The organism is Mesobacillus sp. QJM3NY_10 (genome assembly GCF_056173465.1).
Map to the genome: position 1 here is coordinate 310,001 of NZ_CM149675.1, position 57,671 is coordinate 367,671.

The following is a 57,671-nucleotide window of genomic DNA, read 5'->3' on the forward strand; positions in this document are numbered from 1 at the left end:
AGCTGGTGACCATGCGAAAAAAGGCGGAGGATATGTTCAAGAAACGGCGAGTCAGATGAATATGATTCATTCTTCCGTTAACGAGACAGGTGCATTGATTAGTTCGTTAAATGAAAGGTCCAGACAGATAGGAAACATTTCAAAAGTGATTATCGAGATTGCGGATCAAACCAATTTGCTAGCTTTAAATGCTGCGATAGAAGCAGCGAGAGCTGGAGAACATGGGAAGGGATTTGCAGTTGTTGCTGCAGAGGTCAGAAAGCTGGCTGAACAATCTCAAAATTCTTCTTCTCAGATATCAGAGTTAATCAGGCATATTCAAACGGATATGGAACACTCAAATGATTCGATGGATCGGGTGAAAAAAGAAGTGATTAGCGGCTTGGGAATCGTAGAGGATACTCAAAGAAGCTTCCAGGAGATTCTTGTATCTATGGAAAATATGAGTGAACGAATCGAAGATATGGCAGCCACGGCGGAACAGATGTCTGCGAGCACTGAGGAAGTATCCGCAACAGTAAATGAAGTCTCGACTATATCAAAGGAATCTTCCTTGCATAGCCAAAATGTAGCGGCTTCTGCGGAGGAACAATTAGCTTCAATGGAGGAAATAACAGCTTTGGCCAATAATCTATCAACAATGGCTGAAACTTTAAAAGATACGGTCAGCCGATTTAAAATATGAATGAAAACCATCAAGCCTTTCGTTCACGGATTTAGGCTTGATGGTTTTTTAGACTGTTTAATATTTGATTGCGGTGTCTATTGTCGAATATAACTTCTCGTTCCTGGCTTCCACAAAGTATTGTTTTTGAACATACTCCTTCCCGCCATTCTCTTCGTACCAATTTTTAATGCGTTGCAGATGTTCTTTATCGCTTCTAACATGATTTTCTATTTCTATATAATCCTCATAGCTGTCATATTCCCAGATCGCAAATATCTCTGTCGTTGTCTCGTCATGTGGCAGCATCCATCTTCCTGTCAGTCTGGCTCCGTGCTTCAGTTGATTTGGCATGTTTATCTCAGTAAAAAGCTTATTGAAGGGTTCTACAAAATCATTTTTTACTATGTAGAATTTACGCCGATAAAACAATATTAACAACTCCCTGTAATCTCTTATTTTAAAATGGTATCCTTTTCCATGCCCCTTCGTCAATCACCATCATTTTTATGTAAAGAAGTTTCAAATCATAAGGTTAAGGAAACCTTAAAATAAGAATCTTTTCGTTAGGGATTTTGCAAGTTGCTTTACAAGTGATTTGTTTAATGCGAACATTAGGGATTATTAGAAGAGATGTCTGGAGGGTTTTGAATGCTGGAGAATAGTTTTGTCATGGTGGCCATCATCTTAATCATCAATATTGTGTATGTGTCTTTTTTTACAATCAGGATGATCTTGACGTTGAAGGGGCAGCGTTACTTAGCTGCTGGGCTCAGCACGATAGAGGTTGTCGTTTATGTTGTTGGGCTTGGCCTTGTACTTGATAATTTAAATCAGATACAGAATTTGGTTGCGTATGCTGTCGGCTATGGCATCGGTGTCATTGTCGGGATGAAAATTGAAGAGAAGCTGGCACTTGGCTATATTACGATCAATGTGATTACGAAAGAGTATGATGTGGATCTGCCAAAGGCTTTGCGAGCACTCGGTTACGGTGTGACGGATTGGGCTGCACATGGACTTGAGGGCGACCGGATGGCGATGCAGATTCTAACGCCGCGAAAATATGAATTAAAGCTGTACGAGAAGATTAAGGAATTGGATCCGAAGGCATTTATCATCGCGTATGAGCCAAAATCGATCCATGGCGGGTTCTGGGTAAAATCGGTACGGAAAGGAAAGCTGTTTTCATGAGTAAGGGTAAAAAGAAGCAAATGTATGAAGTCGCTGAACATGAATCAATCGATGATTGTCTCAATAGAATGAAGAATGATGGCTTTGCTCCTATACGACGGATGGAGAAGCCGATTTTTAAGGAAGTTGAAAAGAACGGAGCAGTCGAGTATGAGCCTGCGGGCAGGCAGATCATTTTTGAAGCGAAGTTAATTGAGAGCTGACTTGCGTTAGCTGTTTAAAGTCCTAAACACGAACAATATAAAATAGAAATTATTTAATGTTCGATTATAGATTGACAATAAGTCGAATTAGTTGTTAATATGTAAATGTCGAAAGTGAAATTTAGTTTTCCCTCGTATAATAATGGGGATATGGCCCATGAGTCTCTACCCGGTAACCGTAAATCGCCGGACTATGAGGGAAAGTAGTTTTTAAGTGAAGGGAAAAGAAATCGCGTTCACTTATGGATTTCTTTGCGTATGCACCCGGACAGACTACTTTCTCTTCTATTTAGAGGAAGCAGTCTATCCGGGTTTTTTGTTTTTTAACTCCAAAGGGGGTAAGTATATGACGGTTGCAGTCATTATGGGGAGCAAATCGGATTGGGAAACGATGAAGCATGCGTGTGACATACTGGATCAGCTGGAAGTTTCTTATATAAAAAAGGTGGTTTCAGCCCACCGTACGCCTGATCTTATGTTTGAATTTGCCGAGAAGGCCAGGGACGAAGGGATCAAAGTCATTATCGCCGGGGCTGGCGGTGCGGCACATTTGCCTGGAATGGTAGCGGCGAAAACGACATTGCCTGTGATCGGGGTGCCAGTTCAGTCAAAAGCACTTAATGGATTGGATTCACTGTTGTCGATTGTCCAGATGCCGGGTGGTGTGCCGGTTGCAACGGTAGCCATCGGAAAAGCTGGAGCGACAAATGCGGGTCTCCTTGCGGCGCAGATTCTTGGGGCATTTGACAGAGAAGTCGCCGAGAGATTGGAGCGGCTGAGGGAAGAAACAAAAACGTCAGTGATGGAAAGCAGTGATGAGCTTGTTTAAAGTGGTTTTACCGGGAGAGACGATTGGAATTATTGGCGGCGGCCAGCTTGGCAAGATGATGGCGCTCTCGGCAAAAGCGATGGGATTCAGAGTAGTCGTGCTGGATCCGACCGAAGATTGCCCATGCGGCCAGGTAGCTGATGAGCAGATTGTCGGCGGTTACGATGACCTTAAAAAAATAAAGCAGTTATCAGAACAGAGTGATGTGATCACTTATGAGTTTGAGAATATAGATGCAGTTGCCCTTGAATGGTTGAATAAAAATGCGTATGTGCCGCAGGGCACGGAATTGCTGCGAATTACTCAGGACAGGATAGAAGAGAAGCGCAACATCGAGGCAGCGGGTGTTCAGGTGGCTCCATACGCGGTTGTGACAAAGGTTGAGGATGTCAGAGCGGGAATCGAAGAGCTGGGATTACCTGCTGTCCTGAAAACTGCCAGAGGCGGTTATGATGGCAAGGGTCAGCTGGTTCTTAGGTCTATTGATGATATCGATTTAGCAGAAACATTAGTCAGCCAGGGTGCATGTGTGCTGGAAAAATGGATTCCGTTTGAAAAGGAAATTTCGGTGATCATCACACGCGGGGCAAATGGTGAAACGAGCGTATTCCCAGTGGCTGAGAATGTTCATAAGGAAAATATTCTGCATCAGACAATTGTTCCTGCAAGAATCAGCATGAAGGCTGAAGCAAAGGCTATAGAGGCAGCGAAACAAATTGCGTCAGCATTAGGATTGACTGGAACGTTGGCAGTCGAGATGTTTTTAGCTGAAAATGATGAGCTTTACATAAATGAACTGGCGCCAAGGCCGCATAACTCGGGGCATTACAGTATCGAAGCCTGTGAGACGTCGCAGTTCGAACAGCATATCAGGGCAGTTTGCGGCTGGCCAATGGGAAGTACGAACTTGCTGAAGCCGGCTGTGATGGTGAATATTCTGGGCCAACACCAGCAGCCATTGCTGGATAAAATCGCAGACTTGCAGGATTGGAAAATTCACTTATACGGCAAAAAGGAAGCTGAACATAAGCGTAAAATGGGCCACGTGACCCTTACGCGAGAAACAGTAGAAATCGCGCTTGATGAAGCTGAGAGAAGCGGAATCTGGGAAGGCGCAGCAGATATGATCGGAGGACAAAAGAGATGATAGATCGTTATACAAGACCGGAAATGGGAGCAATTTGGACAGAGGAAAACCGCTTTAAGGCATGGCTCGAGGTTGAGATTCTTGCATGCGAGGCATGGGCAGAGCTAGGAGATATTCCTAAGGAAGACGTAAAGAAACTCCGCGAGAATGCCTCTTTTGATATTAACCGGATTAAGGAAATCGAGGAAGAGACGCGCCATGATGTCGTTGCTTTTACAAGAGCGGTATCAGAGACACTTGGAGAAGAGCGCAAATGGGTGCATTATGGTCTGACTTCAACTGATGTTGTGGATACGGCTCTATCCTATGTACTTAAGCAGGCTAATGCGATTTTGCTGAAAGATCTTGAGAACTTTGTTGAGATTCTGACTAATAAAGCAAGAGAACATAAGAACACAGTCATGATGGGGCGCACGCACGGTGTTCATGCTGAGCCTACCACTTTTGGCTTGAAGCTGGCGCTATGGCTGGAGGAAATGAAGCGTAATCTTGAGCGGTTTAAAATGGCGTCTCGCGACGTCGAGTTCGGCAAGATTTCTGGTGCAGTGGGAACGTACGCGAATATCGATCCATTCGTGGAATCATATGTTTGTGAAAAGCTTGGGCTGCAGCCGGCACCGATTTCGACACAGACCTTGCAGCGTGACCGTCATGCTTTCTATATGTCCACGCTTGCTTTGATTGCGACTTCGATTGAGAAGTTTGCGGTTGAGATTCGCGGTTTGCAAAAAAGTGAAACCCGTGAAGTAGAGGAGTTTTTTGCAAAGGGACAAAAAGGCTCGTCGGCCATGCCGCATAAGCGCAACCCAATTGGCTCTGAAAACATGACCGGAATGGCAAGGGTTATCCGCGGTTATATGACGACGGCTTATGAGAATGTGCCTTTATGGCATGAGCGCGATATCTCGCATTCTTCTGCAGAGAGAATTATTTTACCAGACGCGACAATCGCATTGAACTATATGCTTAACCGCTTCGGCAATATCGTGAAGAATTTGACGGTGTATCCGGAGAACATGAAACGGAATATGGACCGGACACTTGGCTTGATCTACTCACAGCGTGTGCTGCTTGCTTTGATCGACAAGGGGATGTCCCGTGAGGAAGCTTACGATACAGTTCAGCCAAGAGCGATGGAAGCGTGGGAAAAGCAGGTGCAATTCCGCAGTCTGATCGAAAGCGATGAAAAAATCGCGGGGCTATTAAGCGAAGCGGAAATCGATGACTGCTTTGATTACAACTACCATATCAAGCATGTTGATATGATTTTTGAACGACTAGGTCTTTAATTTTTCAAAAAGGAACATAAATAGAGGGCGAGGATATCCTTGCCCTTCCTTTAACTGCAAGTGACTGAAGATTGCCAATTATCTCAATCGGAGGGCGTTAAAATGGAAGAGCTGTTATACGAAGGGAAAGCGAAGCGGATTTACGCAACGGATGACGAGCGGGTAGTAAGGGTGCAATACAAGGATTCAGCGACGGCCTATAATGGCGAGAAAAAGGCGGAGATTGTCGGCAAGGGCAGGCTGAATAACGAGATTACGAGTTTGCTATTCTTGAAGCTTAGAGAAGCGGGAATCCAATCGCATTTTATCGAAAAAACTTCAGAGATTGAGCAGCTTGTAACACGAGTTGCGATCATTCCGCTTGAGGTGGTTGTGAGGAACTTTGCTGCTGGAAGCTTTTCAAAGCGGCTTGGTGTCGAGGAAGGCAAAAAGCTGTCGAGGCCAATCGTTGAGTTTTACCTGAAGGATGATTCACTTGGCGATCCGCTGATCACCGATGATCATGTCGATGTGCTGGATCTTGCAACAGCTGATGAGGTCGCAGAACTGAAGAAAGCGGCTTTGAAAATCAATGAGGTTCTTGGCGGATTTTTCGCGGAGATTGGTGTTACTTTAATAGATTTCAAGCTTGAGTTTGGAAAGGATGCAGACGGCAGCATCTTGCTGGCGGATGAGATTTCGCCGGACACATGCCGCTTTTGGGACATGGAAACACAGCAGAAGCTTGATAAGGATGTATTCCGCCGTGATTTAGGGAATCTGACAGATGCTTACGAAACCATTTTGACGAGATTGGGAGGACAATTGCATGTATAAAGTAAAGGTGTATGTCACGTTAAGGGAAAGTGTTTTGGATCCGCAGGGGACGGCTGTGAAAAGTGCGCTTGCGACACATGGTTATGAAGGCATCCAGGAGGTTCGCATCGGTAAATACATGGAGCTGACTTTGGATGAGTCGGTGAAGGATGTCGACGCTGCTGTGAAGGAGATGTGCGAGCGCTTGCTGGCGAATCCGGTGATTGAGGACTACAGGTATGAAGTCGAGGAGGTTGTTGCACAGTGAAGTTTGCGGTGATCGTATTTCCGGGTTCGAACTGTGACATTGACATGTATCACGCGGTAAAAGATGAGCTTGGCGAAGAGGCGGAATATGTGTGGCATGATGCTGAAAGTCTAGAAGACTATGACGCTGTGTTGTTGCCAGGTGGATTTTCTTATGGAGATTACTTGCGTTCAGGCGCGATTGCCCAGTTCAGCAATGTCATGAAGGAAGTTGTCAAAGCGGCTGAAGCCGGCAAACCTGTTCTTGGCGTCTGCAACGGATTTCAAATTTTGCTGGAGGCTGGGCTTCTTCCCGGGGCCATGCGCCGGAATGACAGCCTGAAGTTCATCTGCAAGCAGGTAGAGCTGAAGGTGGAAAATAACGAGACAATGTTCTCGGCCGGATACGACCAGGGCGAGGTCATCACGATTCCGGTTGCGCACGGGGAAGGCAACTATTATTGCGATGAGGAGACACTTGCTACTTTGAAGACAAACAATCAAATCGTGTTCACATACAATGGTGAAAATCCAAATGGAAGCCTTGAAAATATCGCAGGAATCATCAATGAACGCGGCAATGTCCTTGGCATGATGCCACATCCGGAGCGCGCGGTCGATGAGCTGCTTGGCGGAGCGGACGGACTGAAGCTTTTTAAATCGATCGTCAAACAATGGAGGGAAGCAAATGCGGTTAATGCTTGAACCAAGTCCAGAGGAAATTAAACAGGATAAGATTTATCGTGAAATGGGACTGTCAGACAGCGAGTTTGCTTCTGCCGAAAAGATTCTTGGACGGGTGCCCAACTATACGGAAACAGGATTGTTCTCTGTTATGTGGTCGGAGCACTGCAGCTACAAGAACTCCAAGCCGGTGCTGAAAAAGTTTCCTGTCACGGGGGAGCGGGTTTTACAGGGGCCGGGCGAAGGTGCTGGAATCGTTGATATTGGTGATGGCCAGGCGGTTGTTTTTAAAATCGAGAGCCATAACCATCCATCAGCAATCGAGCCATATCAAGGTGCGGCTACGGGTGTCGGCGGAATTATCCGCGACGTTTTTTCGATGGGAGCAAGGCCAATTGCATTATTGAATTCCCTCCGCTTTGGCGAGCTTGAGTCACCAAGGGTGAAATATTTGTTTGAACAGGTTGTTGCAGGGATTGCTGGTTACGGAAACTGCATCGGTATTCCGACAGTTGGCGGAGAGGTTCAGTTTGATGCTGCTTATGAGGGCAACCCGCTTGTGAACGCGATGTGTGTCGGACTAATCAACCATGAGGATATCAAAAAGGGCCAGGCACATGGTGTTGGCAATACGGTCATGTATGTTGGCGCGAAGACGGGCCGTGACGGAATCCACGGTGCGACTTTTGCTTCTGAAGAATTGAATGAGTCATCTGAAGATAAGCGTCCTGCTGTACAGGTTGGCGATCCGTTTATGGAAAAGTTGCTTTTGGAAGCATGTCTGGAGCTTGTGAAAAGTGACGCGCTTGTCGGGATCCAAGACATGGGCGCGGCTGGTTTGACCAGTTCATCTGCCGAGATGGCGAGCAAGGCTGGTTCAGGAATCGAGATGAATCTTGACCTCGTACCGCAGCGTGAAACCGGCATGACGGCTTATGAGATGATGCTTTCCGAGTCACAGGAGCGGATGCTGATTGTAGTCGAAAAAGGCCGTGAGCAGGAAATCATCGATCTTTTTTCAAAGTATGAGCTTGAAGCGGTTGCAATCGGAAAAGTTACGGATGACAAAATGCTTCGTCTTTTACATAAAGGGGAAGTAGTCGCTGAGGTCCCTGCGGATGCCCTGGCTGAAGAGGCTCCTGTCTATTACAAGCCATCAAGCGAACCAGCGTATTTCCGTGAGTTCCAGGCGATGGAAAATGATATCCCTAAAGTTGAAAACTATGAAAATACTCTTTTGCAGCTGCTGCAGCAGCCAACGATTGCAAGCAAAGAGTGGGTCTATGATCAATATGACCATATGGTGCGTACGAGCACGGTTGTGTCTCCAGGGTCCGATGCAGCGGTAGTAAGAGTTCGCGGCACAGAAAAAGGATTGGCGATGACGACTGATTGCAACTCGCGTTATATCTATCTTGATCCGGAAACAGGCGGGAAGATTGCTGTTGCTGAAGCGGCGCGCAATATCGTCTGCTCTGGCGGTGAACCGCTGGCGATCACGGATTGCCTGAACTTCGGGAATCCTGAGAAGCCGGAGATTTTCTGGCAGTTTGAAAAAGCGGTCGACGGCATGAGTGAAGCATGCCGGACATTGAGCACACCTGTCATTGGCGGAAATGTGAGTTTGTATAACGAAACAAACGGAACTGCTGTCTACCCGACACCAGTTGTCGGCATGGTCGGACTTGTTGAAAACTTGCAGCATGTAACGACGCAGCATTTTAAAAATGCCGGCGATCTGATTTATATGCTGGGTGACACGAAGGATGAGTTCGGTGGCAGTGAGCTGCAGAAAATGGTTTATGGCAAGATTTTTGGCAAGGCGCCTGAGCTTGATTTAGAAGTGGAAGCAAGCTATCAAGCGCAGATTTTAACAGCGATTAAAAATGGGCTGGTTGCCTCTGCGCATGATGTCGCCGAGGGCGGTATGGCCGTTGCGCTTGCTGAATCCGTGATCGGCAGCAAAGGTTTGGGAGCTGAGGTAGTACTAGAAGGAAATGCTGTATCTGCCTTGTTCAGCGAATCGCAATCCCGCTTTATTTTATCCGTAAAACCAGAAAATCAGATCGAGTTTGAGAGTTTAACAGACGCGGTGTTGGTCGGAAAAGTCGTTGAAACTCCAGTCTTAGAGGTTGATGTCAACGGTGAGAACGTGATCAATCAAGATGTAGAGGGGCTGAAAATGGCCTGGAAAGGAGCCATCCCATGCTTGCTGAACTAAAAGGCTTGAATGAGGAATGCGGCGTTTTTGGAATCTGGGGACATCCCGAGGCAGCACAAATCTCGTATTACGGGCTTCATAGCCTGCAGCACCGCGGCCAGGAAGGTACAGGCATTGTGGTGACCGATGGCAAGGAACTCAAGGGAAGAAAAGGCGAAGGCCTTGTGACCGAAGTTTTTACGGCTGATGCAATGGAAGACATACAGGGTGTAGGTGCTATCGGCCATGTCCGTTATGCAACAGCGGGCGGCGGCGGCTATGAAAATGTCCAGCCGCTGCTGTTCCAATCGCAGAGCGGCGGCCTGGCCCTTGCGCATAACGGCAATCTCGTAAATGCTGATGCGCTAAGGAATCAGCTTGAAGCCCAGGGAAGCATTTTTCAAACGAGTTCAGATACAGAGGTGCTTGCCCATTTAATAAAGCGCGGCGGCTTCAGCCAGCTGAAGGACCGTGTGAAAAATGCACTTCCGATGCTGAAGGGGGCTTACGCCTTTTTAATCATGACCGAAACAGAAATGATGGTCGCGCTCGATCCGCATGGATTGCGCCCGCTTTCGCTTGGCCGCCTTGGCGATGCTTATGTCGTAGCTTCAGAGACTTGCGCCTTCGATATTGTCGGTGCGGAGTTTGTAAGAGACATCCTCCCTGGGGAATTGTTGGTGATTGATGCAGACGGCCTTCATTCTGAGATGTACTCAATGAGCTCGGGCACGGCAATCTGTACGATGGAATACATTTATTTTTCAAGACCAGACAGCAATATACACGGCATTAATGTGCATGCTGCCCGTAAAAATCTCGGCAAGCAGCTGGCAAAAGAGGTGCCGATTCAGGCAGACGTTGTAACAGGTGTTCCAGATTCGAGCATCTCCGCGGCAATCGGCTTTGCAGAGGAATCAGGCATTCCATACGAAATGGGCTTGATTAAGAACCGTTATGTTGGCCGGACATTCATCCAGCCTTCCCAGTCACTGAGAGAGCAGGGTGTGAAAATGAAGCTTTCACCGGTGCGCGGGATTGTTGAAGGCAAGCGTGTGATTATGGTGGACGATTCGATTGTGCGCGGCACGACCAGCCGCCGGATTGTGAAGATGCTGAAGGAAGCTGGCGCGACCGAGGTGCACGTCGTCATCAGCTCGCCGCCAATTCAGAATCCATGCTTTTATGGAATCGATACATCTACCCGCGAGGAATTGATAGCCTCCGATCATTCGGTCGAAGAGATTCGTGAATTGATTGGTGCCGACTCGCTGACGTTTTTGAGTGTCGAGGGCATGCTTGAGGCAATCGGGCACAATGAACCTGGCGAAACAAGAGGTCAGTGCCTTGCTTGCTTTACCGGGAAGTACCCAACGGAGATCTATCCGCAGGCCGTGCCTGCCGGGCAGAAGTGTTAAAGGAATTAATGTGCCCGTAAGGAAGCGGGAACGCAATTAAAGGTCACATAAAGTCGGTTAATGTGACCGTAACGAAGTGGGATGGCAATTAAAGGTCACATAAAATCAGTTAATGTGACCGTAACGAAGCGGGATGGCAGTTAAAGGTCACATAAAAGTGATTAATGTGCCCGTAAGGAAGCGGGAACGCAGTTAAAGATCACATAAAGGTGTTTAATGTGCCCTTAAGGAATGGGAATGGCAATTAAAGGTCACATAAAAGTGGTTAATGTGCCCGTAACGAAGCGGGTTGGCAATTAAAGGTCACATAAAGTCGGTTAATGTGCCCGTAAGGAAGCAGAATTGCAATTAAAGGTCACATAAAAGTGATTAATGTGCCCGTAAGGAATGGGAATCGTAGTTAAAGGTCACATAAAGGTGTTTAATGTGCCCGTAAGGAAGCGGGAACGCAATTAAAGGTCACATAAAAGTGTTTAATGTGCCCGTAAAGATGCGGGATGGCAATGAAAGGTCACATAATCCTTAAAGGAAGCGTCTACGGCAAGAGACTTAGAGAATACAGCCAAATCGGAGGTAATGAACATGGCAAATGCGTATAAGCAGGCTGGTGTGGATATTGAGGCCGGGTACGAGTCGGTGGAAAGGATTAAAAAGCATGTGAATCGGACGGTCAGGCCTGGTGTGATGGGTGCATTAGGCGGTTTCGGCGGAATGTTCGACCTTTCCAGCCTTGGACTGAAGGAGCCGGTGCTCGTTTCAGGCACGGATGGTGTCGGCACGAAGCTGATGCTGGCATTCATGATGGACCGACATGATACAATCGGGATAGATGCGGTCGCGATGTGCGTGAACGACATCGTTGTCCAGGGAGCGGAACCATTATATTTCCTTGACTATATCGCCTGCGGAAAAGCACAGCCGGAAAAAATAGAAGCGATTGTCAGAGGGATTGCCGACGGCTGCGAGCTGGCTGGTTGTGCGCTGGTCGGCGGGGAAACCGCGGAAATGCCAGGGATGTACTCTCCGGAAGAATACGATTTGGCTGGTTTTTCGGTCGGAGCCTGTGAAAAAGCTGATATCATCACAGGGCAGAAAATCAAAGAGGGCGATGTGCTGATCGGACTTGCATCAAGTGGCATCCACAGCAATGGCTACTCGCTTGTGCGCAAGGTGTTTTTCGAGCAGGCGGGCTGGGAGCTTGACTGTTACGTAGAAGAGTTTGGCTGTACGCTGGGCGAAGAACTACTCAAGCCAACACGTATTTATGTAAAATCGGTGCTTGCCGCAAAGAAGCAGTTTGAACTCAAAGGGCTGGCCCATATTACGGGCGGCGGCTTCATCGAAAACATACCGCGGATGATGCCGGAAGGACTGGGCGCAAAAATCGAAGAGGGCAGCTGGGAAATTCCGCAGGTGTTCAAGACGATTGAATCCCTTGGTGAAATTGAACGCAAGGATATGTATAATATCTTCAATATGGGGATTGGCATGGTAGCGGCGGTGGATGCAGGAATTGCTCATGAAGTTGTGGCGTTTTTTAACAAAAACGGAGAGCAGGCTGCCGTAATCGGCACAGTTACTGGCATTGAAGGAATCGAGATGAAAGTGGCTGGTGAAGAGCTATGAAAAAAATAGCGGTATTCGCGTCGGGAAGCGGGAGCAATTTTCAAGCGATTGCCGTGGCGGCACAAGCAAGTATCCTGAATGCTGAAATCTCGCTGCTTGTATGTGATAAGCCAGGCGCATTTGCTGTCGACCGGGCAGAAATGTTAGGAATTCCTGCTCTGGTGATCAGTCCAAAAAGCTTTCCTACCAAGGCAGAGTATGAGGCAGAGATTTTACAAAAACTAATAAGTCTTGATGTCGACATGATTGTCCTTGCAGGATATATGCGTCTCATCGGGCCGACATTGCTTGAAGCATATGAAGGGAAAATCGTGAACATCCACCCGTCACTTTTGCCGGCCTTTCCTGGGAAGGATGCGATCGGCCAGGCGCTGGCAGCCGGAGTGGAGACTACAGGAGTGACGATCCATTTCGTGGACGAGGGAATGGATACAGGACCGATCATTGCGAGCGCTGCGGTAAAGATCGATGCTAGCGAAACAAGGGAGTCGCTCCAGAAGAAAATACAGCGGATTGAACACAGCATGTATCCAGACGTTTTGGAGGAGCTGTTGAACGGAGAAGAGGAGGCAGTACAATGGGAAAAAAGCGTGCACTGATCAGTGTTTCGAATAAAGAAGGAATTGTAGAATTTGCGAAGGAGCTAGTCGAACTTGGATTTGAAATCGTCTCGACTGGCGGTACCAAAAAAGCGCTCAAGGAAGGTGGCGTTCCTGTCATCGGAATCAGCGATGTAACTGGTTTTCCGGAAATCCTTGAAGGCCGTGTGAAGACGCTGCACCCTAAAATTCACGGAGGCTTGCTTGCGAAGTACGACGATCCTTCCCATCAGGCTCAGCTGGCTGAAAATGAAATCGAGCAAATCGAGCTTGTCTGCGTCAACTTGTATCCTTTTAAAGAAACAATTTCAAAGCCTGGAGTGACAGCGGAAGATGCGATTGAAAATATCGACATCGGCGGTCCAGCGATGCTGCGTGCATCAGCTAAAAATCATCAATACATAACAGTGCTTGTAGACCCTGCAGATTATCACCAGGTGATTGAAGAGTACAAGAATCAGAACGAAACAACAATGGAAACCCGTCGCCTTCTTGCTGCGAAGGTATTCCGCCATACGGCTGCGTATGATGCACTGATCGCTGAATACATGACAGAGCTTGCTGGCGAGGAACGGCCGGAAAAAATGACGGTGACTTACGAGCTGAAGCAAAGCTTGCGCTACGGTGAAAATCCGCATCAGAAGGCTGCTTTTTACCAGAAGCCGCTTGGTTCAGCCTTTTCAGTGGCGGCAGCGGAACAGCTTCACGGAAAAGAGCTATCTTATAACAATATCAATGATGCAAACGCGGCTTTGCAGATTGTAAAAGAATTCTCTGAGCCGGCAGCGGTTGCGGTTAAGCATATGAACCCTTGTGGAGTGGGTGTCGGTAAGGACATTTTTGATGCTTTCGGAAAGGCGTTTGAAGCGGATCCGGTTTCTATCTTCGGCGGGATCATCGCCTTGAATCGCGAGGTTGATGGGGAGTCTGCCCGCAAGCTTTATGAAATCTTCCTTGAAATTATCATCGCTCCTTCTTTTAGCGACGAAGCTCTGGAAATTTTAACGGCGAAAAAGAATCTCCGGTTGTTGAAGGTCTCATTTGATGGTGAGGCTGCGAAGGAGAATACTCTGTCCTCTATTGAAGGCGGATTGCTTGTTCAACAGCAGGATGCGTATGGATTTGACGATGCGGAAATCTCTGTACCGACAAAGCGTGAACCAACCGAGGCAGAATGGGAAGCCTTGAAGCTTGGATGGAAGGTTGTTAAGCATGTTAAATCCAACGCGATTGTCGTGGCGGATAAGGATATGACCTTAGGAATCGGCGCCGGTCAAATGAACCGAGTTGGAGCGGCTATGATTGCGCTGGAGCAGGCTGGGGCAAAAGCGGATGGAGCTGCGCTCGCATCTGACGCATTCTTCCCGATGGACGACACCGTCGAAGCGGCAGCAAAAGCTGGTATCACGGCCATCATCCAGCCCGGCGGATCCGTCCGTGATGCAGATTCAATCAAAAAAGCGGATGAATATGGCATTGCGATGGTATTTACCGGCGTAAGGCATTTTAGGCATTAATGGCTGGCAAGTGGTTTGGAAACAAGCGTTAAGTTAAAAGCAGTCCTGAATACAACGGAGGTGGGGTTTATGAAGGTTCTAGTGGTTGGCAGAGGGGGCCGGGAGCATGCGATTTGCCGGAAGCTCAGCGAAAGTCCGCTTGTAACAGAGGTTTTTGTGGCTCCTGGCAATCCTGGTATCGAGGATTGTGCTAATGTGATTGCCATAAATGAAAGTGAAACTGAACAGCTAGTTTCATTCGCGAAGGAAGAACAGATCGGCCTGACGATCATCGGGCCAGAGGTTCCTTTGCTTGAAGGATTGGCTGACCGTTTTATGGAGGAAGGACTCAAGGTGTTCGGTCCGCGTAAAGCAGCGGCGATCATTGAGGGAAGCAAGTCGTTCGCGAAGGACCTGATGAAAAAATACGGTATCCCGACTGCTGCGTATGAAACATTCACTGATTATGCTGATGCAAGAGACTATCTAGCAAAGGTCGGCGCCCCGATTGTCATCAAGGCAGATGGGCTTGCGGCAGGCAAAGGTGTCGTCGTCGCAATGACCATGCAGGAAGCGGAAAATGCATTGCAGGAAATGATGCTTGATGGAAAGTTTGGTGAGGCATCGGCCAGCGTGGTCATAGAGCAATTTTTAACAGGGGCAGAGTTTTCGCTGATGGCATTCGTGAACGGTGAAACCGTCATTCCATTGGAAATTGCCCAGGACCATAAGCGGGTGTTTGATGGCGATAAAGGTCCGAACACCGGCGGGATGGGTGCCTATTCACCGGTACCGCAAATCCGGGAGGAATCAGTCGCGGTTGCAGTAGAGCAAATCCTTCAACCGGCAGCGATTGCGATGGAAATGGAGGGGCGGAGCTTTACAGGGATTCTGTATGCCGGCCTGATTGAAACGTCAGATGGACCAAAAGTGATTGAATTTAACGCGCGATTCGGAGACCCGGAAACCCAGGTGATTTTACCGAGGATGAAATCAGATTTGGTTGAGGTCATTCTCGAACTGCTTGAAGGCAAAAAGCCTGAGATTGAATGGCATGAGGAAGCAATGGTCGGCGTAGTCGTCGCGGCCAAAGGCTATCCTGAGGAATATGAAAAAGGTGCTGTGTTGAGAGGCATCGAAAACATATCGCAGGTGTTTCATGCCGGCACGGCGAAAAATAGCGATGGTGAGTTCGTGACAAACGGCGGCAGGGTGCTGCTCGTCGGTGCGAAAGCGGCATCGTTAAAAGAAGCACAGCAAAAAGTGTACGCTGAGCTTGAGAAGCTGGACTGCCCTGAAACCTTCTACCGCAAGGATATTGGCAGCAAGGCTATCGGGCACGTCTCTTGCTAGAGCCTTTCATATAAACGAGCAGCAGCGCGATGATGCTGCCAATCAACGCGATCCAGACAAAGCTGACGTCCATTATATATTCCCAGAACATAAAATCATCTCCTTTAGTTTAGTTGAAGCCCCCGTTAACCGGGGGCTTTTATCTGATTAAAATTAACTTGGGTTATAAGGAATCCATCCTTCTGAATCCCCATTTTCGGCATTCTGCTGTTCCATCATATCCTGGCCTTTTTCATAGGCAGCGGTCAACGGGCAATAGCGGACAATCCCTTCTCCGACTTTCATTGCGCCCAACATCGCTATGAAGATATAGGAATCCTTCCACGGCCGTTTCACCATTTTCGATGTCGACCAAGCCAGGATTGTCAGTCCTGCTGTAATCCTGATGAGTGCGTTGATGATCCCGATATTCGGTCGTACATTCATATCTCATCGCTCCTTTACTCCATTTTTACAGTTAATTTGAAATTCTTTAATGCGTTAAACAGTGAAATATGTTACGATAGTACAATAATGTAAGGGCTTTCTTTTTGAAATGAAATTAATTTTTTTAACATAGAGAAAAGGGGAACATGGTATGGAACAACGTTATCGATGGAAAAACAAACAATTGCGCGACCATGCTGCTGTTTTGGACGGCACCCTTTCACCGACGGTCTTATTGAAGAATGCGACATATTTGAACCAGACATTCCGCAAGTGGATGACTGCGAACATTTGGATTTACAATGACAGGATTGTGTATGTTGGTGAAAACCTGCCTGAAAATACAAAGCAATGTGAAATAGTGGATTGCACCGGGAAGAAGCTGGTGCCGGGCTATATTGAACCTCATGCCCACCCATTTCAACTTTATAATCCCCATTCTTTCGCTGCCTATGCATCGCAGACGGGGACGACGACGCTGATTAATGACAATATGGTGCTGGCTTTACAATTAGGAAAAAAGAAAGCGTTTTCTTTTATCAATGAGCTGAATGACAATCCGGTCACGATGTACTGGTGGTGCCGTTTTGATGCGCAGACCGAAATCCAGCATGAGGAAGAGGTCTTCTCCAACAGCAATGTCAGAGCCTGGCTAGAGCACGAGAATGTCGTCCAGGGCGGTGAGCTGACATGCTGGCCGAAGCTATTGAACGGCGACGACATGATTCTTCACTGGATGCAGGAAACGAAGCGCCATCACAAGAAAATTGAGGGACACTTTCCTGGTGCATCAGAAAAGACGCTCGCGAAAATGATGCTGTTCGGAGCGGATTGCGACCATGAGGCGATGACTGGCGAGGAAGTCCGCAGAAGGCTGATGCAAGGATATATGGTTTCATTGAGACATTCATCGATCCGTCCGGATTTGCCGAAGCTGCTGGATGAGATTCATGAACTGGATATTGCGGTGTACGACCGTTTCATGATGACGACAGATGGGTCATCGACCGCTTTTTATGAAAATGGAGTGATGGATGAGCTGATTCGGATTGCAATTGAAAAAGGCGTTCCGGTCATCGATGCTTATAATATGGCGACGGTCAATGTGGCACGTTATTATAATTTTGAACATCTGCACGGCAATATCGCGACAGGCAGGATTGCGAATATTAATATTTTGAGTGATGAAATGAACCCGACACCTGTTTCGGTGCTGGCAAAAGGCCAGTGGGTGAAGCGTGATGGTGAAGCAATCGATGCAGCGAAAGAGCTGGACTGGACCCAAATGGGCTTTGAGCCGCTTAAAATGGACTGGGACCTGACGGTGGATGATATGCAATTCTCGATGCCGTTTGGAATCAAGATGGAGAATTCGGTCATAACGAAGCCGTATTCGATTTCAATCGATGTGTCCGCTGAGGAACTGTCTACAAAGCATGATGAGTGCTTTTTCATGCTGATCGACCGAAATGGGCAATGGCGAATCAATACGATGCTGAAAGGTTTTGCGACCGAACTGCAGGGTCTTGCGAGTTCGTTTTCCAATACTGGCGACATCATTCTGATTGGCAAAAACAAGCAGGATATGATGGCTGCTTTTAACAGGATGAAGGAGCTCGGCGGTGGGATTGTCGCCTGTGAAAATGGTGTGCCTGTCAAGGAGATTCCATTGAGGCTGCAGGGTATCATGTCCAGCCATCCGGTGACAGAGCTGATGGCTGAGGAGAAGAAGCTGCTTGAATATTTAAAGGAAAAAGGCTATAAATTCGCCGATCCGATTTATTCATTATTATTCTTCAGTTCAACGCATTTGCCATATATCCGTATCACACAAGAGGGCATCTATGATGTGATGAAAAAAACGGTACTCTTTCCAACGATAATGCGTTAAAATATAACAGTGCATCTAGAGATAGACAGCCATGATCGAACTTGGAGATCAAGGGGTGGCGAAAATGAGAAAAAAATGGATCGCTGTGCTGGCGGCCGCGATAGTGCTTACCGCCGGATGCAGCAGTAAAGAGACAGAGAAAAAAGAAGCAACAGAACATAAAGAAAAAGAGATTGAAGTAGACGAGGTTGTCGCTCCGGAGGAACTGCCGTATCAATTCCCGCTGACCGGGGTCGGGACTGCTGAGGAGAGTTCTGACCGGGCGGTGGCCGTGGTGGTCAATAACCATCCAAAGGCGCGTCCGCAATCAGGTCTTCACAAAGCTGACGTCGTTCACGAGGTCCTTGCAGAAGGAGACGTTACAAGGTTCGTGGCGATTTTTCAAAGCGAACAGCCTGAAAAAATAGGACCGGTCCGAAGTGCGCGTGAATACTTTATAGGCCTCGCATCCGGGTTTGACAGCTTTTTCATCGCCCATGGCTACAGTCCTGAGGCGAAGGAAATGCTTGAACGTGGAATGATTGATAACATCAATGGCATGCAATATGATGGTACCTTGTTCAAGCGGGCCGATTTCCGGAAGGCGCCTCATAATTCTTATATCACCTATAAGAATATTGTGAAGGGAGCGGAAACGAGAGGCTACGCACTTGATGAAGCACCGGCTCCTGCAGTATTCTTGAGCAGTGAGGAATCTGAAGGCCTGGAAGGTACTCCGGCAGAAGAATTCATGGTGAAGTACGGTTCGCCGTCGTTCGATGCAATCTACGAGTATGACACAGATGAGCAAAAATACCACCGTTTTAATGGCAGTGAAGAAACCGTTGATCTTGAAACGAAGGATCCTGTTCTGCTCGACAATATCCTTGTCGTGCAAATGGACCATCAGGTGATTGATAGTGCAGGCCGCAGGGTCATCGATATGGCCTCCGGTGGCAAGGGATATCTGTTCCAAAAAGGAAAAGTGAATGAGATACAATGGAAAAATGAAGCTGGCAGGATCGTCCCTTATAAAGATGGGGTTAAAGCTGGTTTCGTTCCCGGGAAAACATGGATCAACATTGTCCCATCAATCAGCGATGTCTCATTCGACTCTCAACAATAAAATTCTGAGTGAATTAAGGGGTAGACTATATGCAAATTGATAAATTAAGAGGAAAAGAACTCGATCAATTATTCAAGGCGATTTTATCGCTGAAAGATCTCGACGAAGCATATCGCTTCTTCGACGACCTGGCGACAGTGAACGAAATCCAGTCGCTGGCACAACGCCTTGAAGTTGCCCGCATGCTTCGCGAAGGCAAGACCTATCATAAAATCGAGACCGAAACAGGCGCGAGCACGGCAACAATTTCCCGTGTCAAACGATGCCTGAACTATGGAAACGACGCTTATGAAATGGCGCTGGAACGTTTGAAAGAACAGGAAAACGCGGAAGCGAAATAGTTATTGACGAGGGCGGAACCGGGTGTGGTTCCGTTCTTTTTTATGCGCAGAGAAACTGGAAAAAAGCACTGATAATTTCCAATTCGCTATAAAAATGAAAAAGTCGCTATAAAAATAAAAAAGTCGATATAAAAAAATTTCTCGCTAATAAAAGAAATTGTCGCTATAAAAATCGATTTTCTGCTATAAAAATGAATTCGCGGATTCCGTCAACCCGGATTCAGCTTAACTTTCTCGTATAAGATTACCAAATCAGTAAAAAACTAATGAAAAATACGGGTAAGGGGTTCGTTATGAAACCGATTAAGCCGATTCAGTTTGATACAAGCAAAGTCAGTCCCACTGAAAAGTTCACCAGCGTCGAAATGGCGAAGCTGTGGGCGACTTATATGGGGAATAGTCTTTCCAATCATATACTTAGGCATTTTCTTCAACATGTTGAGAATGAAGACATCAAAACACTGCTTGAGAATGCTTTTGGTCTTACAGAAGAATTCATGAGCAAAATAAAAGGATTCATGGAGAAGGAAAACTTCCCTGTACCCCAGGGCTATACTGAAGACGATTTCAACTCGGCTGCTCCGCGTTTATTTGAGGATGAGTTTTATGTCCATTATTTAAAATATGCGGCAAAAGCTGGTTTGAGCATCTATGCGATTGCCCTTCCGCTGGTAATGCGTCTTGATATCAGGGAGTTTTTTATTCAATGCGGGATGGCCACGACAGAGCTTTTGTCACAGATTAATGGCCTTTTGATGGGCAAAGGCTTAATTATCAAACCGCCTGTCCTGCCAACACCGGAAAGAATAGATTTCGTTGATCGAAAAAGTTACCTCGACGGCTTTGGCCGCAATCTTCGGTCTCTCCATGCTCTTGAGGTGACCCATTTATATGACAACATCGAGAACAATGTCACCAGCAAAGCGTTGCTGATAGGATTCAGCCAGGTGGCGAGGAGCAAGCAACTGCGAGATTTTTTCATCAGAGGGATCGAAGTAACCGATAAAATGGTGGAGCAGATGAAAGCAAAGCTTCATAAGGAAAATCTGCCCTCACCGGCATTATTGGATCACTTGGTGACCAATTCAACGATTTCTCCCTATTCAGATAAACTGATGCTTAGCCATAAAGCGGATATGTTCTCGATGAAAATAAGGTCGATGGGGAATTCGATGGCCGTCAACGGACGCAAGGATATCGGGCTTTTATACGGGAAGGGCCTTATGAATGTAGCCCTATACGCAGAGGATGCTGCAGAAATCCTGATTGAGCACGGCTGGATGGAGCAGCCGCCACATGCTGCTGACCGGAATAAACTGGCGACAGAGTAACAACACGAGCTTGCTGCGGCAGGCTTTTTTGCGTTTTATGGACTTAACTTTCTGTTCCGCATCGTCGGTGCTGGATTGAGTAGAAAAATTGGAAAAAAACCAGGTTATTTTCCAGTTCGCCAATAAAATTTTATTATCGCCAATAAAATCGAGAAATCGCCAATAAAAATAAAAAATCGCCAATAAATTTTGGAAATCGCCAATAAAAACTAAAAATCGCCAATAAACTTGGTTACTAGCTAACTTTTACGGGTAGGGGGTAGGTAAAATATAAGATTTGGAGTGAGTTGATGGGGGCAAGTTTGACGGTCATTGCGATAGTTATTATTTATTTAGGCATTATGGTGATGATTGGGTACATATCTTCGAAAAAAATCAAAAATAATGAGGATTTCCTGGTCGCGGGCCGGAAGATGGGTCCGTGGCTGCTGGCCGGAAGTCTTGCCGCGACCGAGGTCGGAGGCGGTTCTTCTCTTGGTGTAGTCGAAAAGGCGTATGGCGAGTGGGGGCTTTCAGCCGTGTGGTATGTCATTACAATGGCGATCGCATTTATAGTTCTGGCGTTCCTCGCGCCGATGCTGCGCGAAGCGGCGGTCAAAACGATCCCCGAATACTTCCGCAGACGATATGGTGAAGCAAACTCTCTGGTTACATCAATCATTATGCTATTGCCGATGGTCGGACTGACGGCAGTGCAGTTCATCGCCTCGGCGACAATTTTATCGGTGATGACGGGCTGGAGCTACACAGTGTCGGTCATCATCGTTACGGTTGTCGTTACGTTATACAGCGTGATGGGCGGGATGTACAGTGTTGTTTACACAGATGTGGTCCAGTGGATTTTCATTATTGTCGGGATGGCGCTGATCATTCCTTTCACGCTTCAGGCTGGCGGCGGATTCGAACAGGTAACAGCCAATATCCCGGAGGCGAAATGGAGCCTTGTCGATGGCGCAGGCTGGGGAACGATCATTGCGCTCGTCGTGATGTATATTGCTTCTTTTACAGTCGGCCAGGAGGCGGTCCAGCGGTATTATTCGGCTAAAGACGGGAAGGCGGCGAAGCACGCATCTTATATCACTTCTGTTGTATATGTGCTGTTTGCGTTCATTCCGGCGGTAATCGGTCTGTTCATGTATGGGATGGTCGAGAACGGCCAAATCGACGGGGGAATGCTGATGGAAAGAGGCGCACAGTATGCATTGCCAGTGCTGGCAATGGAGGTGCTGCCGGATGTGGTCACGGGCATCCTGTTCGCTGCGTTGATTTCGGCGACAATGTCCAGTGCGTCTAGCAATCTATTGGCGGCGGGATCTATTTTCACAAATGATATTTACCACCAATATATCAACAAGAATGCAGCTGACGGGAAGCTTTTAAAAATGGTGCGTTATACAATGTATGTCGTTGCAGCGTTCAGTTTGCTGACAGCAATCTGGAATGTCTCGGATATCATTACATTGCTCATGTTCTCCTTTACATTGAGAGCGGGCGGCGCATTCATTCCATATGTGCTCGGGCATATCTGGGAAAAAGCGAGCCCGGCAGGCAGCCTGGCATCCTTGTTCCTTGGAAGTCTGGCAGTCTACCTTGGCGAAAAAGAGATTATCAGCTTCTTCGGGCTTGATCCAATCTATCTTGCGCTGATTGTCAGCGGCATCAGTTTCTATATTTTTTCAAGGTTGTTCACAGAGCAATACGAGCATCGTGATTTATAACTTTTCTTCAAAAAGCGTTCCTGGATGAGGGGCGCTTTTTTTCTACATATTTCTACAAATATAGATATATTTTTCACTTCGAGCAGTGTCCAGCTCCAGCGCCTAGCCCCTCGAGACGCTTCGGTCCGCCCAATGAAGTCAAAGAACGACTTCACCGGTCGGCCCTCCAGCGCTTGTCGGGGCTGACCACAGCGCTTGCGCTTTTCTCACATGTTTCCTTTTTTATATAACAGCAACAAATGCTATAATGGTGGAATGGATATATAGAATGGGGGCAATTCTGGGATGTACGATGTTCGCGAGTGGAGACATGTGTTCAAACTCGATCCAAATAAAGAGATAACTGATGAAGAATTAGATAGAATTTGCGAATCTGGAACCGACGCGATCATGGTGGGTGGGACAGATGGTGTCACTCTTGAAGGTGTCCTTGATTTAATGTCCCGGGTCCGTCGTTATACGGTTCCATGCATTCTCGAGGTTTCGACGATTGACTCGATCACGCCGGGATTCGATTTTTATTTTATCCCGACGGTACTGAACAGTGGCAATCCACAGTGGATCACTGGTATGCACCATGAAGCGGTCAAGGAGTATGGCGACCTGATGGATTGGGACGAGCTAAAAATGGAAGGCTACTGCATCCTGAATCCGGATTGCAAGGCGGCAAAGCTGACTCATGCGAAGACGGATCTTTCAATCGATGATGTACGGGCATATGCGATGATGGCGGAAAAAATGTTCAACCTGCCGATTTTCTATTTGGAATACAGCGGGACATACGGCAACCCGGAGTATGTAGAAGCAGCCAAGGGAGTTCTCGACAACACTGTTCTTTTTTACGGCGGCGGAATCGAAACCGCACAGCAGGCTGAAGAAATGGCCAGGCATGCCGATGTTATCGTGGTCGGGAATGTTGTGTACAGCAACCTTGACGAGGCATTGAAGACAGTTGCTGCAATAAAGAAATAACGAAGTTGTATATAAGGATTTTATGAGATAAAATAAGAACAAATGTTTGTATGGTGGTGACGAGTGTGCAATATTTAACGGATAAATTACTGAATGGCTTGAACCCGGAGCAGCAGAAGGCTGTCAAGACAGTGGATGGACCGCTGCTCTTAATGGCAGGCGCCGGCTCTGGTAAAACTAGGGTTTTAACACACAGGATTGCGTATTTGATGGTGGAAAAAGGAGTGAATCCTTACAACATCCTTGCGATTACGTTTACGAATAAAGCGGCGCGCGAAATGCGCGAGAGGATTCAAAAAATGATGGGCGGCGCGGCGGACAACATCTGGATTTCTACGTTCCACTCGATGTGTGTACGGATTTTGCGCAGGGACATCGACCGTCTCGGATACAACCGAAACTTCACGATCCTTGATTCGACTGACCAGCAATCTGTCATCAAGTCGATTTTGAAGGACAAGAATATGGATCCGAAAAAGTATGATCCTCGTGCGATCCTTGGAACAATCAGCTCGGCAAAGAACGAGTTGATTACGCCGGAAGAATATGCGAAGACGGCGGGGGATTACCTTTCACAGAAGGTCAGCGATGTGTATACGGAGTATCAGCGCAGGCTGCGCAAAAATAATGCGCTTGATTTTGATGATCTGATCATGACGACGATTACGCTGTTCATCCGCGTGCCTGAAGTGCTGGAGTATTACCAGCGCAAGTTCCAGTACATCCATGTGGATGAGTATCAGGATACGAACAGGGCACAATACATGCTTGTAAAATTGCTTGCGCAAAGATTCCAGAACCTTTGTGTCGTTGGTGACTCGGATCAGTCAATCTATCGCTGGCGCGGTGCCGACATTGCGAACATCCTTTCATTTGAAAAGGACTATCCAAGGGCAAGCGTGATATTGCTTGAGCAGAACTATCGCTCGACGAAGAAGATTTTGCTGGCGGCGAATATGGTCATCCAGAACAATATGAACCGCAAGCCAAAAAACCTCTGGACTGAAAACGCGGAGGGCAACAAAATCATGTATTACCGTGCTGACAGCGAACAGGGTGAAGCACAGTTCGTCATCGGCAAAATCCAGGAGCAGATTCGCAATGGCCGCAAGCTGTCTGATATCGCGATTCTCTATCGTACGAACGCCCAGTCCCGTGTGATTGAGGAATCTTTCCTGAAGTCGAACATCGATTACTCAATCGTCGGCGGCATCAAGTTCTATGACAGGAAGGAAATCAAGGATATCCTTGCGTATCTCCGTTTGATTTCGAATCCTGATGATGATATTAGTTTGCAGAGGATCATCAATGTTCCGAAGCGCGCGATCGGTTCGACTTCTATTGATAAAATCGCCAACTTCGCGACAATGCATGACCTGTCGATGTTCCAGGCCTTGGAGACGATTGAAATGATCGGACTGAGCCCAAAGGCGGAAAAAGCAGCGGCAGAATTCCGCAACCTGGTCAGTAATTACACTCACCAGCAGGAATACCTTTCGGTGACTGAGCTGGTGGAGGAAGTCTTAGATAAGACAGGCTACCGTGACATGCTAAAGGCAGAAAAATCGATAGAGTCACAGAGCCGACTTGAAAACATAGATGAATTTTTAACAGTAACAAAAAGCTTTGAAGAAAGCAGTGAAGATAAGAGCCTGGTGGCGTTCCTGACGGATTTGGCACTAGTTGCTGATATTGACCGCCTGGATGATGACGGCGAGAAAAAAACAGATTTCGTCACATTGATGACATTGCACTCAGCTAAGGGTCTTGAGTTCCCGGTCGTCTTCCTGATTGGAATGGAAGAGGGCGTATTCCCGCACAGCCGCTCCTTGATGGAGGAGGATGAGATGGAGGAAGAACGCCGTCTTGCCTACGTGGGAATCACTCGTGCTGAAGAAGAATTGTTCATCACGAATGCGCAGATGCGCACCCTTTTCGGCCGTACGAACATGAACCCGGAATCACGGTTCATTAAGGAAATCCCGGCTGATTTGGTTGAAGACGCCGTGCCAAAAGTAAGAAGGCCTGCACCAACAAGCGGTGGCAGACCAGCACCAACCAGCGGCGGCAGACCAGGCACTTCAGCAAGACCGTCAATCCCTACACGCGGTGCTGTATCTCGGCCGGTTGCTGCAGCCAGCGGCGGCGAAGGGATCGAATGGAAAGTTGGCGACAAAGCCCAGCATGGCAAATGGGGAACAGGAACCGTTGTCAGTGTCAAGGGATCGGGAGAAGGAATGGAGCTCGATATCGCATTCCCAAGTCCAACAGGCATCAAACGTTTGTTGGCTAAGTTCGCACCGATTACGAAGGCTTAAAATTTTTTTATTACACATTGAGTACTGTCTAGCTCAAGTGCCTAGCCAGTTATCATCCCTGCGAGTGCATCCTCGAGATCTTGCGAGAAGTTAGCTTTGAGCAGCTCGAGTCGCTTGTCGGGGCTGATCACGGCGCCCTGAGCTTTTCGGTTATGAAAGGGCTGGATTTATGGATTTTCAGAGTGCTGAGAATAAAGCCAAGGATTTGCAAAATCTGCTTAATCAATATAGTTATGAGTATCATGTTCTAGACCAGCCGTCGGTCCCGGATGCGGAGTACGACAGGCTCCTGAGGGAACTAATTGAAATCGAGGAGCAATTCCCTGAACTGCAGACTCCTGACTCACCTACCCAGCGTGTTGGCGGCGAGATTTTAACGATGTTCAACAAGGTGCAGCATGCGACTCCAATGCTGAGTCTTGGCAATGCCTTCGATGAGCAGGACCTCCGCGATTTTGACCGCCGTGTCCGCCAGGGTGTCGGCGACGATGTTGCGTATGTTTGCGAACTGAAGATTGACGGTTTGGCAGTCTCGCTCATTTATGAGGACGGGCTGCTTGTACGCGGAGCGACGCGCGGTGATGGAACGACTGGCGAGGATATTACGTCTAACCTTAAGACGATCCGTTCTTTGCCAATCCGGCTGAAAGAGCAGGTTTCGCTTGAAGTACGCGGTGAGGCGTTCATGCCGAAGAAATCCTTTGAAGCATTGAATAAAGCGAGAAAAGAAAAAGAAGAAGAGCCATTTGCGAACCCGCGTAATGCGGCTGCGGGCTCCCTTCGCCAGCTTGATCCGAAGATTGCTGCTTCAAGGAATCTTGATGTGTTCCTGTATGGAATCGCCAATGTCGGGGACACCGGCATCCGTGCCCATAGTGATGGACTAGATTATCTGGAGAAGCTCGGATTCAAAGCGAATAAAGAGCGCCGAAAAGTTGACAGCATTGAAGGTGTCATTGAGTATGTGAACAGCTGGGTCGAAAAGCGTCCGGATCTTCCGTATGATATTGATGGGATCGTCATCAAGGTCGATTCACTTGATCAGCAGGCCGAGCTTGGTACGACGGCAAAAAGTCCTCGCTGGGCTATCGCTTATAAGTTTCCTGCCGAGGAAGTCGTAACGACTTTGAAGGATATCGAGTTGAGCGTTGGCCGCACAGGCGTCGTAACTCCAACCGCCATCCTTGAACCAGTTCAGGTAGCAGGCACAACGGTAGGACGTGCTTCTTTGCACAATGAAGACTTGATCCGTGAAAAAGATATCAAAATCGGCGACAAAGTCGTCATCAAAAAAGCCGGAGATATCATTCCGGAAGTCGTCAATGTCCTTGCCGAGCAGCGGACCGGCAACGAAGTCGAGTTCCATATGCCTACTGAATGCCCTGAATGCGACAGCGAGCTTGTCAGGATTGAAGGGGAAGTAGCACTTCGCTGTATCAATCCGAAATGCCCGGCACAAATCAGGGAAGGTTTGATTCACTTCGTTTCCCGCGATGCGATGAACATCGACGGACTTGGTGAAAGAGTGGTCAGCCAGCTGTTTGCCGAAGAGTTGATCAAGGATGTAGCTGATATTTATAAGCTGACACGCGATCAGCTGCTGGCTCTTGAGCGAATGGGCGAGAAGTCCGTCAACAATTTGCTGTCAGCGATTGAAGCGACGAAGGATAATTCATTGGAAAAGCTATTGTTCGGCCTCGGTATCCGCCTTGTTGGCGCAAAAGCCGCGAAGACATTGGCGCAGGAATTCGACACGATGGATAGATTGATGCAGGCAACGAAGGAAGAATTGACAGCCATCAACGAAATCGGCGACAAAATGGCAGACTCCATCGTCACTTATTTTGACAGTGATGAAGTGAGCGAGCTGGTTTCCGAGCTGAAGGCTGTCGGTGTCAATATGGAATATAAAGGACCAAAGAAGGTTACCGCAGAGGAATCAGATTCATTTTTTGCCGGTAAAACAATCGTATTAACCGGGAAGCTCGAGCAAATGGGCAGAAACGAGGCAAAAGAAAAAATCGAGGCGCTCGGCGGCAATATAGCCGGCAGCGTCAGCAAGAAAACTGATTTAGTCATTGCCGGTGAAGACGCAGGTTCGAAGCTGACAAAAGCAGAAAGCCTTGGGATTGAAGTGTGGAATGAGGAGAGAATGCTTGAAGAAATAAATAAATAAATAAGCTCTTTTCGTAATTTGGGTACTTTTGCCTGACAAGAGTAAAAATCGGCTACTGGATTTTTACGTTTATTATTGATTACTCTGGTGAGACGCATTTTCGAAAAGAGCCCGATTTCAATAATAAGGCGAAAGAATAATTAGTCCGAAACACATAACTTATTACGAAAACCGCTACTAAAAAAGAGGTGTACACGCCATGAGGAAGCTCTCAATGGTCGCTCTATCTCTTGTCCTTTTGCTGACGGCCTGTGCCCCTAATTTTCAAAAGCAGGAAGAGGTCGTCCAGGAAAAGGATGATGATACCAAGGAAAAAGCGATTATCCCGAAATATAAAATTTCGGACAAATATTACCGTACCATCATGCCGTTCGAGCCAGGGGAAGCTCGGGGCATGGTCGTCAACAATCTGAATACCCGCTATGACATTACTGAATTTGAGACAGGTCTGATGCGGATTGCGCAAAATACATTTTCCACAGACAAGTACGTTTTCAAGGAAGGCCAGTATCTTGACGGCAGCACCGTAGCATCATGGCTGGAACGTGAAATGACCCCGGCGCAGGTCGAGGCAAAGGAAAAAGAATTGCAGGCTAAGGCTAAAAAAGACAACAATAATAAAAAGGTCACAGTGAAGAACCTGGGCCTGAACCCTGCCATCCCTGGCAATGGAGATGTGCACGAACAGAATAAAAAGAATCCAATTTATCTTGCCCATATCCTCGAGCATAACTATCTCGTCCAATCAGGCGAAAAGGATACGTACCAGCTTGGCGGCATCGCAATCGGGCTGGCGTTGAACTCAGTGCACTATTATCGTGAGGAAGCTTATGGGGCAGTGTTTGAAAAAAACATTTCTCGTAAAGTTCTTGAAGCAGAAGGCAAAAAAATCGCCCAGGAAGTCATTAGCAGGATAAGAGGCATCGAAGAGTTGAACAATGTTCCGATTACGATTGGATTGTTCGAACAGGAGAGCAGATCCTCTGTTGTACCTGGTAACTTCTTCGCCTATGCTGAAGTTTCTCAGGGAAGCAACAAAGTCGGCAGCTGGAAAGATGTAAAAGAAAAGTACATTCTGTTCCCATCCGCCGAAGCGGAGAAGGAACACAGGGATGACCTCACATTCTTCCAGAACTTCAAGCAGGATGTTGAGGAATATTTCCCAAACTTTAACGGCGTCATAGGCAAAGGCTTTTATCTGGATGGCCAGCTTCAGGAATTAAATATCGAAATACCTATCCAGTTCTACGGAGAAGCTGAAGCGATTGGATTCACCCAGTATGTAACAGGACTGGTTATGGAGCACTTCCCTAACTATATGTCCGTACAGGTCAGCGTATCCTCTGTACTGGGACAAGAAGCCTTAATCGTCAAGAAACCGGATCAGGATGAACCATTTGTGCATATTTATCAGTAATGAGAAGCAAAGAGCCGAGTGCTCTTTGCTTTTTGTTTTTAAAAAAGGTGAATCTAAAACTCAATTATTATCGTATATATTCTGATAATTCTAATCAGAAGAGGTGGATAAATGGCTGTTCAAAGCAGAGTAAGTCAAAAAGCAAAATGGAAATATGTATTCAAAACAGCTATGTTGTGAGCCTTTGGAAATTCAACCTTTATTTATCTTTTTCAATGGGTGACTGGACAAGTAACCGAAGAATTCTCATCTATCTCCCTCGCTTTAATGTCCACCCTTTTAGGGATAATAGCCGGTGCGATCGTGCTGTTGCCTATCGGAATTATGGCAGGGTTGTTATTTTGGAGGAGGCGATGAGTGAAATGAAGCGTAGTTTTATCCTTGGTATGATTGGGCTTCTTTTACTAACAGGATGTTCAAACTCAACAGTGACAGAAGCAGATGGACAGGAAATTGAAAGATACATAAGTCAAGAAGTGATGGACCCGAATTTTGGCGGCGAAATTTTCAATGCGTATGAAATACTTGCCACCAATGAAGAGAAGGGTGAGATTTACTTATGGGCTTTGATTGAGGAGTATTACAAAGAAGATGCTGAAGTTGAGCAAGGTTCGGGGATGTCAGTGCCAATGGTGTTAAAGGTCGATCGAAGCGAGGGAGCCTTAAAGGTGATCAGTCACACTTTGCCTAGGGATGGAAGTTTTTACGCAGATGACATTAAAGAGATGTTTCCTTATTTTGCAGAGATGAAAGCCCTGGATTACCCATCCGGTCCTATAAATAAGTTAATCAAGAAAGTAGAAGCTGAGGTCGCCGAAAAGTTGAAATAGAGGAATGGAAAAAGCAAAGAGCCGGGGTTCTTTGCTTTTTAAATGCATTTTTTTATATCAAGAATTGTCTGTAAATGCATACCTTCATGAAAAATCGTACGGGTTAATACTTGCTCGACTGTATGCATGCCCATTTCGGTTGGTGCGAATTCCTCTTCCAAGCGCTCGCCATATGAGTCTTTTATTCTGGCAGGCTGTGTTTTCAGCAGTTCTTTTAACTCGCTGACGGTAGGCGTTTCCTCGGTAAAATTGGCCGGAGAGGTGCCGTAGCCGAACCATGATTTAAACTCTTCAGGGACATCTGCCGGCTCCTTTGTCACCGCCTGGATCCACAGATGTTGATCAAGATAAATATGCCCAAGGTTCCAGCGGATATTATTATTGAATCCAGCAGGAATTTTCTCGGCATCTTCTTCGGAAACCGTATCTGCTACTCCTAGAATATAGCTGCGATAGGACTCCATTTGATTGAACAATACTTCATGGCGCTTTTTCATCTAAAATAGGCTCCTTTTTTGAATGATAGATAAATATTCGCTAGATTATGGGGGGTAACCTGCTGAAAATTAGTTTGATTTTATTACTAGGATAGTTTTATTGGCGAAAATTAGATTATATCGACCACATTTCTGAATATATCAGCGGATTTTATAATATATCGACCACTTTTTCGATTATATCGACCACATTCACAAAAATATCGACCAACTCTGTAACAAGCCCCAGAAGTCGGCCCGAATACAATATTGGCATAATAAAAATCAAGAAAATTCGCAATCCAAGACTTGCTAGTACGTTGGCATTGAACACTATGAGACTCTCATGATAGAATGGGAAAGGAATGAAAACGTTTTAATACATAGGAGGGGATAGAATGGTTCAGCCATACAAACACGAGCCTTTCACGAATTTTAAAGATGAGGAACACCGTGAAGGATACCTTACAGGATTGAAAACTGTTGAAGGCTATCTTGGCCAGGATTATGACTTGGTGATTGGCGGAGAGAGAATCTCGACTGAAGACAAGATTGTATCTTACAACCCATCCAATACAGAAGAAGTTGTTGGACGCGTATCAAAGGCAAACCGCGACCTAGCTGAAAAAGCGATGCAGGCTGCAGTCGAAGCGTTCAAGACTTGGAAAAAAGTAAAGCCTGAGACACGTGCAGATGTATTATTCAAGGCTGCTGCAATCATTCGCCGCCGCAAGCATGAGTTCTCAGCGCTTTTAACAAAAGAAGCAGGTAAGCCATGGAACGAGGCAGATGCTGATACAGCTGAAGCAATCGACTTCCTTGAGTTCTATGCCCGCCAAATGCTTAAAATTAAAGACGGTGTACCAGTAGAGAGCCGTCCAAATGAATATAACCGTTATGATTACATTCCTCTTGGAGTAGGAATCATCATTTCACCTTGGAACTTCCCGTTGGCGATCATGGCTGGTACAACAGTAGCAGCAATCGTAACTGGTAACACAGTTCTATTGAAGCCAGCTTCAACTACTCCAGTCGTTGCGGCTAAGTTTGTTGAAGTAATGGAAGAAGCAGGTCTTCCTGCAGGTGTCCTTAACTTCGTACCAGGAAGCGGCGCAGAAGTGGGCGACTACCTTGTTGACCACAAGGACACTCGCTTCGTAAGCTTCACAGGTTCACGTGACGTGGGTCTGCGCATTTACGAGCGCGCTTCAAAATTGAGCGAAGGCCAAATCTGGCTTAAGCGCGTAATCGCTGAAATGGGTGGAAAAGACACGATGGTTGTCGACAAAGATGCTGATCTTGAATTAGCTGCTCAAGCAATCACGGCTTCTGCTTTCGGCTTCTCAGGACAAAAGTGCTCTGCATGCTCACGTGCTGTTATCGTTGAGGATGTATATGACCAGGTTCTTAACCGCGTGGTTGAGCTTACTAACGAGCTTAAGCTTGATGATCCTACAGATCAAAGCACATTCATGGGTCCTGTTAACGACCAGGGCGCGTTTGACAAGATCATGAGCTACATCGAAATCGGCAAGGAAGAAGGCCGTTTGATGACTGGCGGCGAAGGAGACAGCTCAAAAGGCTACTTCATCAAGCCAACAGTATTTGCAGATGTTGATCCAAAAGCTCGCATCATGCAGGAAGAAATCTTTGGACCAGTTGTCGCATTCGCAAAAGCAAAGGACTTCGACCATGCGCTTGAAATCGCGAACAACACTGAATACGGTTTGACTGGAGCGGTTATCACGCGCAACCGTGAAAACATCCAGAAGGCACGTGAAGATTTCCATGTCGGAAACCTTTACTTCAACCGCGGCTGCACAGGCGCAATCGTAGGTTACCAGCCATTTGGCGGCTTCAACATGTCAGGAACAGATTCAAAAGCTGGCGGACCAGACTATCTGCTTCTTCACATGCAAGCGAAGACTACTTCTGAAATGTACTAATACAGAATTTGAATCCCCCTCTCGTTTTGAGAGGGGGATTTTTTCATCTTAAGGGAATGTACTTGCACGTCCTTTGATATAATTAGGTAAAATTATCCTGAAGTGGAGTTGATGCTTTGCTGGGAATAGTAGTACAACTAATGATATCGTGGATATTACTTCGTGTTACCTACAGGGAAAATCTAAATGTATTAGGAATCACACCATCAAAGTCAAGAATGTCCCAATTTGCTCTTGGGTTCATTTTTACCGCATTACTTTGCACAGTGATTCAACTGATCGATTCTGCTTTAACCAATACGGACTGGAAGCTGAATGACAATCTATCTGTCCTTGGCACATTAAACTTCCTGTGGTGGAATGTTAAGTCTGTTGTCTTTGAGGAGTTGATCTTTAGAGGAGCACTTCTCTATATCGCTATCCGAAAATGGGGAGCGAGGACAGGAATTTTATTATCCGCAATTGCTTTTGGGATCTACCATTGGTTTACTTTTGGAGTATTTGGAAATATAGTTTTTATGCTTGTTGTGTTCCTGATGACGTCGATTTCGGGATTAGTTTGGGCATATGCGTTTGAAAAAACAAAATCGATGATGTTCCCAATCGGTCTGCACTTAGGATGGAACTTTGTTTTTAACTCCGTTTTCTCAAAAGGCCCCTTTGGTGATCAAATCCTAATCCCTCAAGTAGACAAGGCAGGTCACCTCACAGATGCACTATCCTTCTTCATACATTTCCTGCTGCCTAATTTAGTTGTACCCGCTCTCACATTTTTCTATATAAAATTCTTACTGAAAAAGAATGCAGAAAAACCCCTGTGATAGGGGTTTTTTTATGTTGTCTTCCATATCCAAACTTTCACTGTGCGATAAAGATTAGGAATTGCACCGTTCCCGATTTTAATTGCATCGTTCCCACTTATAATTGCACCGAAAAGAGGAGGAATCGCACGTTCGGACTTCATAATTGCACGCTTCATAAGCAAAATTGCACCGTTTACCTCTTTATGGAATAAAGGACCATAGACCTATTTTAAAAATTTTTCAGAAAAATTTAACAAAATAGTTGCAATCTGAAACCTCTGTTATATAATACATATTAGAGTTATTGATACTGTACTATAACAAAGGGGTGAAGGCAGTAAATGTCGACACAAACTAGAGGAATTGAAATTGTAGGCAGCATGAAAAAAGGATACAAAGGAATTTTGACACCAGAGGCTCTTGATTTTGTAGAGCGGCTTGAAAGGCATTTTGGGGAGCGTCGGGTCGAATTGCTGGCCGCACGTGAAAATCGCCAGGCAGAAATCAATGCTGGAAAACTCCCGGACTTTTTGCCGGAGACGAAGCACATTCGTGAAAGTGATTGGACAATTGCGCCTCTGCCGAGAGACCTGCAGGATCGCAGAGTCGAGATCACAGGGCCAACTGACCGGAAGATGGTCATCAATGCACTCAATTCAGGAGCGAAGATTTTTATGGCAGACTGCGAGGACTCAACCTCGCCGACATGGGAAGCGATCGTTGAAGGACAGATCAACTTAAGGGACGCCGTTAACAGGACGATCTCTTTTGAAAATGCGAATGGCAAAAAGTATCAACTGAAGGAAGAAACAGCTGTTTTAATGGTTCGCCCAAGAGGCTGGCACCTAGAAGAAAAACATGTATTGCTCGATGGCAACCCAATTTCAGGCGGCTTGTTCGATTTCGCAATGTACTTTTTCCATAATGCGAAAAAGCTAGTGGAGCAGGGCACAGGCCCATACTTCTACCTTCCTAAGATGGAGAGCCACTTAGAAGCGCGCCTATGGAATGATGTGTTCGTTTATGCACAGAATCATCTAGGCATTCCACAGGGAACGATTAAAGCAACTGTTTTGATTGAAACGATTCTTGCTTCATTCGAAATGAATGAGATTCTATATGAGCTGAAGGAACACTCTGCCGGCTTGAACTGCGGCCGCTGGGATTATATTTTCAGCTATCTGAAAAAACTGCGTTCACAGGATGATGTGATTTTACCGGATCGCTCGCAGGTGACAATGACGGTTCCATTCATGAGGTCATACTCGTTGCTGACAATCCAGACTTGCCACCGTCGCAAGGCACCGGCAATGGGCGGAATGGCGGCGCAAATCCCGATTAAAAATGACGAGGAAGCAAATGCTGAAGCATTCGCAAAGGTGCGTGCTGATAAAGAACGCGAAGCGCGCGATGGCCATGATGGCACATGGGTAGCACATCCAGGGCTGGTACCGGTAGCACTTGAGGCATTCAACAAGGAAATGCCAGAACCGAACCAGATTGAATCCGGCAAGCAAATGGATGTTGAGGTAAAAGCAGCTGATCTGCTTGCTGTACCAGAAGGGACTATAACAGAAGCCGGCGTACGCATGAACATCAATGTCGGCATCCAGTATGTAGCATCTTGGTTGAATGGCAGGGGCGCAGCGCCAATCCATAACTTGATGGAAGACGCAGCAACGGCAGAGATTTCCCGAGCTCAGCTATGGCAATGGATTCGTCATCCTAAAGGAGTTCTTGACGATGGACGCAAAGTGACGGTTGAAATGTACCATGAGCTGAAGGAAGAGGAGCTTGAGAAAATCAAGCTGGAAGTCGGCGAAGCGGTATTTGAAAATGGGAAATTCGAGCAGGCGGTAGATATGTTTGATGAATTGATTTTAAATGATGAGTTCGTTGGATTTTTAACATTGCCTGGCTATCAGGCTTTAGCTTAATAGATTGATAGATTCATATAAAACCATACATTAGGAGGAACGGAAAATGACTCAAGATCGTGTAAAGCAATTGCAGGAAAGCTGGGAAATGGAAAACAGATGGGCTGGAGTGGAAAGGACTTATACTGCGGAGGATGTCATCAAGCTTCGCGGTTCGATTGATATTGAGTATACACTGGCACGCCGCGGTGCGGAGAAGCTTTGGAATCTTGTAAATGAAGAGGATTTCGTCAATGCACTTGGTGCCCTTACAGGCAACCAGGCGGTCCAGCAGGTAAAGGCAGGCCTGAAGGCGATTTACCTGAGCGGCTGGCAGGTTGCAGCGGACGCCAACCTTTCCGGAAACATGTATCCTGACCAGAGCTTGTACCCTGCGAACAGTGTACCGGCAGTAGTTAAACGCATCAACCAGGCACTTCAAAGAGCTGACCAAATCACTCATGGAGAAGGCGACGATTCCATCGACTGGTTCGCACCAATCGTGGCTGATGCTGAGGCAGGATTTGGCGGACAGCTGAATGTATTCGAATTGATGAAGGGAATGATTGAAGCTGGTGCAGCAGGCGTTCACTTTGAGGACCAGCTTTCTTCTGAAAAGAAATGCGGACACCTCGGCGGTAAAGTTCTTTTGCCAACACAAACAGCGGTGCGCAACCTGATTGCTGCCCGACTTGCAGCTGACGTAATGGGTACGCCAACTTTGATTGTAGCTCGCACTGATGCGAACGCGGCAGATTTGATCACAAGCGATGTAGATCCATATGATGCTCCGTTCATCACTGGCGATAGAACGCCTGAAGGGTTCTTCCGCGTGAAACCAGGCCTTGACCAGGCGATTGCCCGTGGTTTGGCTTACGCACCATATGCAGATCTGGTTTGGTGTGAAACATCTGAGCCTGACCTGGATGAAGCACGCCGATTTGCTGAAGCAATCCATGCGAAGTATCCTGGCAAGCTGCTTGCTTACAACTGCTCGCCATCATTCAACTGGAAAAAGAAGCTGGATGACGAAACCATCGCGAAGTTCCAGGTCGAACTTGGCAAGATGGGCTACAAGTTCCAGTTCGTCACACTTGCTGGCTTCCACGCATTGAACCACAGCATGTTTGAACTGGCTCGCGGCTACAAAGAGCGCGGTATGGCTGCATACTCTGAGCTGCAGCAAGCTGAGTTCGATAGCGAACAATATGGCTACACAGCAACAAGACACCAGCGCGAAGTCGGAACAGGCTACTTCGATGATGTTTCAATGGTTATTTCCGGAGGAACTTCCTCAACGACTGCGCTAAAAGGATCTACCGAAGAAGCCCAGTTTACTACTTCTTGATCATTAGTTACGGGTTTTCTCTCCGCTTGGGCCCTCCAACTCAGGCGGGGATTCACCATAATTGTTTTGATTTTTCACCTTGCATTCTCCTATTTGTGTCCTTCTCTTCACTTGAAGAGGAGGTTTTTTTTGTTTAAAATAGGTTAACCTTAAACTAGCACAGACCTTTGGGCGGAATCATACATAATATTTATAAAGAGTTCTAGTTGGAGCACAGCATGAAAGTGAGACAAGGGGGGACGAAAATGGGCAACAGTAAAGTGGATGAGTATTTGCAGCAAGGGATTCATGGGGCTAAGCAGACCAAGCCTGATGAAAGAAGGAGATTCCTTACAACAATCAGGGAAAGGGTCGTCATTGCGCTTACTCAGGGCGAGGTAATGAGGAAGGGTGTTGAACCTGAAGTCGAGCAGCTTATGGATGAAAACCGAGAAGCCCACCTCTTTTTAAACGGAAATATTTCATATCCTTACTTATCGGAATACATTAAAGCGGCTGAAAAACGGGGCATCGAGTTTACGATCGTGACTAATAAAGATTATGATTCTGAACTTGGGCTCGTTTTAGCACATCACCATGCGATTGATAAAGAGGAGATTTATCTTGGTAAAAAGAAACCCGTGATCCAAACGGTGCCTGCAAAGAAGAAAAAGGGTTTCTTATCTGGCATTGGGAAGTTATTCGGGAAATAGAGACGAGGGAGCAGCCTTTTAGGTTAGCTCTTTTTTTTTAGGTCATTTTCGCTTCCAGCTTCGATTTTTTTCTATAAAATTAAGACTTTAATGAATTTAAAAAGCCCAAAGTTTATAAAAGTATTGATAAACGACACTGGTGTCGTTATAATAAAGTCAACCAAAACGACATCAGTGTCGTTTTATTATGGAGGGATGATGATGGGCGGTCTTTTAAAAAATAAAGGGTTTATTACGTTAATGCTTGCACAGTTAATATCAAGTATTGGTGACTGGTTAAGTGTTGTGGCAATCATCACGATGGTTGGATTGAAATGGGAGGCTTCTCCAATGGAGGTTTCCTTTATCATTCTATGTTTAGCTGTCCCAATGGCACTGCTGGGACCATTCACTGGAACGGTTGCTGACAGATTTAACAGAAAGACGATCATGGTCTTGTCAGACGTAGTCAGAGCGGGGCTAATACTGATACTTGCATTTACTGATTCTTTATGGACTGTCTATATTTGCTTGTTCATGGTCGGAATGCTCTCAGCTGTATTTGTCCCGGCGAAGAATGGTAAGCTTAAAGAACTGATTGAGCAAGAAAATATGAAAAGCGCCATGTCCATTACCTCCATGATTGATTCCGGAACGAAGGTGTTAGGCCCTTTATTGAGCGGCCTGTTGGTCTCGGCTTTTGGGACTAAAATGGTATTCTTTATCGATTCAGGCACCTTTGTAATTTCAGCGATTCTGTTGTTAGCTTTACCAAAGGCAGCGGCTTCAATATCAATAGATTCAGATGAACCAGGAGGAGCTTCTTTTAAAGAGGATTTCTTGGAAGGAATTCGGTTTATCAGGGGAAATCGTTTCTTGATTGTTGGGATAACGGTATTAGGGATCAGCCTGTTAATTTTACAGCTGTCTGACTCGCAAATCATCGTATTACTGAGGGAACTATCAAATGCCTCGCCTGATCTGTTTGGTTATATTGTAACTGCATCAGGTTTGGGAATGTTTTTTACAGGATTACTGTTGGTTAAAAAAACTGATTATAATGCTCTCATTCTGATGTTTATTGGAGTTTGTGGGATAGGCATTAGTTTTAGTATGATGGCAGTATTGACACGAATGGACTTAGCGCTGCCCGTTTTATGGGGACCTGCTTTGGGATTGGTTGCTGGCTTTGCAGCTGGATTAGTATTCATTCCTTTCCAGGCTGCTGTTCAGATGGAGACTCCGGTACACATGACAGGCAGGGTATTCGGCGTGTTGAATAGCGTGACCACCACTGCGACGATTATTGGGCCTTTGGCTGGCGGGTTGCTTGCGACCATACTTGGGGTCATCCCGACATTTGTAATTACTGGTTTATTGTTGGTGGCAGTTTCGATCGTTGGTTTACTTTTTAAGAGCAAAATAGAACGGGGGAGAGAAAATGTCTCCGAAGGTCAGTCAGGAGCACATGGAACAGCGTCGAGCTGATATTTTGAAGGCGGCACAGCAGGTTTTCATTGAGCATGGTTATGAGCGAGCCACAATGAAGCACATAATGGATGCTGCTAATATCAGCAGGGGCGGGCTGTATCAATATTTTTCAAGTAAAGAAGCAGTGTTTGAAACGTTTATGGAAGAATCATTAGCCATGGAATTAGATGAGACATTGGATATGGTAAGGGAAAATGCAACATCTTATTGGGATATGCTCATGAAAATCATCTTTGGCGAGGATGGGGAGCCTGATGATGATATGGATCCTTTGTCGCCGGCGAAACTTGAGTTTTTTATCATAGGAAGAAATGATGACCATAGAAGAGAATACGGGAAAGTACGATACAACAATGGCTTGAAAATATATGCGACGATTATTGAACATGGTCAAAAGAGTGGGGAATTTAGCCTCAGGTTTGATCATCAAATCATTGCCCGTTCGATCATTTCATTTATCGATGGCTTGGCAGTAGAGCATGCTATGTTATCGAAGGAAGACTTGAAAATCAAAGAGCAGTCGATAGTATTTGTGGAATATTTGAAGCTGGCTTTAGGGATCAGTGACAAGGGTTAAAGATTTGGCAAGAGTACTGTCTTTACTGATCGCAAAACGTTCCTGGAGAATGGTGTTATTCACCATTCTCCTCTCTAATTAAGAGACTCAATTAGATCCGCAAGTTCCTTGGAGGTTTTGTAGCAATAATCCTCATTACAAATCAATTTTTTATCAGTGACAAAGCTTAACTCTTCAATGGTTTGTTCTTTGCTGTACTCCTTCATACCTGGAGAAGTTTTTAAAACAATGGCAATCGCACCGGGAATTTCCTCGCCTGCTGTTTTTTCTGCTCCCTCCAGATAGCCTAAAAACTCTCTTGGATTTAATACTGTCAGTGATTTTCCTTCAGATTGGATATAGACCTGGTCAACAAGCCCGAATTTGGTGCCGAACAGTTCGTTGATTTTTACCTCGATATCCGATTTTAACGGGGAAGGATCGCTGCATGCGGTTAATAACAGAATACCAATATATAATAATTTCATCATCATATCCTCCATTATAATAAGTAGCTTAATATAGGCATCAGAACGAGCAATAAGACCGAAACCAAAAACAATGAGCATGTCGTTCTGGCAGAAAGTTTTTCTCGTCCTTTCCCCTTGTACCAGCCACTGAATTGAAGTTTGTTCCGGTAAAATACAAACAGCAGTAGCATGATGGCGATATGGCCCAGCCATTCGAAAGGTTCAGTGTTTAAATCGAACAGCGAGTACACTTTTTCAAGGATTGTCCCTAATATCCCACCCAGAATGCCAAATAGCAGTATGATCCTCAATAACTCTAATACGACTGTCATGTCAGCCCTCCATTCATCGATATCTATACTTTACCATTTAGTAGCCGCGGAGAATCGCTAATTTCCTGCGATCTTGGCCCTCTCATGTTAAAATAGTACAAACAGCAAAGCTTGTATTGCTTTAACGTGGAAAACTTTGCTATGATCATTATTATTATTGTCTGACGATTTACGATGGAGGTGCTTTTATGTCAAGGATTTCTGAGGAGCAGGTGAAGCATGTCGCACACCTGGCGAGATTGGCGATTACAGAAGAGGAAGCGCAAATGCTGACGGACCAGCTGGATAAAATCATTACATATGCTGAGCAGTTGAATGAGCTGAATACGGATCATGTTGAGCCTACTGCACATGTGCTTGAAATAAAGAATGTCATGCGTGAGGACCGTGCTAAAGAGGGCTTGCCGCGTGAAGAAGTTTTGAAGAATGCGCCTGAGCACCAGGATGGCCAGATCAAAGTGCCAGGAATTATGGAGTAGGAGGACCGGCGATGAGTTTATTTGAACATAAGATTTCGGAGCTTCATGAGCTTCTACATAAAAGAGATCTAAGCGTTTCCGACCTGGTTGATGAATCGTACAAGCGGATTGGCGAGGTCGAAGGCAAGGTCCAGGCGTTTTTAACATTAGATGAAGAAAACGCAAGGGCAGCGGCGAAGGCATTGGACGACAAGGTTATCCAGAACAAGCCAACGAGCAAGTTATACGGACTGCCTATTGGCATCAAGGACAATATCGTCACAAAGGGTTTGCGCACGACAGCGGCGAGCAAGATTCTCGAAAACTTTAATCCTATTTATGATGCTACTGTCATCCAAAAGCTGAACCAAGCGGAAACAGTGACGATCGGCAAGCTGAACATGGACGAGTTCGCGATGGGATCTTCAAACGAAAATTCCGGCTTCAAAAAGACCTATAACCCGTGGAATCTTGATCGGGTACCTGGTGGTTCATCTGGCGGTTCGGCTGCATCGGTTGCTGCTGGTGAAGTGTTGTTCTCACTTGGCTCAGATACAGGCGGTTCGATCCGCCAACCGGCATCTTTCTGCGGAGTGGTCGGCATGAAGCCAACCTACGGGCTAGTTTCACGCTTTGGACTAATCGCATTTGCGTCTTCTTTGGACCAGATCGGACCAATCACACGAAATGTAGAAGACAATGCTTTTCTGTTAAAAGCGATCGCGGGATACGATGAAATGGATTCGACCTCCGCAAACGTGGACATCCCTGACTATATCGCTTCATTGACTGGGGATATCAAGGGCTTACGAATCGCTGTGCCGAAGGAATACCTCGGTGAGGGGGTGAACGAAGAAGTCCGCAAATCAGTTATGGACGCACTTGTCATTCTTGAGCGCTTGGGGGCGACTTGGGAAGAGGTTTCCCTGCCGCACTCCAAGTATGCTTTGGCGACCTATTACTTGCTGTCTTCATCTGAAGCGTCAGCGAACCTTGCCCGCTTTGACGGTGTTCGCTATGGTTACCGTTCACCAAATGCGGAGAATCTGCTTGAAATGTACAAGATGACCCGTGAGGAAGGCTTCGGTGAAGAAGTTAAGCGCCGGATCATGCTTGGTACGTTTGCACTTAGCGCTGGCTATTACGATGCCCACTATAAGAAAGCACAGAAGGTCCGCACCCTGATCAAGCATGACTTTGAAAAAGTATTTGAACAATACGATGTCATCGTTGGGCCGACTGCGCCTACGCCAGCATTCAAACTTGGCGAGAACACAAGAGACCCACTGACGATGTATGCGAATGATATTTTAACGATTCCGGTGAACCTTGCGGGCGTACCGGCGATCTCGGTTCCTTGCGGTTTTGATAAAGGTCTGCCGCTTGGGTTGCAGATCATCGGACGTCATTTTGATGAGAGTACTGTCTATAAGGTTGCACATGCTTTCGAGCAGGCGACAGATTTCCATAAACAACAACCTGAGATGTAAAGGGGGGGAAAATGATGAAGTTTGAAACGGTAATTGGCCTTGAGGTCCATGTTGAATTAAAAACAGAATCGAAAATCTTTTCGGCGAGCCCGAACCATTTTGGTGCCGAGCCGAATACAAATACTAGCGTGATCGACCTTGGATACCCGGGAGTACTGCCAGTCGTGAATAAAAAAGCGGTTGAGTACGCTATGAAAGCCGCTATGGCTTTGAACTGCGAAATTGCGGAGCATACGAAATTTGACCGGAAGAACTACTTTTATCCGGACAACCCAAAGGCTTACCAGATTTCCCAATTCGACAAGCCGATCGGCGAGAATGGCTGGATCGAAATCGAGGTTAATGGTTATAAAAAGAAAATCGGCATTACGCGCATCCATATGGAAGAGGATGCTGGAAAGCTAACGCATGGCAATGGATATTCCCTCGTTGACTACAATCGCCAGGGAACACCGCTTGTTGAGATCGTATCGGAGCCCGATATAAGCACTCCGGATGAAGCGTATGCTTATCTGGAGAAACTGAAGTCCATCATTCAGTATACAGGCGTATCGGATTGTAAAATGGAAGAGGGTTCACTCCGCTGTGACGCGAACATCTCAATCCGGCCGGTTGGTCAGAAGGAATTCGGCACAAAGACTGAACTGAAGAACTTGAACTCGTTCAACTTTGTACGAAAAGGGCTTGAATATGAAGAAAAACGCCAGGAACAGGAAATCCTCGCTGGCCGTGAAATCCAGCAAGAAACACGCCGTTACGATGATGCGAATAACACGACGATCCTAATGCGCGTAAAGGAAGGCTCCGATGACTATCGTTATTTCCCTGAACCCGATCTACCTGATCTTTACATTGATGAGGAGTGGAAGGCAAGAGTTCGTGCGGAAATTCCGGAGCTTCCCGACGAGCGCAAGAAGCGATATGTCGAGGAAATGGGACTGCCAGCTTACGATGCAGAGGTGCTAACGGTATCAAAAGAAATGGCTGATTTCTTTGAATCTGCTGTGAAAGCCGGGGCGGATCCGAAGCAGGCATCCAACTGGCTGATGGGAGAATTCTCAGCCTACCTGAAGGCAGAATCGAAAGAGCTTCACGAAACAGCGTTGACTCCGGAAGGACTTGGCGGAATGATTCAGCTGATCGAGAACGGCACAATTTCCTCGAAAATCGCAAAACAGGTCTTCAAGGAATTGGTCGAAAACGGCGGCGACCCAGAGAAAATCGTCAAGGAGAAGGGCCTCGTCCAAATCTCAGACGAAGGCGAATTGCTAAAGATCATCACCGAGATCATTGATGCGAATCCGCAATCAGTAGAAGATTTCAAAGGCGGCAAGGATAAAGCAAAAGGCTTCCTCGTCGGCCAGATCATGAAAGCTACAAAAGGCCAAGCGAACCCGCCGCTTGTAAACAAATTGCTAGTCGAAGAATTAAATAAAAGATAATAGCGAAAGCTGACGATTTATTCGTCAGCTTTTTTGTCGATATTTCCCGGGAAAGAGGGAAATGTACACTGAAAATTAGTGCTTTAAATACATATTCTTACATACCAGGTGGTGCTAATATAAGCTTAAGAACTCAAGAGTATTTTTTAGGCTGGGCTTCTGATAGGACAGTGTAATAACCCATCGGGGCAGGAAAAACGAAGTAGCTAGTAGAAAAAATTTAACGGTGGTGCAAAAATGGTCAAATTCTTGAAGATAGGTAATGTAAGAATACGGATTGATGATGACGGCGAAGTATCAGTGAAAATTAGTAAGGATAATTTCAAGGAATCGATAGTTTATATTCACGAACACCAGATTAATAATGTCGATCTTTCTTATGAGCTGGATCAAGTAGACTTTTTAAGTGAATGTCCAGACATTGAGATGGTTTCTCTTGGAGGTGAAGACTTAAAGGATGTTAAAGGACTTTACTATTTGAAAAGGCTAAAGTCCCTGTCAATCAATGAAACGAGACCATCTCTGGAGATTGACTTTGAAAGGATTTCTTCCCTTGAAGTGCTTTATGGGCAGCTTCCGCCTAAAGCAAGAGGGATAGGGACTCTGGAGAACTTAAAAGAAATGAGGCTCTGGAGTTACAAGCCTAAAACGAAAAACCTTGAACAATTTTCAGCGCTGAAGAATCTAGAATCCTTTGAGCTGATCCAGTCGAACATCACCTCATTAAAGGGAGCTGAGGGTCTGGAAAGCCTGGAAACGCTGGGCCTCTACTATTTAAGGTCATTACATGATTTGAAGGGTCTTGAAAGCCTATCAAAAAGCTTAAGAGTTTTAGAAATGGAAAACTGTAAAAAAATCAGTGACTTTACCCCTATTGCAGAGCTAAAGGATTTAGAAAAGTTAACAATGCTCGATTGCGGGGAAATAGCCTCGATCCAGTTTGCCAATTCACTGTCTCAATTAAAGTTGCTTGCTTTTGGAGGGACCACTGTACTCGATGGGGATTTATATCCGTGTGAACGTATAAAAGAGGTTTATTTTACGCAGAAAAAACACTACACACACCGGTTGAAGGAATACACCGCTGTAAGGAAAGAGAACAAAGAAATTTTGTCAGTGCCACGATCGAATGGTCTAATGCCAACCGTTTTATGGAGGGAGCGGATGGAGGAAGGAGACGATATGTTCAGCGAGGAGGCCATAGCCGCTTCAGAAAAAGCATTGCACAAATATATCTCTTCTCTTAAGTCTTTGAAGACCCCTGCAGAAAAGACCATACTGAAGAAGGTAAAAGAAGTCGTAATCGAATTTAACAGGCTCAACGAAGAATATGATTATTTCATAGAAACACTGGAACGCGAAGAATTATATGAGTTCATCGATGAGAAAGCACGGGAAGCCGGTCTGGAGCCTGACGAGGATCTTACTGAAGAGTGGAGAGAGTGGTAGGGAGAATGAGGGGGCCAAAATGGAGTTAAAGGAAAAGCAGCCTGGAAGGATCATCAGACCTTCGAGCTTCGTTCGAAATCGAGCCAGTGGGCAGGTACAATATCAGTTGATTAAAATCAGGGAGTTGTGGTCATGTATAATGAATACCTGCAAAAGATAGACAAGCTTTATAAAGATGACCGGAAAAAATTAAGGACTGGCACAACCCTTTATGGAAATCTGTATGAAGACCGCTGGCAAACTCATATCCAAAAACCATTGACCTTTGAAGAGTTACATTCAATAGAAGACGAAATAGGCAATCTTCCGGGTGACTTTAAAGATTTCCTGTTAACGGCAAATGGCTGCTACTTGTTTGATATATTGAGAGTTGCCGGCAAACAGGATGGTTATAAAGGGATGACCATAGAGGAGCAAATCCATCAGCCGATTTCATTTCGGAATATACCGCCATACACACGAAATAGAAAACGTCTGGATGGCTTATTTGTATTTGCGGATTCGATGGCCACCGGAACATTCTTTGTCTATAACGGAGAAGGCCAAATCCTTCAAATGGACATGAGGAGTTTCAAGCCGATTGATACTTATCCAAATTTGATGGAATTACTGGAAGAAGTGTTCGAGGAAGGCGAGAGATTGGTCTTGAATAAGGACTATCTTGATTTTGATTAAGATAGTATGAAGGACCTGACAGAAGGGCCTTCTTCGTCAATCCAGACCATCATCCATTATGATGCTGAACAGTGCTTCCTTATCCAATACTGAAATGGCAAGATGCGTATTAGTAAAGATCATATAGACTGGCGTTACGTTTGTCGTAAGTTCAGGATAACGCTCTTTTAGCCCATTAATATCATCAGATATTTGGAAGGAATCAAGCTTCGCCTTTACTTCGTCGGGAATGTCATACTTTTCAGAATCTCCACGTGGAACAATGGCCAGTACAGATAGTTTCTCAGTATCCTTCGAAAGGAAATCATAGTAATTGGGCAAGTCTTCTATCGCTAAGTTGACGAAATAGGTGCTGAAAGAGTTGAATTTCTCATCCCAGCCTGCTGTTATCTGGAAGAGTATGTTCTGGACGGTCTGGCTTTTTGGTATCAGAATGGTATCGCTTTGCGCAGATAGTTTCTCCCCACCGGGAACAGAATTAACCTGGGTAATGTTGATTTGTTTTGGTTTTTTGTCTGCGGGGAAGGTTACCGTTAATTTCTGTCTTTCCATGGCTTTAGATGGAATCGTTCCTGCCATCAGTTTAATGGGTTCTTCAGTAGTCTGCCGGGTGCCATGCCAATTGTATCCTCCTGTAAAAACCGCTATTTCCTCACCTTCAATCGTCACAACTGGCAAGGGCGGCTTTTCTTCCTTATACAATTTATAGCGATCCATGGCAATCAACATACTCAAAAGTAATAAAGCAGCTGTCCCGTAGATTAATAGCTTTCTCTTCATCATTTTCCCCTCAGCTTTTAGTTATATTTATAGGAATTCTCCCTTTGATATGTAACTTCCTGTCAAATTTTATCGAGAAGGAAAATAAAAATACCACAGAGAAAAAATCTCTGTGGTATTGCCATTATGATTTTAAATTCTCAACACTCATATCGAACTCTTTTTCAATCTCAGGATTTGGTCTGTATGTTACCAAGCTGACAGCAACAGAAATAATCAGGTTGATAATAAAACCTGGGACGATTTCGTACATCACATCGCTCAAGCCGACATTGCTCCAGATGACAACTGTAGCCGCACCGGCAATCATACCGAGAATCGCACCCCAGTTGGTCATTTTCTTCCAATAAAGGCTCAGGATGATGATCGGTCCGAACGCTGCACCGAAGCCTGCCCATGCGTATGCAACCAGGCCAAGGATCGTATCGTTTTGCACCCATGCCAGTGATGCAGCGATAATGGCTACTACGAGCACTGCCAAACGTCCAAAAAATACATATTGCTTATCTGATTTTTCTTTTTTGAATATGATTTTGTACAAGTCCTCAGTCAGTGCGCTGGATGTAACGATCAGCTGGGACGAGATGGTGCTCATGATCGCTGCGAGAACGGCTGCGAGCATAAGGCCGGCGAACAGTGGATGGAAGAAGATTTGGCCGAGCACGATGAAGACTGCCTCTGGGTTATCCAGCTTAACATCCGGGTTCTGTGTAAAATAAGCAAGACCGATCAAAGCTGTCAGTATTGCCCCAATTAAGGAGAAGATCATCCAGCCCATGCCGATTCTTCTTGCACTCTTTGTTTCTTTTATTGATGTGATGGCCATGAAACGGGTGATAATATGTGGCTGACCGAAATAGCCAAGGCCCCATGCTGCGGTTGATATGATGCCGAGCACAGTTGTACCTTTGAATAAATCAAGCAATGCAGGGTCGATCGAACGGATGGTATCGAACGTTTCTGCAGGTCCTCCTGTTTTCGCGAAGCCGATAATCGGCACGAGCAGCAAGGCGAGAAGCATCATCATGCCCTGTATAAAATCTGTGTAACTTACCGCAAGGAAACCGCCGAATAGTGTGTACGCCACAACTACAGCGGAAACAAGCAATAAGCCGGTATGGTAATCTAGGTCGAATGAACTTTGGAAGAAAACCGCTCCGGCGACCATTCCGGAGGAAACGTAGAAAGTAAAAAATAGAAGAATAACAATTCCGGATACAATTCTTAAAAGCTTTGTATCATCTTTAAAACGGTTTTCAAGGAAGCTTGGAATCGTTATGGAGTCATTTGCTACATGTGTGTAAGAACGAAGTCGAGGTGCTACATAAAGCCAGTTGAGATATGCGCCGACTGTCAATCCGATGGCAATCCATGCACTCGCTAAACCGCTTACATAAATTCCCCCTGGAAGACCCATCAGCAGCCAGCCGCTCATATCAGCTGCACCGGCGCTAAGCGCTGTGACTGCTGGACCAAGCGATCTGCCGCCAAGCATGTAGTCAGTCAGATTGCTAGTCTTTTTGTAGGAATACCAGCCGATATAAAGCATCGCGGCCATGTAGATCCCGATGGCAATGATTTGATACATTTCATTGGACATAATCTTTCCCCCTTTGTTATTTCGGAAAATTATTAAAAAAATATTGCTAATACAAATAATATTCTATCATTTCAATTAAATGATTAACAATCTATTTTTTCTCTAAAATTACTATTCCATTAATAGTAATTTATTTTACTAATATATCTATAGGGTAAAAGAATAACCATGGCCCGAAAGCCATGGTTATTGTTCACATCTTAAGATCTTTTGGGGGAAGGCGGTCGCCCTTCACTTTTTTATCATTGATTTTCGGTTCGTTTCCGCTAAAAAAGTTCTGCAGATTAGAACGATGGAGGAAAATAAGAAATATTATAAAAGCAGTAAAGATGAATGGCTCATGAATTTCCGGCGAGACAAATGAATAAATGAGCATCGCGATTCCCACTGAAATCGAACCCATGAACACATATTTGGTCAAGAAAACGACCGCAATAAAGGTCACATACACAGCCAGGAACATTCCAATATCAACAATCAGCAGTGCCCCTGCCGTCGTTGCAATTGCCTTGCCACCGCGGAATCCTGCGAAAATTGGGAAACAGTGCCCAATCACGGCAATTAAGCCCGCGTACAGTGGCTCGACAGGAGAATCGAAGATCAGCGGAAGAGAAGCGGCAAGCATCCCTTTTGCGACATCCACAAGGAGGACGACAATGGCCGCCCGTTTCCCCATGACCCGAAATGTATTCGTTGCGCCAGGGTTTTTACTGCCGTGGTCCCTGATATCAACATGGAAAAAATATTTGCCAATCAATAACGCAGTTGGAATGGATCCAACCAAATATGCTGCCAATAGACAAATCCAAGTCATAAAGTGTCACCCTTTTAATCTATTTAAATAATTTTATTCTGAAATAGTCCATGTCAGAAGGTTTATTTTACCGAGCCAATCATTTCTTGATAAGTAGGGACAGTGCTGAAAACGTGTGTTCTGCAGGCAGTGAATAGACTGGCCGAAACCTTCGGGAACTATTATGCCGCTTTTAACGTCTGTTTTATCAAAGCCACTTTGTAGTCTTCTTTTACTGAAACACGTTAGGTTTGATGATATTAAACTGGAACACAATGTTGAGCAAGATAATCCGAATGGCGTGCGGGCAGAAACGCGAGTACTTTTGCTAAGCTTTAGATCGGGTAATCAGATCTGTGTAAGCTACCTATATCACAGGTGATGGCTTCCAATTTATGTAACCATTCTCTTTGTATTGTAAAAAAGAATGAGTAGGAATGGAAGAGTTTTTTGAAAAATACGATAGTTAACACTTTGATTTAATAGTGGGTTTCTTTTTGGCAAATGGACAGAATTTAGTTTATGATATATCCGGTACGATCGATATTGAGGTAATTGCCTGGATAGAAGTAATGAGCTATGATGTAAAAGGATGGAATAAAAAACCATATTAAGTAGGATGATGGGTATGAAAAGAGCAAGAATCATTTATAATCCGACTTCGGGTCGTGAGATTTTTAAAAAGCATCTTGCGGAGGTCTTGGTAAAGCTGGAGAATGCCGGCTATGAGACATCATGCCATGCAACGACAGGTGAGGGGGACGCGACGCAGGCTGCTAGAATTGCGGTTGAGCGGCGCTATGACCTGGTGATTGCGGCTGGCGGAGATGGCACGATCAATGAAGTGGTCAATGGGATCGCTGAACAGGAATACCGCCCGAGAATCGGCGTCATTCCAGTCGGCACAACAAATGACTTTGCGCGCGCGCTCCATATTCCAAGGGATATTGAGGCTGCGGTCGACATCATTGTTAAAGGCGAAACGATTCCGGTTGACGTAGGCCGAATTAACGATAAATATTTCATAAATATTGCTGGCGGCGGCAGGCTGACAGAGCTGACATATGAAGTGCCGAGCAAACTCAAGACAATGCTGGGTCAGCTCGCTTATTATCTAAAAGGAATCGAGATGGTGCCATCCATTCGTGCTTCTGAAGTGACGATTGAGTATGATGGCAAGTTGTTCGAAGGCGAGGTCATGATGTTCCTTGTCGGGCTGACGAATTCTGTCGGCGGCTTCGAACGCCTGGCTCCGAACTCGTCGATTAATGATGGATTGTTTTCTTTATTGATTTTGAAGAAGACGAACCTGGCTGATTTCATTAGAATTGCCTCTCTTGCGGTCCGCGGTGAACACATCAATGACCCAGGCGTGATATACACACAGGCAAATCGGATCAAGGTGCAATCCAAGGAAACTGTCCAATTGAACCTAGACGGTGAATACGGCGGCAATCTGCCAGCTGAATTCGAAAACCTGTTCAGGCACATCGAAGTCTACGTACCACTCGACGAAATCCGTCCTGAAGACCGGCCGGAGAACCTTGAATTGAATTTTAAAGCAGAATAATTGGGAACCACTCCTTGATTGGAGTGGTTTTTCTGTGTGTTGGGATAGGGTATAGGAATCTACTATAGATTATTTGAAACCAGGTTTGATATTAACTTTGACTTCGGACAAAAAGAAGAGGAGAAGCCGAGGTTTTGTCTGAACCTGGTGTGACTTCGGACAAAACGAAGAGGAGAGGCCGAGGTTTTGTCTGAACCTGGTGTGACTTCGGACAAAACTAGGGGGAGAAGCCGAAAATTTGTCTGAACCTGTTGTGACTTCGGACAAAACGAAGAGGAGAAGCCGAGGTTTTGTCTGAACCTGGTGTGACTTCGGACAAAACTAGGGGGAGAAGCCGAAAATTTGTCTGAACCTGGTGTGACTTCGGACAAAACTAGGGGGAGAAGCCGAAAATTTGTCTGAACCTGGTGTGACTTCGGACAAAACGAAGAGGAGAAGCCGAGGTTTTGTCTGAACCTGGTGTGACTTCGGACAAAACGAAGAGGAGAAGCCGAGGTTTTGTCTGAACCTGTTGTGACTTCGGACAAAACTAGGGGGAGAAGCCGAAAATTTGTCTGAACCTGGTGTGACTTCGGACAAAACGAAGAGGAGAAGCTGAAGATTTGTCTGAACCTGGTGTGACTTCGGACAAAACTAGGGGGAGAAGCCGAAAATTTGTCTGAACCTGGTGTGACTTCGGACAAAACGAAGAGGAGAAGCCGAGGTTTTGTCTGAACCTGGTGTGACTTCGGACAAAACAAGGAGGAAAGGCTAATGTTTTGTCTGAACCTAGTGTGACTTCTGACAAAACCTTATCCGGTGTCCGTGTTGAATAATATATCCAAAAACTAACCAACCAAAATACCTTGCCGATATGAAAAATTTGCCTACAAATCATATTTGGAAGAAAATAAAAGATAATAAGATAAAAGGGTGTGGATACATAATGGGGAACAAGGCGTTGATCAATATCGACTATACTTATGATTTCGTGGCGGATGACGGTAGGCTGACTTGCGGCGAGCCGGGACAGGCGATTGAAGAGAAGCTTGTCGGTGTGACGAAGGAGTTCATCGAAAAGGGTGACTATGTTGTTTTCGCGATTGATGTCCATGATGAGGGCGATGAGTTTCATCCGGAGACGAAGCTCTATCCGCCTCATAATATCCGCGGTACGAAAGGCAGGGATTTGTTCGGCAGCCTGCAGGAAGTTTATGAAGAAAATAAGCATCTCGACCATGTGCATTATATCGACAAAACGAGGTATTCGGCATTCGCGGGAACGGACCTTGAGATCAAACTGCGCGAGCGAGGCATCACAGAAGTGCATCTCGTCGGTGTATGCACCGATATTTGCGTCCTTCACACGGCAGTCGATGCTTATAATAAGGGATTTAAGGTTATTGTGTATAAGGATGCAGTTGCTTCCTTTGACCAGATTGGCCATGAGTGGTCGCTTCGCCATTTTGAAAGCTCGATTGGCGCGGAGGTAAAGTAGCAGCTATTTGCAAGGCCACATGGTGCGGAGCGTCGTTTCATTTTATCCGCTGTTTGGTCTAGCATTTCATGGCAGTATATTTGGAGGTTTTTTGATGAGTACTAAATTCACAGACGATAGCTTAATGCTACACACGGACTTATACCAATTAAATATGATGGAAACGTACTGGCGTGATGGCGTCCATAATCGCCGTGCGGTGTTTGATTTGTTTTTCCGCAAGCTTCCTTTCGGCAATGGCTATGCCGTTTTTGCCGGTCTTGAAAAAATCATCAACTATATTGAAAACTTCGGTTTTACAGAAGGTGATATTCAATACCTGCGGGAAGAAGGAAGTTTTGATGAGGATTTTCTTGCCTTTTTAAAAGAAATGCGTTTTACAGGCACCATCCGTGCGATGCAAGAGGGTGAGATTGTCTTTGCCAATGAGCCGCTGGTTAGGGTCGATGCACCACTTGCTGAAGCGCAGCTGATTGAAACGGCGCTGCTTAATATCGTCAACTATCAGACATTGATTGCGACGAAGGCTTCACGCATCAAGCAGGTCGTAAAGGATGAAATTGCAATGGAGTTCGGTACCCGACGTGCTCATGAAATGGATGCAGCACTTTGGGGTACGCGTGCTGCTTATGTTGGAGGCTTCGATTCTACCAGCAATGTGCGTGCAGGCAAACTGTTCGGCATCCCAATCTCAGGAACGCATGCCCATTCAATGGTTCAGGCTTACAGGGATGACTACACCGCTTTTAAAAAATATGCTGAAACGCACAGGGACTGCGTGTTCCTCGTCGATACGTATGATACGCTGAGATCTGGTATGCCGAACGCAATCAAAGTGGCAAAGGAATTCGGCGATAAAATCAATTTCATCGGAATCCGTCTCGACAGCGGGGACCTCGCTTATCTTTCAAAGGAAGCCCGTAAAATGCTTGATGAAGCCGGTTTTAAAGATGCGAAAATCGTAGCATCCAGTGACCTGGACGAGTATACAATCATGAACCTGAAAGCTCAGGGTGCCAAAATTGATACATGGGGAGTTGGCACGAAACTGATCACCGCTTATGAACAGGCTGCTTTAGGTGCGGTTTATAAAATCGTTTCAGTTGAGCGTGCAGATGGAACGATGGAGGACACCATCAAGATCTCCTCCAATCCTGAAAAAGTGACGACCCCTGGTATCAAAAATGTATACAGGATCATTAACAAAGCCAATAATCGTTCAGAGGGGGATTACATCACACTGGAGGACGAGAATCCACAGCAGGAAAAGCGCCTGAAGATGTTCCACCCGGTCCACACATTTATCAGCAAGTTTGTCACCAATTTTGATGCTCGGGATCTGCATCACGATATCTTTAAAGAGGGAAAGCTTGTGTACGAGCAGCCAAGCCTGGAAGAAGTCCGCAAGCATTCAAAATACTGCCTAGGTGTTCTATGGGAAGAATACACACGTATGCTCAATCCCGAAGAGTACCCAGTCGACCTTAGCCAAAAGTGCTGGGATAACAAGATGCGTAATATAGAAGAAGTGAAAGAAAAGGTCATGGAGATGACTGGAGAAAATTTGTAATGTCAGGCTGCTTTCCCGGGATGGAAGGCAGCTTTTTTAAGTAAATGAATCTATAAATTTGATGTGAATTCCCTGTTTTATCCAAAGGATTTTCCCTAAGGATACAGAATTATTAAAGAACGAATCTTTTCTAAGGATGTTGCCGTATGAATGACCAGAGGACAGCAGTAGATTATGAACAGTTCATACCTAGGGAAACAGGCTTCATATTCAAATTCATCAAAAAAGACAACCAATTCATCCATACTTTTATCGAAGGCAAGCTCATAGAAAAGGTCGGTCTTTGTCCTGACACAGTAACTGGAAAATCGCTGTGTGAATTTTTGCCGCCTGACCAGGTATTACGCAAAGAGTTTTTTTACGAAAAGGCGTGGAATGGGGAGCAGGTCAACTATGAAGGAAGCTTTGGCGGTGTTCACTATTTGGCAATCTTGAATCCTGTTATTCAAGAAAACCATACTATTGAGGTAATCGGGACAGCGATCGATATCACCAACGAAAAAAAAAGAGAAAAGCAGGCACAGCAAATGGAGAAGCTTGCTGTAGTGGGCGAGCTGGCAGCAGGAATCGCTCATGAAATCAGAAATCCGCTCACATCCATGAAAGGCTTTGCTAAAATCGTCAAAGAAAGCGTTACGGAGCAAAAGTTGGTTCCGTACCTTGATATCATGCTGGATGAAATGGAAAGGATTAATCAAATCGTCAATGAATTCATGTTCATTGCCAAACCTCACGAGAATGTTAATTTTCAATATGCGAACTTTAGTAAACTGATTAAGGATTGCATCACCTTCATGGAACCACAGGCTAACCTTAAAAGTATAAAAATAGAATCTAATGTTCACATTGAATATATATTGACCTGTGACCAGAACCAGATGAAGCAAGTGTTCATTAATCTCCTCCAGAATTCAATCGAAGCGACGGGGAACAACGGCCATTTTATCTTCGTAAGGCTTGAAGAAGTGAGTGGGGAATCGGTCATGGTCACGATTATTGATAAGGGCTGCGGAATACCAGAATCAAGGTTGAATCGTCTGTTTGAGCCTTTCTACTCGACGAAGGAAAAAGGGACGGGCCTGGGGTTGCTCACCTGCAAACGAATTATCGACCTTCACCAGGGCAGCATTGATATCGAAAGCCAGCCTGGGGAAGGCACAACCATACGTATCGTGCTGCCACGGCATAATATTGTAGAACCATTGCTGATTGCAGAATAGAATGTGTCATGCTTCTTTTAGGAGCATGGCATTTTTGCTGTCGTTCCAGATGGTTTATCTGTTAGAATAAAAGAATATATCCTCAATATCCCTCAACATTTTCTCACTGAAAGGAGCCACCTCACTATGCTGCAAAAAGCCCATGAATTATTGCAAAACCATTTTGGCTATTCCTCATTCAGGATGGGGCAGGAACAGGCGATCTCATCTGTGCTGGAAGGTGAAAACACTGTCTGTGTCATGCCGACTGGAGGCGGAAAATCGATTGTCTATCAAATCCCGGCGCTCGTGCTGCCTGGGACAACCATTGTCATTTCTCCGCTGATCTCCCTGATGAAGGACCAGGTCGATACACTTACCCAGCTAGGCATTCCGGCAACGTACATCAATAGCTCATTGACTGCAGGTGAAGCTGCGGCGCGAATGGATGATGCCAGGAACGGAAAGTACAAGCTGTTGTACATCGCGCCCGAGCGACTGGGATCCTGGGAGTTCATCGATGACCTGCAGGATATGGATATTCCTCTGATCGCTGTCGATGAAGCGCACTGCATTTCCCAATGGGGACATGATTTCCGACCTAGCTATCTGCAGATTTCCGGACTTGCTGATCGCTTGCCGAGAAAGCCGATCGTGCTCGCCCTGACGGCAACCGCGACCCCGAAGGTAAGGGAAGATATTTGCGCATCGTTAAAAATAAATCCTGAGAACACGGTTATCACTGGATTCGAGCGCAGCAACTTAAGTTTTTCCGTTGTCAAAGGCCAGGATCGCCAGGCGTACTTAAAGGATTTTATCAAAAAGAATGAAAAGGAAGCTGGCATCATTTATGCGGCGACCAGGAAAATCGTCGACCAGCTGTATGAATGGCTGCAGAAGGAAGGCTTCAATGCCGCCCGCTATCACGCAGGCATGAACGATGAAGACCGGAACCGCGAACAGGAGCGGTTTTTACAGGATGAAGCTACTGTGATGGTTGCAACTTCAGCATTCGGAATGGGCATCGATAAAAGTAACATCCGCTATGTCCTGCACTTCCAGATGCCGAAGAATATGGAGAGTTACTATCAGGAGGCAGGCCGTGCCGGGCGTGATGGCTTGGACAGTGAATGTATCGTGCTTTATTCGTCGCAGGATGTCCAGGTGCAGCGCTTTTTGATCGACCAGTCAGCAGACCGCGAGCGAATCGCGCCTGAGCTGGAAAAATTGCAGCAAATGGTCGGCTACTGCCATACCGAGGAGTGCCTGCAATCCTATATCCTTCACTATTTTGGCGAAACAGAGACCGTGCAATGCGGACGCTGCGGCAATTGTACGGACGCTCGTGAGACAGAGGATGTCACGAAGGATGCGCAAATGGTGCTGTCGTGCATCATTCGGATGGGGCAGAAATACGGAAAGGCGATGACAGCCAATGTTTTGACCGGCTCAAGGAATAAAAAAGTCCTCGAGTTCCGTCTCGATAAATTGCCGACTTACGGATTGATGAAGGATCGTAATGCCAAGCAGATCAATGACCTGATCGAATTCCTGATTTCCCAGGAGCTGATTGGCGTCGAGCATGGCACCTACCCGACGATTTATGTACCTGAAAAAGGGAAGGATGTCCTGCTTGGAAAAACGCAGGTTTTCAGAAAGGAAGCAGTGCAAATCAAGCAGGTTTCCAATGATGATCCATTGTTTGAAGAACTTCGTGAACTGCGGAGAGAGGTCGCTTCTGGGGAGAAAGTGGCGCCGTTTATGATTTTCTCGGATTCCACGTTGAAGGACATGTGCCTTAAGCTGCCGCTGACGGATGCTGAGTTCCTCAATGTGGCTGGAGTGGGAGAACACAAGCTGCAGAAGTATGGTTCGCCATTCATTCAGCGGATCATCGAGTTCTGCGAGGAGCATCCCGAGCGCCAGCCAGTGATGAATGCCGTTGCGGAGCCAGCCAGGAAGCCGGCGAAAAAAGCAGTCGGGGATTCCCATCTCGAAACGTACAAGCTGCATCAGGCGGGAAAGACAGTTGCTGAAATCGCCGCGAGTCGCGAGCTGGTGGAAAGCACTGTTGAAAATCACCTGATTCAGTGCATCCAGCAAGGAATGGAAGTCGATTATGACTTGCTGATTCCAACTGAGCATATTGAAGACCTCGAGCGAGCCGTTGAAGAAGCCGGCCGCGACAGGTTAAAACCAATTAAAGAGTTGCTGCCTGATGAGGTTAGCTATTTTATGATCAAAGCATTCTTGTATATGTCCAAGAAAAAGGTACATTAAGACGAAGCCCGCGGGCTTCGTCTTTTTTTACTATCAATGGCATTCGACCAGATTGACATCATATGAAAATGGTTTTAATGTGCGGATAAAAAAGCAATCTCGGAGTTTATCGTCACATAAATGGTTTTAATGTGCGGATAAAACAGCAATCTCGAAGTTTATCGTCACATAAATGGTTTTAATGTGCGGATAAAACAGCAATCTCGAAGTTTATCGTCACATGAATGGTTTTAATGTGCGGATAAAACAGCATTCTCAGAGTTTATCGTCACATAAATGGTTTTAACGTGCGGATAAAAAAGCAATCTCGGAGTTTATCGTCACATAAATGGTTTTAATGTGCGGATAAAAAAGCAATCTCGGAGTTTATCGTCACATAAATGGTTTTAATGTGCGGATAAAACAGCAATCTCGGAGTTTATCGTCACATAAATGGTTTTAATGTGCGGATAAAACAGCAATCTCGGAGTTTATCGTCACATAAATGGTTTTAATGTGCGGATAAAACAGCATTCTCAGAGTTTATCGTCACATAAATGGTTTTAATGTGCGGATAAAACAGCATTCTCAGAGTTTATCGTCACATAAATGGTTTTAATGTACACATAAAA

General features: G+C 45.8%; 51 protein-coding genes and 1 riboswitch (1 of these 52 cut by a window edge). Of the genes, 42 read left to right on the forward strand and 9 right to left on the reverse strand.

What is annotated here, in order from left to right:
• A protein-coding gene (locus AC0VX7_RS01620) for a methyl-accepting chemotaxis protein (RefSeq protein WP_475426359.1) crosses the window boundary here: on the forward strand, positions 1-685 show its 3' end. The gene continues 1,022 nt to the left of window position 1, outside the view; the window shows 685 of its 1,707 coding nt (coding positions 1,023-1,707); the start codon falls outside the window, past its left edge; the stop codon is at positions 683-685.
• Positions 686-742: 57 nt separating this feature from the next.
• Here AC0VX7_RS01620 and AC0VX7_RS01625 read toward each other — a convergent pair whose 3' ends face one another.
• On the reverse strand, positions 743-1,096 hold the full coding sequence (locus AC0VX7_RS01625) for an NIPSNAP family protein (protein WP_215034876.1): 354 nt from the start codon (positions 1,094-1,096) through the stop codon (positions 743-745).
• A 219-nt stretch (positions 1,097-1,315) separates the two neighbouring features.
• Here AC0VX7_RS01625 and AC0VX7_RS01630 point away from each other — a divergent pair, with 219 nt between their 5' ends.
• The 14 genes from AC0VX7_RS01630 to purD all read left to right on the forward strand — a co-directional run bounded on the left by AC0VX7_RS01630 (position 1,316) and on the right by purD (position 15,743).
• Positions 1,316-1,858, forward strand: a complete 543-nt coding sequence (locus AC0VX7_RS01630) for a DUF2179 domain-containing protein (protein WP_475426360.1) — start codon at positions 1,316-1,318, stop codon at positions 1,856-1,858.
• Positions 1,855-2,061, forward strand: a complete 207-nt coding sequence (locus AC0VX7_RS01635) for an NETI motif-containing protein (RefSeq protein WP_475426361.1) — start codon at positions 1,855-1,857, stop codon at positions 2,059-2,061. Before AC0VX7_RS01630 ends, AC0VX7_RS01635 begins: the two co-directional genes overlap by 4 nt.
• Positions 2,062-2,173: 112 nt before the next feature.
• Positions 2,174-2,275: riboswitch (purine riboswitch) on the forward strand.
• Positions 2,276-2,407: 132 nt separating this feature from the next.
• Positions 2,408-2,890: a 5-(carboxyamino)imidazole ribonucleotide mutase gene (gene purE / locus AC0VX7_RS01640; protein ID WP_475426362.1), complete on the forward strand. Its 483-nt coding sequence runs from the start codon at positions 2,408-2,410 to the stop codon at positions 2,888-2,890.
• Positions 2,877-4,037 carry a 5-(carboxyamino)imidazole ribonucleotide synthase gene (purK, locus tag AC0VX7_RS01645; protein WP_475426363.1) on the forward strand — a complete coding sequence of 387 codons (1,161 nt, stop codon included), beginning with the start codon at positions 2,877-2,879 and terminating at the stop codon, positions 4,035-4,037. Before purE ends, purK begins: the two co-directional genes overlap by 14 nt.
• Positions 4,034-5,326 carry an adenylosuccinate lyase gene (gene purB / locus AC0VX7_RS01650; protein ID WP_475426364.1) on the forward strand — a complete coding sequence of 431 codons (1,293 nt, stop codon included), beginning with the start codon at positions 4,034-4,036 and terminating at the stop codon, positions 5,324-5,326. Before purK ends, purB begins: the two co-directional genes overlap by 4 nt.
• Positions 5,327-5,428: 102 nt before the next feature.
• On the forward strand, positions 5,429-6,142 hold the full coding sequence (gene purC / locus AC0VX7_RS01655) for a phosphoribosylaminoimidazolesuccinocarboxamide synthase (RefSeq protein ID WP_475426365.1): 714 nt from the start codon (positions 5,429-5,431) through the stop codon (positions 6,140-6,142).
• Positions 6,135-6,389: a phosphoribosylformylglycinamidine synthase subunit PurS gene (gene purS / locus AC0VX7_RS01660; RefSeq protein ID WP_215034889.1), complete on the forward strand. Its 255-nt coding sequence runs from the start codon at positions 6,135-6,137 to the stop codon at positions 6,387-6,389. Before purC ends, purS begins: the two co-directional genes overlap by 8 nt.
• Entirely contained in the window at positions 6,386-7,072 is a 687-nt protein-coding gene (purQ, locus tag AC0VX7_RS01665) for a phosphoribosylformylglycinamidine synthase subunit PurQ (protein WP_475426366.1), read from the forward strand. Before purS ends, purQ begins: the two co-directional genes overlap by 4 nt.
• Positions 7,056-9,272 (forward strand): phosphoribosylformylglycinamidine synthase subunit PurL, encoded by a 2,217-nt coding sequence (gene purL, locus AC0VX7_RS01670; RefSeq protein WP_475426367.1) that lies wholly within the window; start codon positions 7,056-7,058, stop codon positions 9,270-9,272. The genes purQ and purL overlap by 17 nt, the downstream gene beginning before the upstream one ends.
• The gene (gene purF, locus AC0VX7_RS01675) at positions 9,257-10,669 is read left to right on the forward strand and encodes an amidophosphoribosyltransferase (protein ID WP_475426368.1); all 1,413 of its coding nucleotides are present in this window, start codon (positions 9,257-9,259) and stop codon (positions 10,667-10,669) included. Before purL ends, purF begins: the two co-directional genes overlap by 16 nt.
• A 582-nt stretch (positions 10,670-11,251) precedes the next feature.
• Complete coding sequence (purM, locus tag AC0VX7_RS01680) at positions 11,252-12,295, forward strand: phosphoribosylformylglycinamidine cyclo-ligase (RefSeq protein WP_475426369.1); 1,044 nt, start codon at positions 11,252-11,254, stop codon at positions 12,293-12,295.
• Positions 12,292-12,894 (forward strand): phosphoribosylglycinamide formyltransferase, encoded by a 603-nt coding sequence (gene purN / locus AC0VX7_RS01685; protein WP_475426370.1) that lies wholly within the window; start codon positions 12,292-12,294, stop codon positions 12,892-12,894. The genes purM and purN overlap by 4 nt, the downstream gene beginning before the upstream one ends.
• Positions 12,873-14,411, forward strand: a complete 1,539-nt coding sequence (purH, locus tag AC0VX7_RS01690) for a bifunctional phosphoribosylaminoimidazolecarboxamide formyltransferase/IMP cyclohydrolase (protein WP_475426371.1) — start codon at positions 12,873-12,875, stop codon at positions 14,409-14,411. Before purN ends, purH begins: the two co-directional genes overlap by 22 nt.
• A gap of 69 nt (positions 14,412-14,480) precedes the next feature.
• Positions 14,481-15,743, forward strand: a complete 1,263-nt coding sequence (gene purD / locus AC0VX7_RS01695; protein WP_475426372.1) for a phosphoribosylamine--glycine ligase — start codon at positions 14,481-14,483, stop codon at positions 15,741-15,743.
• On the opposite strand, the gene AC0VX7_RS01700 is transcribed toward purD, so the two are convergent.
• Both AC0VX7_RS01700 and AC0VX7_RS01705 read right to left on the reverse strand, forming a co-directional pair.
• A complete protein-coding gene (locus AC0VX7_RS01700; RefSeq protein ID WP_324782409.1) occupies positions 15,721-15,834 on the reverse strand; it encodes an EYxxD motif small membrane protein in 114 nt (37 codons plus the stop codon). The genes purD and AC0VX7_RS01700 overlap by 23 nt on opposite strands.
• 62 nt (positions 15,835-15,896) lie before the next feature.
• The gene (locus AC0VX7_RS01705; RefSeq protein ID WP_475426373.1) at positions 15,897-16,169 is read right to left on the reverse strand and encodes a YgaP family membrane protein; all 273 of its coding nucleotides are present in this window, start codon (positions 16,167-16,169) and stop codon (positions 15,897-15,899) included.
• A 151-nt stretch (positions 16,170-16,320) separates the two neighbouring features.
• Between AC0VX7_RS01705 and AC0VX7_RS01710 the strand changes: the two genes are divergently transcribed.
• The 10 genes from AC0VX7_RS01710 (at position 16,321) to AC0VX7_RS01755 (ending at position 30,268) form a co-directional block, all read left to right on the forward strand.
• Positions 16,321-18,060 (forward strand): adenine deaminase C-terminal domain-containing protein, encoded by a 1,740-nt coding sequence (locus AC0VX7_RS01710; protein WP_475426374.1) that lies wholly within the window; start codon positions 16,321-16,323, stop codon positions 18,058-18,060.
• Positions 18,061-18,124: 64 nt separating this feature from the next.
• The gene (locus tag AC0VX7_RS01715) at positions 18,125-19,165 is read left to right on the forward strand and encodes a DUF3048 domain-containing protein (RefSeq protein WP_475426375.1); all 1,041 of its coding nucleotides are present in this window, start codon (positions 18,125-18,127) and stop codon (positions 19,163-19,165) included.
• Positions 19,166-19,194: 29 nt separating this feature from the next.
• Positions 19,195-19,506, forward strand: a complete 312-nt coding sequence (locus AC0VX7_RS01720) for a YerC/YecD family TrpR-related protein (RefSeq protein ID WP_215034909.1) — start codon at positions 19,195-19,197, stop codon at positions 19,504-19,506.
• Positions 19,507-19,799: 293 nt separating this feature from the next.
• Positions 19,800-20,837 (forward strand): DUF3231 family protein, encoded by a 1,038-nt coding sequence (locus AC0VX7_RS01725; RefSeq protein ID WP_475426376.1) that lies wholly within the window; start codon positions 19,800-19,802, stop codon positions 20,835-20,837.
• Between the two features lie 290 nt (positions 20,838-21,127).
• On the forward strand, positions 21,128-22,555 hold the full coding sequence (locus AC0VX7_RS01730; protein ID WP_475426377.1) for a sodium:solute symporter family protein: 1,428 nt from the start codon (positions 21,128-21,130) through the stop codon (positions 22,553-22,555).
• 285 nt (positions 22,556-22,840) lie between these two features.
• On the forward strand, positions 22,841-23,527 hold the full coding sequence (pcrB, locus tag AC0VX7_RS01735) for a heptaprenylglyceryl phosphate synthase (RefSeq protein WP_475426378.1): 687 nt from the start codon (positions 22,841-22,843) through the stop codon (positions 23,525-23,527).
• A gap of 65 nt (positions 23,528-23,592) precedes the next feature.
• Positions 23,593-25,845: a DNA helicase PcrA gene (gene pcrA / locus AC0VX7_RS01740; protein WP_475426379.1), complete on the forward strand. Its 2,253-nt coding sequence runs from the start codon at positions 23,593-23,595 to the stop codon at positions 25,843-25,845.
• 169 nt (positions 25,846-26,014) lie between these two features.
• Positions 26,015-28,021, forward strand: coding sequence for an NAD-dependent DNA ligase LigA (gene ligA, locus AC0VX7_RS01745; protein WP_475426380.1), 2,007 nt, complete (start codon positions 26,015-26,017; stop codon positions 28,019-28,021).
• A gap of 199 nt (positions 28,022-28,220) precedes the next feature.
• Positions 28,221-29,438: a CamS family sex pheromone protein gene (locus AC0VX7_RS01750; protein WP_475426381.1), complete on the forward strand. Its 1,218-nt coding sequence runs from the start codon at positions 28,221-28,223 to the stop codon at positions 29,436-29,438.
• 362 nt (positions 29,439-29,800) lie between these two features.
• The gene (locus AC0VX7_RS01755; RefSeq protein WP_475426382.1) at positions 29,801-30,268 is read left to right on the forward strand and encodes a hypothetical protein; all 468 of its coding nucleotides are present in this window, start codon (positions 29,801-29,803) and stop codon (positions 30,266-30,268) included.
• 38 nt (positions 30,269-30,306) lie between these two features.
• Here AC0VX7_RS01755 and AC0VX7_RS01760 read toward each other — a convergent pair whose 3' ends face one another.
• Complete coding sequence (locus AC0VX7_RS01760) at positions 30,307-30,765, reverse strand: DinB family protein (RefSeq protein ID WP_475426383.1); 459 nt, start codon at positions 30,763-30,765, stop codon at positions 30,307-30,309.
• 377 nt (positions 30,766-31,142) lie between these two features.
• Between AC0VX7_RS01760 and pruA the strand changes: the two genes are divergently transcribed.
• The 7 genes from pruA (at position 31,143) to AC0VX7_RS01795 (ending at position 39,496) form a co-directional block, all read left to right on the forward strand.
• Positions 31,143-32,690 (forward strand): L-glutamate gamma-semialdehyde dehydrogenase, encoded by a 1,548-nt coding sequence (gene pruA, locus AC0VX7_RS01765; RefSeq protein ID WP_215034928.1) that lies wholly within the window; start codon positions 31,143-31,145, stop codon positions 32,688-32,690.
• 116 nt (positions 32,691-32,806) lie between these two features.
• Complete coding sequence (locus tag AC0VX7_RS01770; RefSeq protein ID WP_475426384.1) at positions 32,807-33,511, forward strand: lysostaphin resistance A-like protein; 705 nt, start codon at positions 32,807-32,809, stop codon at positions 33,509-33,511.
• 323 nt (positions 33,512-33,834) lie between these two features.
• Positions 33,835-35,430: a malate synthase A gene (gene aceB / locus AC0VX7_RS01775; protein ID WP_475426385.1), complete on the forward strand. Its 1,596-nt coding sequence runs from the start codon at positions 33,835-33,837 to the stop codon at positions 35,428-35,430.
• 46 nt (positions 35,431-35,476) lie between these two features.
• Positions 35,477-36,757, forward strand: coding sequence for an isocitrate lyase (aceA, locus tag AC0VX7_RS01780; RefSeq protein ID WP_475426386.1), 1,281 nt, complete (start codon positions 35,477-35,479; stop codon positions 36,755-36,757).
• Positions 36,758-37,002: 245 nt separating this feature from the next.
• Entirely contained in the window at positions 37,003-37,449 is a 447-nt protein-coding gene (locus AC0VX7_RS01785; protein WP_475426387.1) for a YueI family protein, read from the forward strand.
• Positions 37,450-37,650: 201 nt separating this feature from the next.
• Positions 37,651-38,916, forward strand: a complete 1,266-nt coding sequence (locus AC0VX7_RS01790; RefSeq protein ID WP_475426388.1) for an MFS transporter — start codon at positions 37,651-37,653, stop codon at positions 38,914-38,916.
• On the forward strand, positions 38,897-39,496 hold the full coding sequence (locus tag AC0VX7_RS01795; RefSeq protein ID WP_475426389.1) for a TetR/AcrR family transcriptional regulator: 600 nt from the start codon (positions 38,897-38,899) through the stop codon (positions 39,494-39,496). Before AC0VX7_RS01790 ends, AC0VX7_RS01795 begins: the two co-directional genes overlap by 20 nt.
• Before the next feature lie 74 nt (positions 39,497-39,570).
• Here the strand turns inward: AC0VX7_RS01795 and AC0VX7_RS01800 are convergent, their stop codons facing one another.
• Together AC0VX7_RS01800 and AC0VX7_RS01805 are read right to left on the reverse strand one after the other, a co-directional pair.
• Entirely contained in the window at positions 39,571-39,966 is a 396-nt protein-coding gene (locus tag AC0VX7_RS01800; protein ID WP_475426390.1) for a hypothetical protein, read from the reverse strand.
• 11 nt (positions 39,967-39,977) lie between these two features.
• The gene (locus tag AC0VX7_RS01805) at positions 39,978-40,277 is read right to left on the reverse strand and encodes a hypothetical protein (protein WP_475426391.1); all 300 of its coding nucleotides are present in this window, start codon (positions 40,275-40,277) and stop codon (positions 39,978-39,980) included.
• 188 nt (positions 40,278-40,465) lie between these two features.
• Here AC0VX7_RS01805 and gatC point away from each other — a divergent pair, with 188 nt between their 5' ends.
• The 5 genes from gatC (at position 40,466) to AC0VX7_RS01830 (ending at position 45,791) form a co-directional block, all read left to right on the forward strand.
• A complete protein-coding gene (gatC, locus tag AC0VX7_RS01810) occupies positions 40,466-40,756 on the forward strand; it encodes an Asp-tRNA(Asn)/Glu-tRNA(Gln) amidotransferase subunit GatC (protein WP_215034938.1) in 291 nt (96 codons plus the stop codon).
• Positions 40,757-40,767: 11 nt separating this feature from the next.
• Entirely contained in the window at positions 40,768-42,225 is a 1,458-nt protein-coding gene (gene gatA / locus AC0VX7_RS01815) for an Asp-tRNA(Asn)/Glu-tRNA(Gln) amidotransferase subunit GatA (protein WP_475426392.1), read from the forward strand.
• A 14-nt stretch (positions 42,226-42,239) separates the two neighbouring features.
• Positions 42,240-43,667, forward strand: coding sequence for an Asp-tRNA(Asn)/Glu-tRNA(Gln) amidotransferase subunit GatB (gene gatB / locus AC0VX7_RS01820; protein WP_475428056.1), 1,428 nt, complete (start codon positions 42,240-42,242; stop codon positions 43,665-43,667).
• A gap of 1,137 nt (positions 43,668-44,804) precedes the next feature.
• Positions 44,805-45,116 (forward strand): hypothetical protein, encoded by a 312-nt coding sequence (locus AC0VX7_RS01825; protein WP_475428057.1) that lies wholly within the window; start codon positions 44,805-44,807, stop codon positions 45,114-45,116.
• A 132-nt stretch (positions 45,117-45,248) separates the two neighbouring features.
• Positions 45,249-45,791 carry an SMI1/KNR4 family protein gene (locus AC0VX7_RS01830; RefSeq protein ID WP_475426393.1) on the forward strand — a complete coding sequence of 181 codons (543 nt, stop codon included), beginning with the start codon at positions 45,249-45,251 and terminating at the stop codon, positions 45,789-45,791.
• Positions 45,792-45,827: 36 nt separating this feature from the next.
• On the opposite strand, the gene AC0VX7_RS01835 is transcribed toward AC0VX7_RS01830, so the two are convergent.
• From AC0VX7_RS01835 to plsY, 3 genes are all read right to left on the reverse strand, one after another.
• Positions 45,828-46,574, reverse strand: coding sequence for a hypothetical protein (locus AC0VX7_RS01835; RefSeq protein WP_475426394.1), 747 nt, complete (start codon positions 46,572-46,574; stop codon positions 45,828-45,830).
• Positions 46,575-46,695: 121 nt separating this feature from the next.
• Positions 46,696-48,171: a sodium/proline symporter PutP gene (putP, locus tag AC0VX7_RS01840; protein WP_475426395.1), complete on the reverse strand. Its 1,476-nt coding sequence runs from the start codon at positions 48,169-48,171 to the stop codon at positions 46,696-46,698.
• Positions 48,172-48,364: 193 nt separating this feature from the next.
• Positions 48,365-48,985: a glycerol-3-phosphate 1-O-acyltransferase PlsY gene (gene plsY, locus AC0VX7_RS01845; protein WP_475426396.1), complete on the reverse strand. Its 621-nt coding sequence runs from the start codon at positions 48,983-48,985 to the stop codon at positions 48,365-48,367.
• Positions 48,986-49,592: 607 nt separating this feature from the next.
• On the opposite strand from plsY, the gene AC0VX7_RS01850 reads away from it, so the two are divergent.
• The 5 genes from AC0VX7_RS01850 (at position 49,593) to recQ (ending at position 57,060) form a co-directional block, all read left to right on the forward strand.
• Positions 49,593-50,534 carry a diacylglycerol kinase gene (locus tag AC0VX7_RS01850; RefSeq protein WP_215034956.1) on the forward strand — a complete coding sequence of 314 codons (942 nt, stop codon included), beginning with the start codon at positions 49,593-49,595 and terminating at the stop codon, positions 50,532-50,534.
• Positions 50,535-51,459: 925 nt separating this feature from the next.
• Entirely contained in the window at positions 51,460-52,011 is a 552-nt protein-coding gene (locus AC0VX7_RS01855) for a cysteine hydrolase family protein (protein ID WP_475426397.1), read from the forward strand.
• A gap of 94 nt (positions 52,012-52,105) precedes the next feature.
• A complete protein-coding gene (locus AC0VX7_RS01860; RefSeq protein WP_475426398.1) occupies positions 52,106-53,581 on the forward strand; it encodes a nicotinate phosphoribosyltransferase in 1,476 nt (491 codons plus the stop codon).
• Between the two features lie 146 nt (positions 53,582-53,727).
• The gene (locus tag AC0VX7_RS01865; protein WP_475426399.1) at positions 53,728-54,801 is read left to right on the forward strand and encodes an ATP-binding protein; all 1,074 of its coding nucleotides are present in this window, start codon (positions 53,728-53,730) and stop codon (positions 54,799-54,801) included.
• Positions 54,802-54,927: 126 nt separating this feature from the next.
• Complete coding sequence (recQ, locus tag AC0VX7_RS01870; RefSeq protein WP_475426400.1) at positions 54,928-57,060, forward strand: DNA helicase RecQ; 2,133 nt, start codon at positions 54,928-54,930, stop codon at positions 57,058-57,060.
• The last annotated feature ends 611 nt before the right edge of the window (positions 57,061-57,671 follow it).

Coding starts and splice junctions, on each gene's coding strand:
- AC0VX7_RS01630 (WP_475426360.1), top strand. CDS start 1,316: ATGCTGGAGAATAGTTTTGTCATGGTGGCCATCATCTTAATCATCAAT.
- AC0VX7_RS01635 (WP_475426361.1), top strand. CDS start 1,855: ATGAGTAAGGGTAAAAAGAAGCAAATGTATGAAGTCGCTGAACATGAA.
- purE (WP_475426362.1), top strand. CDS start 2,408: ATGACGGTTGCAGTCATTATGGGGAGCAAATCGGATTGGGAAACGATG.
- purK (WP_475426363.1), top strand. CDS start 2,877: ATGAGCTTGTTTAAAGTGGTTTTACCGGGAGAGACGATTGGAATTATT.
- purB (WP_475426364.1), top strand. CDS start 4,034: ATGATAGATCGTTATACAAGACCGGAAATGGGAGCAATTTGGACAGAG.
- purC (WP_475426365.1), top strand. CDS start 5,429: ATGGAAGAGCTGTTATACGAAGGGAAAGCGAAGCGGATTTACGCAACG.
- purS (WP_215034889.1), top strand. CDS start 6,135: ATGTATAAAGTAAAGGTGTATGTCACGTTAAGGGAAAGTGTTTTGGAT.
- purL (WP_475426367.1), top strand. CDS start 7,056: ATGCGGTTAATGCTTGAACCAAGTCCAGAGGAAATTAAACAGGATAAG.
- purF (WP_475426368.1), top strand. CDS start 9,257: ATGCTTGCTGAACTAAAAGGCTTGAATGAGGAATGCGGCGTTTTTGGA.
- purM (WP_475426369.1), top strand. CDS start 11,252: ATGGCAAATGCGTATAAGCAGGCTGGTGTGGATATTGAGGCCGGGTAC.
- purN (WP_475426370.1), top strand. CDS start 12,292: ATGAAAAAAATAGCGGTATTCGCGTCGGGAAGCGGGAGCAATTTTCAA.
- purH (WP_475426371.1), top strand. CDS start 12,873: ATGGGAAAAAAGCGTGCACTGATCAGTGTTTCGAATAAAGAAGGAATT.
- purD (WP_475426372.1), top strand. CDS start 14,481: ATGAAGGTTCTAGTGGTTGGCAGAGGGGGCCGGGAGCATGCGATTTGC.
- AC0VX7_RS01700 (WP_324782409.1), bottom strand. CDS start 15,834: ATGTTCTGGGAATATATAATGGACGTCAGCTTTGTCTGGATCGCGTTG.
- AC0VX7_RS01705 (WP_475426373.1), bottom strand. CDS start 16,169: ATGAATGTACGACCGAATATCGGGATCATCAACGCACTCATCAGGATT.
- AC0VX7_RS01710 (WP_475426374.1), top strand. CDS start 16,321: ATGGAACAACGTTATCGATGGAAAAACAAACAATTGCGCGACCATGCT.
- AC0VX7_RS01715 (WP_475426375.1), top strand. CDS start 18,125: ATGAGAAAAAAATGGATCGCTGTGCTGGCGGCCGCGATAGTGCTTACC.
- AC0VX7_RS01720 (WP_215034909.1), top strand. CDS start 19,195: ATGCAAATTGATAAATTAAGAGGAAAAGAACTCGATCAATTATTCAAG.
- AC0VX7_RS01725 (WP_475426376.1), top strand. CDS start 19,800: ATGAAACCGATTAAGCCGATTCAGTTTGATACAAGCAAAGTCAGTCCC.
- AC0VX7_RS01730 (WP_475426377.1), top strand. CDS start 21,128: ATGGGGGCAAGTTTGACGGTCATTGCGATAGTTATTATTTATTTAGGC.
- pcrB (WP_475426378.1), top strand. CDS start 22,841: ATGTACGATGTTCGCGAGTGGAGACATGTGTTCAAACTCGATCCAAAT.
- ligA (WP_475426380.1), top strand. CDS start 26,015: ATGGATTTTCAGAGTGCTGAGAATAAAGCCAAGGATTTGCAAAATCTG.
- AC0VX7_RS01750 (WP_475426381.1), top strand. CDS start 28,221: ATGAGGAAGCTCTCAATGGTCGCTCTATCTCTTGTCCTTTTGCTGACG.
- AC0VX7_RS01755 (WP_475426382.1), top strand. CDS start 29,801: ATGAAGCGTAGTTTTATCCTTGGTATGATTGGGCTTCTTTTACTAACA.
- AC0VX7_RS01760 (WP_475426383.1), bottom strand. CDS start 30,765: ATGAAAAAGCGCCATGAAGTATTGTTCAATCAAATGGAGTCCTATCGC.
- pruA (WP_215034928.1), top strand. CDS start 31,143: ATGGTTCAGCCATACAAACACGAGCCTTTCACGAATTTTAAAGATGAG.
- aceB (WP_475426385.1), top strand. CDS start 33,835: ATGTCGACACAAACTAGAGGAATTGAAATTGTAGGCAGCATGAAAAAA.
- aceA (WP_475426386.1), top strand. CDS start 35,477: ATGACTCAAGATCGTGTAAAGCAATTGCAGGAAAGCTGGGAAATGGAA.
- AC0VX7_RS01785 (WP_475426387.1), top strand. CDS start 37,003: ATGGGCAACAGTAAAGTGGATGAGTATTTGCAGCAAGGGATTCATGGG.
- AC0VX7_RS01790 (WP_475426388.1), top strand. CDS start 37,651: ATGGGCGGTCTTTTAAAAAATAAAGGGTTTATTACGTTAATGCTTGCA.
- AC0VX7_RS01795 (WP_475426389.1), top strand. CDS start 38,897: ATGGAACAGCGTCGAGCTGATATTTTGAAGGCGGCACAGCAGGTTTTC.
- AC0VX7_RS01800 (WP_475426390.1), bottom strand. CDS start 39,966: ATGATGAAATTATTATATATTGGTATTCTGTTATTAACCGCATGCAGC.
- AC0VX7_RS01805 (WP_475426391.1), bottom strand. CDS start 40,277: ATGACAGTCGTATTAGAGTTATTGAGGATCATACTGCTATTTGGCATT.
- gatC (WP_215034938.1), top strand. CDS start 40,466: ATGTCAAGGATTTCTGAGGAGCAGGTGAAGCATGTCGCACACCTGGCG.
- gatA (WP_475426392.1), top strand. CDS start 40,768: ATGAGTTTATTTGAACATAAGATTTCGGAGCTTCATGAGCTTCTACAT.
- gatB (WP_475428056.1), top strand. CDS start 42,240: ATGAAGTTTGAAACGGTAATTGGCCTTGAGGTCCATGTTGAATTAAAA.
- AC0VX7_RS01825 (WP_475428057.1), top strand. CDS start 44,805: ATGCCAACCGTTTTATGGAGGGAGCGGATGGAGGAAGGAGACGATATG.
- AC0VX7_RS01830 (WP_475426393.1), top strand. CDS start 45,249: ATGTATAATGAATACCTGCAAAAGATAGACAAGCTTTATAAAGATGAC.
- AC0VX7_RS01835 (WP_475426394.1), bottom strand. CDS start 46,574: ATGATGAAGAGAAAGCTATTAATCTACGGGACAGCTGCTTTATTACTT.
- putP (WP_475426395.1), bottom strand. CDS start 48,171: ATGTCCAATGAAATGTATCAAATCATTGCCATCGGGATCTACATGGCC.
- plsY (WP_475426396.1), bottom strand. CDS start 48,985: ATGACTTGGATTTGTCTATTGGCAGCATATTTGGTTGGATCCATTCCA.
- AC0VX7_RS01850 (WP_215034956.1), top strand. CDS start 49,593: ATGAAAAGAGCAAGAATCATTTATAATCCGACTTCGGGTCGTGAGATT.
- AC0VX7_RS01855 (WP_475426397.1), top strand. CDS start 51,460: ATGGGGAACAAGGCGTTGATCAATATCGACTATACTTATGATTTCGTG.
- AC0VX7_RS01860 (WP_475426398.1), top strand. CDS start 52,106: ATGAGTACTAAATTCACAGACGATAGCTTAATGCTACACACGGACTTA.
- AC0VX7_RS01865 (WP_475426399.1), top strand. CDS start 53,728: ATGAATGACCAGAGGACAGCAGTAGATTATGAACAGTTCATACCTAGG.
- recQ (WP_475426400.1), top strand. CDS start 54,928: ATGCTGCAAAAAGCCCATGAATTATTGCAAAACCATTTTGGCTATTCC.